The sequence below is a fragment of the Pseudomonas sp. FW305-20 genome, assembly GCF_058788075.1.
Window position 1 is genome coordinate 1 of the sequence record NZ_JBYTAJ010000001.1, and the last position, 56,570, is coordinate 56,570.

Genomic DNA, 56,570 nt, shown 5'->3' on the forward strand with positions numbered 1-56,570 from the left:
AACGTCGACGATGCGCTGACCAACCCGGAAACCAGCAGCATCCAGAAAGTCATCGTGTGCAAGCGCACCGGTGGCGATATCAAGTGGAACCAGCATCGCGACATCTGGTACGAAGACCTGATGAAGGTGGCAGGCAGTGTCTGCGCACCTAAAGAAATGGGCGCGGAAGAAGCGCTGTTCATCCTTTATACCTCCGGTTCGACCGGCAAGCCGAAGGGTGTGCAGCACACCACCGCCGGCTACCTGTTGTACGCGGCGATGACTCACGAACGCGTGTTCGACTACCGTCCGGGCGAAGTCTACTGGTGCACCGCCGACGTCGGTTGGGTCACCGGCCACAGTTACATCGTCTACGGCCCGCTGGCCAATGGTGCGACCACGCTGCTGTTCGAAGGTGTGCCGAACTACCCGGACATCACCCGGGTGGCGAAAATCGTCGACAAGCATAAGGTCAACATCCTCTATACGGCACCAACGGCGATCCGCGCGATGATGGCGTCGGGCAAGGCCGCCGTTGAAGGTGCCGATGGCAGCAGCTTGCGTCTGTTGGGTTCGGTCGGTGAGCCGATCAACCCGGAAGCGTGGGATTGGTACTACAAGAACGTCGGCCAGTCCCGTTGCCCGATCGTCGATACCTGGTGGCAGACCGAAACCGGCGGCAACATGATGAGTCCGTTGCCGGGTGCGCATGCGCTCAAGCCGGGTTCGGCGGCACGTCCATTCTTCGGTGTAGTGCCGGCGTTGGTGGACAACCTGGGCAACATCCTCGAAGGCGTGGCCGAGGGCAACCTGGTGATTCTGGATTCGTGGCCAGGCCAGGCGCGCACGCTGTATGGCGACCATGACCGCTTCGTCGACACCTACTTCAAGACGTTCAGCGGCATGTACTTCACCGGTGACGGTGCGCGTCGTGATGAAGACGGTTACTACTGGATTACCGGTCGCGTGGATGACGTGCTCAACGTGTCCGGCCACCGCATGGGCACCGCCGAGATCGAGAGCGCGATGGTCGCCCACCCGAAAGTCGCCGAAGCGGCCGTGGTCGGTGTGCCGCACGACATCAAGGGGCAGGGCATCTATGTCTATGTCACGTTGATCGGTGGCGAGGAGCCAAGCGAACAGCTACGCCTGGAACTGAAAAACTGGGTGCGCAAGGAGATCGGTCCGATTGCCTCGCCGGATGTGATCCAGTGGGCGCCGGGCCTGCCGAAAACCCGTTCGGGCAAGATCATGCGCCGCATTCTGCGCAAGATTGCCACGGCCGAATACGATGGGTTGGGGGATATCTCCACCCTGGCGGATCCGGGTGTGGTGCAGCATTTGATTGATGAGCACAAGGTCATGAACGTCGCGTAAGCGCGGTTCTTGAGTCATCGAAGCCCTGCCCGGCATTGCGCCTGGCGGGGCTTTTTTGTTGCCTGATGTTTTTGCAGTGGCAGTTCGGGCCTCTTCGCGAGCAAGCCCGCTCCCACAGTTGATCTCCAGTGAGAATAAGATTTGTGCTGGGCGCAGATTACCTGTGGGAGCGGGCTTGCTCGCGATGGCGATCTGTCAGACACCACATCAACAACGGCCAATAATTACTGCCTTTGACCAGGCCTGAGCCAATTTCTCAACAGAATCGGCCGCTATCTGCCCTTCCTGACAGGCAGCTATCGGCCACGATCGAACAATGAATCTCACTCGCCCAACCCTTCTCGAACCATGTCAAAAAAGGTCGTCAGGATACGTCGCGAACTCTGTGCCCGCAGACAGACCAATGTCTCGGTGAAGTGCCGCTGAGAGTCAACAATCGGCAAGCCGCGAACCCGGGAGTCCGAGCCCAGCTCGGCTGCCGAGACGACCCCGACGCCCATGCCAATCGCCACGGCCTCGCGTGCCGCTTCACGCCCTTCCACTTCGATGGCCTTGCGAATGTGCAAACCCGCCCCAGCCATCTCCTCCTCCAGCGATAACCGTGTGACCGAACCTTGCTCGCGCAAGACCATGGGTGTGTTGTCCAGGTCGGCAAGGCAGATGGAATCCCGTTGCGCCCAGGGATGGTCATGGGCGACGAAGGCGAGCATGGGATCGCTGCGCAGGTGCAGCGTCATCAGGCGATCGTCTTCGATGTTGCGCCCCAGCAGGGCGATGTCGGCCTGGTGGCTGAACAACCGCTGCAGGACCTCGTCGGTATTGGCGGTTTCGATCTTCACTTCAACGCCGGGGTAACGGCTGCAGAAGCGTGAGACATAGGGCAAGACGTGCACCGGCGCATCCACGGCAAGGTTCAGGGTTCCCGTCGACAGGGTGCGGTAGTCCGTCAGCATGTCGTGGGCATCGATACTGATATCGAACAGGCGCTGGGTCAGGCCGAACAACCGCTCGCCCACTTCCGTCAGGCGCACCAGGCGCTTGTCGCGGTAGAACACCATCACCCCGTAATAATCCTCGAGCTTGCGCACCTGGTCGGATACCGCGGGTTGTGACAGGCAGAGTTGCTCGGCCGCCCGGGTGAAGCTGCCATTCATTGCAACGGCGTGAAACGCCTTGAGTTGGGTATGGGAAATCGTCATCGGCGCACCTCGCTATAGGTTCAACTTATCTTGCCATACGATAAATCGATTTTATTTATGGACGATGAACTGCAAGCATGATTTCCACAAGTGCCGCCCCTCGTACCCATCAGGAATGCTTTATGGAAATTGAACGTTTCGCTGTAGCAAAACGCCGTTCGGACATGGTCCGGTACGACAACCATCTCTATATCGGTGGCCAGGTCGCCTCGGACCTCAGTGGTGATATCGGGGCGCAGACCCGCGAAGTGCTCGCCGGTATCGAGCAGCTTTTGCTCAGTGCCGGCAGCAGCCGCGAGCGGGTGCTGTCGGTGCGCATCCTGCTCGCCCATCGCGAGGACTATGAAGGGCTGAACAGGGTCTGGGATGAGTTTTTTCCTGAAGACCATGCGCCCACACGCGCTTGCACGCTGGCTCAGCTGATCGACCCCGGTTGGCGTGTGGAAATGATCGTGGTCGCCGCGTGCGGCTGATTGTGTCCTGAACCCTGCCTTTAACCGATCCATCGGAGATGACCCCATGCGCCCCTACTGGCTGGACCAGGCCCTGAAAAATCAACCCGCTACGCCCTGCCCTGCGCTGCAACAGGACACCCGCGCCGACGTCTGCATCGTCGGCGGTGGCTATACCGGTTTATGGACCGCCATCATGCTCAAGGAACAGAATCCCGAGCTGGATGTGGTCATCGTCGAATCCGACATCTGCGGTGCCGGTGCCAGTGGACGCAACGGTGGCTGCGCGCTGTCCTGGTCGGCAAAGTACTTCACCCTTGAGCGCTTGTTCGGCGTCAAAGAGGCGATACGCCTGGTCAAGGAATCGGAGAAGAGCATCTACGCCATCGGCACCTTTTGCGAAAAGTACGCGGTGGATGCCGACTACCGTCTCGACGGCACGCTCTACACGGCGACCAACCGCGCCCAGGTCGGCTCGACCGACGGGGTGATCGCGGCACTGGAGCGCCATGGCATTAACTCTTTCTCCAAATGTGCGCTGCCTGACGTGCAACGCATGGCCGGCTCAACCCGGCACATCGAGGGTTGGTTCTCGCCAGCGGCGGCCAGTGTGCAACCGGGCAAGCTGGTCCGTGGGCTGCGCCGAGTCGCACTGGAACTGGGCGTGCGTATTTTCGAGGGCACGCCGATGACCGGTCTGGAAGAGGGAATGCCGGCCATCGTCAATACGCCCAAAGGGAAAGTGACCTGCAACCGGGTCGTGCTGGCGATGAACGCCTGGATGGCCCGTGCCTTTCCACAGTTCTCGCGTTCAGTGGCCATCGTCTCCAGCGACATGATCATCACCGAGCCGCGACCTGATCTGCTCAAACAGATCGGTTTGACCAGCGGAGTCACCGTACTCGACTCGCGGATATTCGTGCACTACTACCACAACACTCCGGACGGCCGAATCATGCTCGGCAAAGGGGGCAACACCTTCGCCTATGGCGGGCGCATCCTGCCGGTATTCGACCAGCCATCACCTTACGCAGGGCTGCTGCGCAACACGTTGACGGAGTTCTTTCCGGACTTTGCCGATGTCGGTATCGCCGCCACCTGGAATGGCCCTTCCGATCGCTCAGTCACCGGGGTACCTTTCTTCGGCCGCATGGGCGCAAGCGGCAATATCTTCTATGGTTTCGGGTATTCCGGCAGCGGCGTCGGTCCGTGCCATATGGGTGGACAGATCCTGTCGTCGCTGGTGCTGGGCCTGGATAACCCTTGGACACGCTCGCCGCTGCTGCAAGGTCCGCTTGGCCATTTCCCACCGGAGCCGGTCCGCTACCTGGGTTCATTGATGGTGCGTAATGCCATTCGGCGCAAGGAGCAGGCCGAAGACCACAACCGCCCTCCTCGTCGACTGGATGTGCGTCTGGCGAAATTTGCGGCGGCCGCCGGCAAGGCGGACAAGGGATAACGCCTCGGTCCTATGCAGTATTTTCATGCGCACCAACAGAAACCCCCGCCCGGTTATTTGCCGAGCGGGGTTTTTCCAGCGTCTGTCGTCATTAGAGCGAAATGGGCTCGAGCCGTAGCCGCTAATCGTAGAACGGCGCAACCGACGCCCGACTGCCGACGAAAAAGCTGTCGGCGACCAGTCGCAGCGGCTGGAGGTCCAGGTCGCTGGCCTTGTTGCCAATCAGCTGTTGAAAATGCCGATACACCGCCGTGTATTCGCCCTCCTCCGATACGACTTGGCGCACGCCGTCGATACTCAACAGTGCGCCACCGTTGTCCAGTCGCAGGATGCCTTCAGTGCAACGAATCTCGATGCTCCAGAGTTCCTCATGACCGTGATCGAAATCGAACTCCGCGCGGACATCGAGGTGGTGCGCGTCAGACAGCTTGATGGACGCGGCAATCGGCGACTGGCAGTTGCTGGGGACCCGCAGTTCGGCAGACTCGACAAACAGCGGCAGCGGCAGCAGATGAGTGACTATCGACAAGGCATTGATGCCGGGATCGAAGACGCCCAGGCCTCCGGGCTGCCAGATCCATGCCTGGCCGGGGTGCCACTTGCGCACGTCTTCCTTCCAGTCGATCTGTACGCTGTGCAAGGTGCGGCTGACCAGCCAGTTACGGGCCGCTTCGATGCCGGGCGCGTAGCGTGAATGCCAGGCGAACAAACCGCTGACGCCTTGCTCCCCAGCCTGATTCACCAACGCCATCGCTTCACCCAACGTGGCGCACGGCGGTTTTTCTACCAGTACGTGTTTGCCAGCGGCCAGGGCTTGTTGCACCAGAGCGAATCGTCCTTGCGGTGGTGTGCAAAACGCAATCGCGTCGACGTACGGGCCGTTTTCGAGCAGCTCGCTCAGGGACTGAAAGTTCTCGACCCCGGCGCAGGGCTGCCCTTGCGTGGCGACAGCCACCAACTGGAACGAGGGGTTGGCGTTAATAGCGGGGACGTGTTGATCCTGAGCAATCTTGCCGTAGCCCACCAGACCGAGACGGATCGGTTGCATCAAAGACTCCTGATTATTTTTCTTATCTTGGTATGCGAGCGAGCAAGGTTACACCGCTCGGATCATTGATCGCAGCTCCCACCGAACCTTTACCCGGCAACCACCGTCCGAGTTAGGGCATCAATGTTAACTATTCACCGCGAGGTCGCTGTTTGAAAGCCGTCATCATCAAAAAATACCGCCTGATCATCAAGACCATGGGCTACGTGGGCTGGGCCCTGTTCTGGCTGCTGCTCTGGGATATAGCCGTCACCGTGGACTTCATGCTGTTTCTCAACAGCAAGATCAATCTGCCGCTGATGCCGCTGACCTTGCTCGGCTCGGCGCTGGTGGTGCTGATCAGTTTTCGCAACAGCAGTGCCTACAATCGCTGGTGGGAAGCGCGCACGTTGTGGGGGGCGATGGTCAATAACTCCCGTAGCTTTGCGCGGCAAGTACTGACGTTGCTGGATGACCCGGGTAATGAGGTCAATCCGATGAAGTCAACCCTGCTACGCCGCCACGTGGCGTACGTGAATTGCCTGGCGGCGCATCTCCGGGGCCAGCCGTGCCCGCTCGAAGTACAGGCGTTTATTCCCGCCGGGGAGTTCGCACGCAGCGGCACCACCAATAACTTTGCCAACGATATCCTCAACGGTTCCGCGGCGCTGCTGGCCCAGGAATACAAGGCCGGGCACCTTGACAGCATTCGCCTGGCGCGGCTGGAGTCGACTCTGGTTGATCTGTCCAACAGCCAGGGCGGCATGGAGCGGATTGCCAATACGCCGCTGCCCTACCCTTATGTCTATTTTCCGCGGCTGTTTATTTCGCTGTTTTGCCTGATTGTGCCGGTGGGGCTGGTCGAGTCCCTGGGCTGGTATACCCCGCTGGCCTCGACAGTGGTGGGCTTCATGCTGCTGGCCATCGAACGCATCGGCACTGATCTGCAAAGCCCATTCCGCGACAGCGAACACCAGATCCAGATGGAAGCCCTCTGCGAAACCATCGAGAAAAACCTGCACTCAATGCAACGCGATTCGCTGGGTAGCGATCATTTCAGCTACCCCAGTACAGCGGTGATTTAACAAAAAAACGGCGGGTGGTGAATTATTCAGTGTCCTCATGTATTTAAACTAAAGAGCGCGGGCAAAAAACTGGTTGGTTGCGGCCAACCAAAGGAGCACGGTGAAAAGCGTTTACGGTCCAGGTCAGATGCAATCCTGCGCGGCGCGTTCAAAACTCGAAGGCAGGAAGTTCGAGGCCAGCAAATGCCGTTCGTAGATGAACACCTTGCCGCCGTTCCCGGTCTTGTAGGCTTCCAGCACGTTATCCGCCGAGACTTTGCTCGGCACGACGATCCGGTAGCTGCGCTGGGTCTGCGAGACAGTCGGGTTCAACGCACTGCCCTGCAATTTCGGCACGACGCAGTCGGCGTATTGGGCCGGGGTCTTGCTGGTCTGCAAGGTCAGGGTCGGATCGTTCGGCGTGGAGGCACAACCGGCGAGCAAAGCGGCAAATACCATGGCGGGCGCGAATAAAGGGCGCATCGGTCTCATCCTGAAAATAAAAGGTTCGGTACAACAAGCAACGGGACTTCGTCACGAACGTCGTCATGGAGGCGATTTTCCGCCTGCTGCCGAGAAAGCAGAACTTGCGTTTCGTAATGTTCACTATTACTTCTAGCAATAGTTGCGCGCCGTGCCGACGGATGCACACTCAATCACAACCAGAAAGATTGATGAGGATCTCTCCTTGAGAACATTTGACCTGATACGCGACGCCGTTTTGCCCGACTTCCGAGACCGGGTGGCCGAGTACCTGACCCAATACGAAACCGTACTGTTGTGCGAAAAAGCGCCCGACCGGGAGCTTGTACAGGCCACCGCCAATCAGTTACGCGGCTATTTGCGCGGGTTGAACACCACACGTGTATTGGGCATGGCGGATTGGGAGGAGCTGGATAGACGAGTGGTGAATACGTGGCTTTAGCCTCTGCACGCGCTCTTTGGACTCGACATCCAGGGGATGAATCGGCAATCGCATGTGCAGCAGCATTCTTATCAGCGCGGCAGCGAACAGGCAGGCGAAAACGATGGCGTCGATAATGACGGAGCTCAATGCGTGACCTGCCTCGTCATTGCTCGTATCAAAAGTACCGTCATCACTGCATGCAAGATAACCACTGGCCACAAGAGAATCCCGCTCGCGTCACCGGAGAAGCCAACGTAGGTGAGATACAACGCAACGGCTGCGTTATAGATCAACATGCCGAGCATGGGAGGGCCTGGCCAGCAGGTGACTGCCAGGGCAATGAGGGCAATGCCGGCCACGCGGACGATGACACCGGTCAGTTCGATGCCAAGCAGCAGATGCCCGACCAGAGACGGGACAAACAGCAGCCCCACGCCAGTGGCGGCCTCGATAATCGCGGCAAAAACCAGCAGTCCTTTCATCATACGGACGCTCCAGTCCGGGCTGCGCAGCCACGTAACTGCACTACCCGGTGAACAGGTTAAGCCGATTGCGACTAACGCTTAGTGCCTATCGTGATTAACCTTGGTGGAAAGTTCCAATCCAGCAGCAATACTCCACTCTGCTTAGAAACTATCCGAGTATAGCGTGGGGCAATAAGTCATGAACTTAACCGTCTCCGAACTTAAAGCATCTCGACTTTCGTCATTCAAACGATGCCTTCGCCAGCCATTACTGCACTTTTTAATCGCCGGTTTTGCACTCTTTGTGTTGTACGAAGGTTTGCACCGTTCCACCGTCGATCAAAATCCCCAACGCATCGAAATCACGCCTGAAGTTGTCCAACGTATCGCGATCTCGTGGCTGGCGCGATGGCAAAGACCGGCATCGGAGCAACAGTTGCAGGGCCTGATCGATGACTATGTGAAAGAGGAAATCCTCTATCGCGAAGCGCTGAAACTTGGCCTGGATAAAGACGACACCATCATTCGCCGCCGACTGGCGCAAAAGATGGATTTCCTCGCCGAAGATGTCGCGTCACTTCGCGAGCCTGCACCCGGTGAACTTGAGGCTTGGTATAACCAGCGTCAGGACGCGTATGCCCTGCCACCATTGGCGACTTTCCGTCATTTATTTTTCGCCCCGGACAAACGCGGTGCTGATGCACAAACGCAGGCTCAAGCTGCGCTAAGTGGCCTGACTGATCAGAACAGTGGAGAAGGCGATGCCTTCATGTTTAAAAACACCTACTTCGAACAATCCCAGGATCAGGTGGCGCGGGTCTTTGGTTCAAAGTTTGCCATTTCATTGTTCAAGCAAACGCCCGGAAGTTGGGTAGGCCCTGTGGAGTCCGGTTTTGGCTGGCACCTGGTGTGGATTGATTCGCTGGCCAAACCACCACCACCGCCCTTCGAAACCGTGGCCCGGCAGCTCAAGTCCGATTGGTTGTCCGAGCAACGCAGCGCATCGAAACGCGCGAGTTTCGATGCACTGAAAGCACGCTATGACGTCGTGGTGATGATGCCGACGTCTACCAGCGGGATTGTCGCTGCTCAAACGGAGCGGCCGTGATGAAACACATGGTCTGGCTGTTGTTGCTCTGGTTCATGGGGCTGACGGCCATGGCCCATGAGTCCCGCCCTGCTTACCTGGAAATCAACGAAACAGCCACCGGGCGCTATGACGTCATGTGGCGCACCCCGGTGCTTTCAGGCATGCGCTTGCCGATTGCGCTGAAGTTTGCCGACGGTGTGCGCTCTGTCGTTGAGCCGGTTGAAAGCGAACTGAACGATTCACTGATCGAGCGCCGAATCATTGATGCGGGTCCCACGGGACTGGTTGGGCAACGCATTGAATTTATCGGCCTGCAAGCGAGCATCACCGATGTGCTGGTGCGTGTCTCGCGCCTGGACGGCAGCCTGACGACCACTCTCGTCCACCCCGCACAACCCTGGATAGACATCGCTGGCACGCCGGGAATGCTCTCGGTGGCCGGTGCGTTTCTGGTCCATGGCATCCAGCACATCCTCGGGGGGGTCGATCACCTGTTGTTCGTCTTCGGCCTTCTGCTGCTGGTGAGTAACGGCTGGATGCTGGTGAAGACCATCACCGCGTTTACCCTCGCCCACTCCATCACCCTGGTGCTTGCTGCACTGGACGCAGTGCGGCTTCCCGGCCCGCCTGTGGAAGCGACGATTGCACTGAGCATTCTGTTGCTAGCGGTGGAAATCGCCCGCAAGAATCGTGGTGAAACCAGCTTTACCATTCAATGGCCCTGGGTCGTGGCGTTCTGTTTTGGCTTGTTGCACGGCTTTGGTTTTGCGGGGGCGCTGGCGCAAATCGGCTTGCCCCAGCGCGACCTGCCTCTGGCTTTGTTCACCTTCAATGTCGGCGTCGAAATCGGCCAACTGATGTTTGTCGCCGCCGCGCTGAGCATTCGCACACTGTTGCTGCATTGTCGATTGCCACGGTCCGCGCTTCTGTATGCCCAACCGGTTGCGTCCTACGGGTTGGGCACGCTGGCTGCCTTCTGGTTTTTCGAGAGAGTTTGGAGTTTCTGGACCTGAGTTGCCCCCTATCACTGCCGTATTCCCAAGAGGTGGAATATGAAACCCCATACACCCATCATCGTGCCGTCACTGTTAAGTAGCGCCGTGCTTGCTTTCAGCACACTAGCCTTGGCAGAGGGAATCCCTGATCGCGAGGTTTACTTTGGCCAGACGCACTCGCACACCTCCTGGTCGATTGATGCCTACCTGATCGGCAACCATCAGGTCGATCCCGAGCAGACGTATCAATACTCACTTGGGATGCCGGTCAAGCATCCGATGGGGGTTGAAGTGCAGCTCAAAGGCAGACCGCTGGATTTCCATGGCGTGACCGACCACTCGGAATACGTGGGCGTGATCGCCCTGGCCAATGATCCGAAGTCGGACTTCAGCAAGCAGCCCATCGCGCAAAAGCTGATTGCCAAGACCCCGGAAGATTTCAACCGAGTGTTCAAATGGATCGCCGGCAGCTTGAGCCACCCGATCAAGGAGCTGATTGATCCGAAGGTGGCCGGCAACATCTGGCAGCAGAACATCGCCATCGCCGACAAGTACTACAAGCCCGGCAAGTTCACCACGTTCGTCGCCTATGAATGGACCTCGGCACCGAACAATCAAAACATGCACCGCAATATATTTTTCCGCGATTCGAAGAAGGTGCCGGACCTGCCCTTCACGGCCCTCGACTCGGACAAACCGGAGGATTTGTGGGGCTGGATGGACGATCAACGCAAAAAGGGCAATGAGGTGCTGGCGATCTCCCACAACGGCAACCTCAGCAACGGCCTGATGTTCCCGGTGGATGTTGATGATCGTGGTCGCCCCATCGATGCCGCCTGGGCCGAAACGCGGATGCGCAATGAATCCCTCACCGAAATTCATCAGGTCAAAGGCACCTCCGAAACCCACCCCGAACTGTCGCCGACCGACGAATTTGCCAATTATGAAATCATGAGTTTCCTGCTTGGTATCGACAACAGCACGTCGAAACTCAATGGCAGTTACATCAGGCAAGCCTGGCAGAACGGCATGGCCTTGCAGGAAGCCCGCGGATACAACCCCTACAAAATGGGCGTGGTCGGTGCCAGCGACTCGCACAACGGGGTGATTCCCTATTCGCAGAGCAACAACTTCGGCTCCCACGGGTTTACCGACAGCACCCCGGCGGCGCGTATTTCCGGCAAGGAAAACTCCGGCATGGTGGCCTTGCAAACCAGCACGTCGGGATTGGCCGGTGTCTGGGCGGAAGAAAACACCCGTGAATCGATCTTCGATGCCATGAAACGCAAGGAAGTCTATGGCACCAGCGGCGTGCGCATCCCCGTGCGCCTGTTTGGTGGCTGGGGTTTCGACAGCAGTGTCTGGAACGAAAAAGACTGGGTTCAAACTGCTTACGCCAAGGGCGTGCCCATGGGCGGCGACTTGCCGGCAAAACCAGGTAAAGCGGCGCCGTCCTTTGTAGTGTGGGCGGTCAAGGATGCAGACGACGGCAACCTCGACCGCATCCAGATCATCAAGGGTTGGACCAAAAACGGCCAGACCTTTGAGAAGATCTATGACGTCGTCTGGTCCGGGGATCGCCAACCGGACCAGGCGACCGGCAACGTGCCGTCGGTGGGCTCGACAGTTGACGTTTCCAAGGCGACTTACACCAACACCATTGGTGCCACCGAGCTGAAAAAAGTCTGGGTCGATCCGGATTTCGATCCGGCGCAGCACGCGTTCTACTACGCCCGCGTGCTACAGATCCCGACACCGCGCTGGAGCACCTATGACGCGGCCAAGCTGCAAGTACCGCCGCCGGCGGATGTCTCGGCCACCGTCCAGGAACGCGCCTGGACCTCACCGATCTGGTACACGCCGAATGCTGAGGACAGCAAGTCCATCGCCGGCGGTAAAACCATCGATCAACTGAAAACCGAAGGGGCCAAAGCACTCACCAACGAGCAACTGCAAACCTATGTGGTGGGCAAAACCATCAAGGTGCGCAATACCGTCACCGGCCAGACGTTTGAGATCGTCTATGGCACCGACGGCCAACGTCTGGTCACCAGCGTCGACGGCAAGCCGCCTGCACAAGGGGAATACCTGAACATGCTGCATGCCGGCCAGTTTGGCGTTCCGGCCAAGTATGAAATCAAGGACGGCCATCTGCTGACAACACTCGGCGGCACGCCCTTCGAGGCCACGGTGTTCGAGCAAAACGGCAAATACGTGGCGGCTCGCAGCAACGAGTTTGGCTATGCGAATTATGAGGTCGAGGTGGTCAAGTAGTGTCGAGGCCAGCATCGATGCGCTGCATTCATCGATGCTGGCCGATTGACGAGCAATAGCAGTTGTTGCCCACAGGAACTACTGGTCCGCAGTGGATGCAACTGAAGATCGACAAGCCTCAGCCCATTGCCTGCAGCCATTTAAGTAAATCCATTTCCAGGCTGCCTGGCTTAGGAGCTGTGGGAGATAACAGGCAGTAGCGGGAGCCGTCTTCAACAAATCCTAATGGCGCGGCCAACACACCGCTCTGGATATCGTCGCGCACCAAGTGCCACGGGCCAATGGCTACTCCGAGGCCTGCGACAGCCGCCTGGATGCTGAAATAAAAGTGCTCAAAAGATTGCATGTCCATCTCAGGAATGGGCAGTCCTTTTGCGCCAGCCCACTCCTGCCAAGCGGTAGGCCGGCTAGTTGTCTGAAGCAATGGGGCCGAGGAGCGCAGACCTTTCCTGCTTTTGCCGAACCACTGATCTGCCTTTTCTGGCCTGCATACAGGGCCGACCTTCTCTGTGAATAGAGTCTCGGCATGATATCCGGGGGGGCGAGGAAAATCGTCCCGTCGAATGGCCAAATCTATGCCATGGTCGAATGAAAAGATGCCGCCGCCAGCCACTAAATGGATTTCTAACCCTCGATGATGTGTTTGGAAGTCGCTCCAACGAGGGATCAACCATCGCATTAAAAGCGTTGGCTCACAGGACAGGACAAGCTGACGAGCACGACGGGCATCGGTGCGTATCTCGCCAACTGCCTGGTTCATCAACCCAAGCCCTTCACTAACCGCTTTCGCCAGGTGTCTTCCGGCATCCGTCAAAAAAACCCTTCGGCTACGCCGCTCGAACAGGTCAACGCCCAAATCCTCTTCAAGCAAGCGCACTGCGCGGCTAATGGCACCCGGGGTCAGATGCAGTTCGTCTGCCGCTCGGGCGAAGTTTTCGAACCGTGCGGCTGATTCGAAGCAACGCAACGCAAGTAGAGAAGGCATGCGAGCCTTAGAAATTAGTGAGTCGTAGTCACTATTTCCTTCAGAAATCATCGTTAGTACCAAGGTAAATGATCTGTAAATATCGCTCTTTACCACCACAACTCGAAAGGTACAGCATGAGCGAATGGATAGCCGTAATCACCATCACAATACTCGCATGCATCAGTCCAGGACCGGATTTCGCCATGGTTTGCCGCAACGGATTGCTATTGTCTCGACGAGCAGGCGTCCTCACATCTGTGGGAATTGGTATGGGGGTGCTTGTCCACGTGTGCTATACGCTGCTCGGACTAGGGTTAGTGCTTCAACAAACGCCTTGGTTGTTCAATGCGCTGAAGCTGGCTGGAGCGGCGTATCTCGTCTACCTAGGCATCAAAATGCTTCGTTCCAAGCCGGCTATTGAACAGCTAGACGCACCGCCACCCGCCATGTCAGATCTGGCAGCTCTGCGTACGGGATTTCTCACGAACGCGTTGAACCCTAAAACATCGATCTTCATCGTTAGTGTGTTCATTGGTGTAGTACGGCCGGACACCGCCTTGACAGTGCAAACTGCATATGGACTGTTCATCGCTGGGGCGCACGCGGTGTGGTTCAGCCTCATCGCGCTGTGCTTCTCAGCCGGGAGGGTGCGCGAGAAATTGATGGCCGCACGACAATGGATTGACCGGATTTTTGGCGGCCTACTCGTGAGCTTCGCAATATTACTGACAATCGCTCAGCGTTCAGCTTGAGTTGAATGGGCCTTTGCGCAGGGATGGCGGGATGTGATTGTTATCGACGGCCTTCACGCGACACTCCAATGGCCCAGGCTGGCATTGCTCATGCGGATTGAGTACGCGCATCCACATCACTTGCAGACTCAGCTCTGATCTTGAACCAGAGGGAGTACATCGCTGGCGGGGTTCTCATCATGGGACTAGCCGCCAAGACCTCGCGCATCTGTGCGGCAATATCGCGCAACCCTGTCCGCTCCGCGCCCATAACCCGAAAGGCCACCGGGTATGGCGCCCAAGCAACATCACGCAAAGCGCGAGCATCTCGCAGGTTAATGTCAGGCAGTGTGACCGGCAGTATTCCGAGCAACGGGCAATACCTCCCTCCCTTTTATCGCCTTTGAACCAGAAACTCATTTCAAGGACTTGTGCTTCCGGTATTATGGTATACCATCAGACGCACAGACACTCTTACCCTACACGGAGCAGCTCATGAGTTTCGAAATCCGCAAGATCGTCAGCTACGTCGAAGAAACCTTTATCGAAGGCGGCAAGGCTGCCGACAAGCCTGTGACCATGGTCGGGCTGGCCGTGGTGATGAAAAACCCTTGGTTGGGTCGCGGCTTTGTCGAAGACCTGAAGCCGGAAATTCGCGCCAACTGCTCTGACCTCGGTGCGCTGATGGTCGAGCGCCTGGTGGGCATCATCGGCGGCGCCGAGAAGATCGAGGCTTATGGCAAGGCCGCCGTAGTGGGCGCCGACGGTGAAATCGAGCACGCCTCCGCCGTGATCCATACCCTGCGCTTCGGCAACCATTACCGCGAAGCGGTGAAAGCCAAGAGTTACCTGAGCTTCACCAACAAGCGCGGCGGCCCGGGCACCTCGATTCAGATCCCGATGATGCACAAGGACGACGAAGGCCTGCGTTCGCACTACATCACCCTAGAAATGCAGATCGAAGACGCGCCGCGCGCCGATGAAATCGTCGTGGTTCTGGGTTGCGCCGATGGCGGCCGCCTGCACCCACGTATCGGCAACCGTTACATCGATCTCGAAGAGCTGGCCGCTGAAAACGCCCAGTAATCAAGGTCGGTAAGAACAACAAAAAGGCATGCAGGAGCGCTCCATGATTCGGCTCACCGCTGAACGCACCCCGGCTGGCACCAGTTACCTGGCGACCGGCCAAGGCCAGCCCGTGGTTTTGATCCACGGCGTGGGCCTGAACAAAGAAATGTGGGGCGGCCAGGTCGTTGGCCTGGCCACGAAGTACCGTGTGATTGCCTACGACATGCTGGGTCATGGCGCCAGCCCGCGCCCGGAAAGCGGCACGCCCCTGCTCGGCTATGCCGACCAGTTGCTTGAACTGCTCGACCACCTGCAACTGCCTCAGGCGACGGTGATCGGCTTTTCCATGGGCGGGCTGGTGGCACGGGCTTTTGCCTTGCATTACCCGCAACGCCTGCAAGGCCTGGTGGTGCTCAACAGCGTGTTCAATCGCAGCCCCGAACAGCGTGCCGGCGTTATCGCCCGCACTGCTCAAGCCGCCGAGCACGGACCGGACGCCAACGCCGAAGCCGCTCTGTCGCGCTGGTTCAGCCGTGAATATCAGGCGGCCAACCCGGCGCAGATTGCGGCCTTGCGCCAAACCCTGGCAAACAATGACCCGCAGGGATACCTGACCACCTATGAGCTGTTCGCGACCCAGGACATGTACCGCGCTGACGATCTGGGCTGCATCCAAGTGCCGACGCTGATCGCCACCGGTGAGCTGGACCCGGGTTCCACACCGGAAATGGCCGAGCAATTGGCCGCACGCATTCCCGGCGCGACAGTTGCCGTGCTCGCCGAGCAGCGGCATATGATGCCCGTAGAATCACCGCGCCTGGTCAACCAGCTGCTGCTGGAGTTTCTCGACACGGTGCACTCCCGACAAAATCAAATAAAGGGGATCGTTGCATGACACTCGCACGCTTCCAGATGTGCATCGGCGGTGAATGGGTCGATGCCCTCTCCGGCAAGACTTTTGAAAGTTTGAACCCCGCCCTGGCTCAAGCCTGGGCTGAATTACCCGATGCCGACGAAGCCGATGTCGAGCGCGCCGTGCAGGCTGCGCAGACGGCTTTCGACAGCCCGGCCTGGCGCGGTCTGACCGCCACCGCTCGCGGCAAACTGTTGCGCCGCCTCGGTGACCTGATCGCTGAAAACAAGGAGCATCTTGCGCAGCTGGAAAGCCGCGACAACGGCAAGCTGATTCGCGAAACCCGTGGTCAGGTCAGCTACTTGCCGGAGTTCTTCCACTACACCGCAGGCCTGGCGGACAAACTCGAAGGCGGCACCCTGCCCCTCGACAAGCCGGACCTGTTTGCCTACACCGTGCACGAAGCCATGGGCGTGGTTGCCGCGATCATTCCCTGGAACAGTCCGCTGTACCTGACCGCGATCAAGCTCGCCCCGGCCCTGGCGGCGGGCAACACCATCGTGATCAAACCATCGGAGCACGCCTCCGCCACCATTCTCGAACTGGCCCGTCTGGCGCTGGAAGCCGGCATCCCGCCGGGCGTGGTCAACGTCGTTACCGGCTACGGCCCAAGCACCGGCGCCGCCCTCACCCGCCATCCGCTGGTGCGCAAAATCGCCTTCACCGGCGGCGCTGCCACGGCCCGGCATGTGGTGCGTAGCAGCGCTGAAAACTTCGCCAAGTTGTCGCTGGAACTGGGCGGCAAATCACCCAACATTATCTTTGCCGATGCCGACCTCGACAGCGCGATCAACGGTGCGATTGCCGGGATCTATGCAGCATCAGGCCAGAGCTGCGTTTCCGGCTCGCGGTTGTTGGTGCAGGACGAAATCTACGATGAGTTCGTCGATCGTCTGGTCGAACGTGCCAAGCGCATCCGCATCGGTAACCCGCAGGAAGACAGCAGCGAAATGGGCCCCATGGCCACCGCACAGCAACTGGCTGTGGTCGAAGGCCTGGTCGCCGATGCCATCGCCGAAGGTGCGCGCCTGCGCCTGGGCGGCAAGCGTCCGCAAAATCTGGGCGATGGCTGGTTCTACGAGCCGACCCTGTTCGAATGCGACCGCAACTCCATGAAGATCATGCAGGAAGAAGTCTTCGGTCCGGTGGCCTCGGTCATCCGTTTCAAAGATGAAGCCGAAGCCCTGGCGATTGCCAACGACTCGCAGTTCGGCCTCGCCGCCGGTATCTGGACTCGTGATTTGGGCCGTGCCCATCGCCTGGCCCGGGACGTGCGCTCGGGGATTATCTGGGTCAATACCTACCGAGCCGTCTCGGCCATGGCGCCGATCGGCGGCTTCAAGAACAGCGGCTATGGACGCGAGAGCGGCATCGATTCGGTGCTGGCCTATACCGAACTGAAAACGGTGTGGATCAACCTCTCTCAGGCACCCATGCCTGACCCCTTCGTGATGCGCTAGGAGACCGCCGACATGATCGAACCCGGCATTTACAAAGACGTCATGAGCTCGTTCCCATCCGGGGTCACGGTGGTCACCACCCTGGACCCGGACGGTGGCATCGTCGGCATCACCGCCAGCGCCTTCAGCGCGCTGTCGATCGATCCGGCACTGGTGCTGTTCTGCCCCCACTATGCCTCGGACACGTACCCGATCCTGCGTGACAGCAAGCAGTTCGCGATTCACCTGCTATCGGCCGACCAGACTGCCGAAGCCTATGCGTTTGCGGGCAAAGGCAAGGACAAGGCCAAAGGCATCGACTGGCACCTCAGCGAGCTGGGCAACCCGCTGTTGCGCAAAGCCACGGCGATCATCGAGTGCGAACTGTGGCGTGAATACGACGGCGGCGATCACGCGATCATTGTCGGCGCGGTGAAGAACCTGATTCTGCCCGAGCAACCGGTCACGCCGATGATCTATCACAAAGGTAAGCTGGGCCCGCTGCCCACCCTGGCCTGATGTTTATCTTCAGTGCGCAGGTCCATGTGGGAGCGAGCCTGCTCGCGATGACGGCAGCACATTCAACATCAATGTGAGTGACACACCGCTATCGCGAGCAGGCTCACTCCCACATAGAGCGCCTCCACTTTCTTGGGAGCCGGCATGAACCCAGCAACCTCGCAACTGTTCCGCCAGCAAGCCTACATCGACGGCCAATGGCTGGATGCGCCCGATGGCGCCTGTCAGGACATTTTCAACCCGGCCACCGGCGAAAAGATCGGCCAAGTGCCGAACCTTGGCGCCGCAGAAGCTCGTCAAGCCATCGCCGCCGCCAACAAAGCCTGGCCGACCTGGCGTGCTCTGACCGCCAAGGAACGCAGCCAGACGCTGAAACGCTGGCACGCGCTGATGATTGAAAATGCCGATGCGCTGGCAGAAATCCTCACCCTCGAACAAGGTAAGCCACTGGCCGAAGCCAAGGGCGAAATCCTCTACGCGGAGAGTTTCATCGAGTGGTTCGCCGAAGAAGCCAAGCGCATCTACGGCGACACCATTCCCAGCCACAAAGGCGATGCACGCATTGTGGTCAGCAAGGAACCGATCGGCGTGGTTGCGGCCATCACCCCGTGGAATTTTCCGGCGGCGATGATCACCCGCAAGGCCGGCCCGGCGCTGGCGGCCGGTTGCCCGTGCATCGTCAAACCGGCACCGGAAACCCCGTTTTCGGCGCTGGCCATGGCCGCGTTGGCGGAACAGGCCGGGATTCCACCGGGCATTTTCAATGTGATCACCGGCGACGCCGTGGCCATCGGTGGCGAGCTGACCGCCAGCCCGCTGGTGCGCAAACTGTCGTTCACCGGTTCCACCGCCATAGGCAAGTTGCTGATGGCGCAGTGCGCACCAACGCTGAAAAAAGTCTCACTGGAACTGGGAGGCAACGCGCCCTTCATCGTGTTCGACGATGCTGATCTGGAGCGTGCCGTAGAAGGTGCGCTGATCGCCAAGTTCCGCAATGCCGGGCAAACCTGTGTCTGTGCCAATCGCTTCCTGGTGCAGAGCGGCATTCATGATGCTTTTGCCACGCGACTGGCCGAGCGCGTGGCGCAACTGAACGTTGGCAGTGGTTTCGAGGCAGGCGTCACCCAAGGTCCGCTGATTAACGAACGCGCGGTGGCCAAAGTCGAAGACCACGTTCAGGACGCCCTCTTCCAAGGCGCCCGACTGCTTTGCGGCGGCGAACGCCATGCGCTGGGACACGGATTCTTCCAGCCAACCGTGCTGGCCGGCGTGACCGGTGACATGAAAGTCGCTCAAGAGGAAACCTTTGGCCCGCTGGCCGCGGTGTTCCGCTTCGAGAGCGAAGCCGAGGCAGTGCAGTTGGCCAACGACACCGAGTTCGGCCTTGCGGCTTACTGCTACACCCGCGATCTGGGGCGCGCCTGGCGCATGAGTGAAGCGCTGGAATACGGCATGGTCGGGATCAACGAAGGGCTGATTTCCACTGAAGTCGCGCCCTTTGGCGGGATCAAATCCTCGGGTCTCGGTCGTGAAGGATCCAAGTACGGCATCGAAGATTATCTGGAGCTCAAATACACCTTGATGGGCGGGCTTGACGATTTTGGGAGCACACCGCGATGAGCAATGAAACGTACGAAAAAGGCCTGAAAATCCGCACCCAGGTGCTGGGCGAAGCCTACGTGAACCGCGCCATCGAAAACGCCGACGACTTCACCCGGCCTCTTCAGGAGATGGTCACCGAGTACTGCTGGGGCCACGTCTGGGGCCGTGAGGGTTTGTCGCTTAAAGAACGCAGCATGATAAACTTGGCAATGATTTCGGCCCTCAACCGGCCTCACGAACTCAAGCTGCATGTACGCGGTGCCTTGCGTAACGGGCTGAGTCGTGAACAAATACGCGAAATTTTGCTTCAAGTCGGTATTTATTGCGGTGTCCCCGCTGCCGTAGACAGTTTCCGGCTTGCCCGTGAAGCCTTCGCCGAAGCCGATGCCGAGGCCTCCAGTTAACCCTTGGCTGTTTTGATGACCTGAGCACGATGATCCTGGATCGAAGCGCTCTTTTTGCATGGACAGCCACACTCAGAGCGGACCCCATGAAACGCCTGCCACTCGACGACAGCTTCAAGGTCAATCGCAACCCCGTTACCCTGCGCGAAATCGTGCTGGATAAACTGCGAAGCGCCATCATGAATTTCCAGCTCTTGCCGGGAGATCGTCTGGTCGAACGCGATCTGTGCGATCGCCTGGGCGTCAGCCGCACGTCCGTACGCGAAGCCTTGCGTCACCTGGAATCCGAAGGCCTGGTGGAATTCGCCGACGCCAAAGGGCCCAGTGTCGCGATCATTACCCTGGCCGATGCCGTGGATATCTATGAGCTGCGTTGTGTGCTCGAAGGCCTGATCGTCCAGTTGTTCACCCTGCGGGCCAAGGCCAAGGACATCAAGGCCCTGGAAAAAGCCCTCGAGGAAAACCGCAAGGCCCTCAAGGAAGGTGAACTGCAACAGGTGATCGATTCGGTTCAGGGTTTCTACGACGTCCTGCTCGAAGGCTCCGGCAATCATGTGGCGGCCACTCAGCTGCGTCAGTTGCAGGCACGGATCAGCTACCTGCGGGCGACTTCGGTGTCCCAGGAAAACCGCCGTGGCGCGAGCAATCAGGAAATGGAACGCATGGTCGAGGCGATCAAGAGCGGCGACCCGCTGGCCGCCCACCAGGCTTGCGTCGACCACGTCCGCGCCGCCGCAACCGTTGCACTCGATTACCTCAAGCGCAAACAGGAAGAGACCGGGAAAATCCCCGAGATCACGCTGCCCATCGCGCTCAAAGAACCTCGCATAGGTCGCTAACCATGTTCAGCCCGAGCTTTTGTCCAAAGTGCGGTGGCGGTGACCTCGGTCACCAGCTGCCACCGGGCGATACGCACGAGCGCCTGATGTGCCGTGGCTGTGGCTATATCCATTACGTCAATCCGAAAATCATCGCCGGCTGCATCATCGAGCAAGACGGCAAGTACCTGCTGTGCCAACGCGCGATCCCGCCGCGTCCCGGTACCTGGACGCTGCCGGCGGGTTTCATGGAAGGCGGCGAGACCACCGAGCAGGCGGCGCTGCGCGAAGTCTGGGAAGAGAGCGGCGTGCGCGCGGAAATTCTCTCGCCCTACTCGATCTTCAGCGTGCCGAAGATCAGCGAGGTGTACATCATCTTCCGCGCCATCGCGCTGGAGATCACCGGCCAATACGGCCCGGAAACCCTGGACTACAAATTCTTCGCGCCCGAGGACATTCCTTGGGACAGCATCTATTACCCGGCGATCCGGCAGATCCTCGAACGCTATATCGAGGAACGCCAGGCCGGGGTTTACGGCATCTACATCGGCAATGACGATACCGGCAAGATCCACTTCATCCGCTGACATCTCCTAGGGCGCCACGCCCTCGACAATGATCACCTCGGCCCGGGCCACGCCCTCGCGGTGCCGTTTCGCCTCTTGATATTGCTCACTGTGATAACAGGCCAGCGCCTGCTCGTAAGAATCGAACTCGATGACCACGCTGCGTTGTGGGGTCGGCCGACCTTCCATCGCTTCGCTGCGCCCGCCGCGTGCCAACAGCTTCCCGCCATATAAAGCGAACGCCGCCGGGGCGCGTTGGGTGTATTGGCTGTATTGATCGGGGTCGGTGACATCCACGTGAGCAATCCAGTACGCCTTCATAGTGACCTCTTGGCTCTGTTTGTATTATGGTATACCAATAAATATACCCACCCAACACTGAGAGTTCCAGCATGGCCTTCAACAGCATCGAAGAAATCATCGAAGATTACCGACAGGGCAAGATGGTGCTTCTGGTCGATGACGAGGACCGGGAAAACGAAGGCGATCTGCTGCTCGCCGCCGACCGCTGCACCGCCGAGGCCATCAGCTTCATGGCCCGCGAAGCCCGGGGCCTGATCTGCCTGACCCTGACCGACGCGCACTGCCAGCGCCTCGGTCTGGAGCAGATGGTGCCGAGCAATGGCAGTGTGTTCAGCACTGCGTTCACCGTGTCCATCGAGGCCGCCGTGGGCGTGACAACCGGCATTTCCGCCGCCGATCGGGCGCGTACGGTGGCCGCCGCCGTCGCTGCCGATGCTGGTCCCACGGACATAGTGCAGCCCGGCCATATCTTCCCGCTTCGCGCCAAGGAAGGCGGCGTGCTGACCCGCGCCGGACACACCGAAGCCGGTTGCGACCTCGCGCGCCTGGCCGGCTTCACTCCCGCCTCGGTGATCGTCGAGGTAATGAACGACGACGGCACCATGGCCCGCCGCCCTGACCTGGAAGTCTTCGCGCGCAAGCACGGAATCAAGATCGGCACTATCGCCGACCTGATCCACTATCGCCTGAGCACCGAGCACACCGTGGTGCGCATCGGTGAACGCGAATTGCCCACGGTGCACGGGACGTTCCGGCTGATCACCTTTGAGGATCGCATTGAAGGTGGCGTGCACATGGCGATGGTCATGGGGGACATTCGTCGGGAAGAACCGACCTTGGTGCGGGTGCACGTGATCGACCCGCTGCGGGACCTGGTGGGCGCCGAATACAACGGCCCTTCCAACTGGACATTGTGGGCGGCGCTGCAACGAGTCGCTGAAGAAGGCTGCGGCGTGGTGGTCGTACTGGCCAATCATGAGTCGTCACAAGCGCTACTGGAACGCGTACCCCAACTCACACAGCCGCCACGGCAATTCAACCGATCGCAATCGCGCATCTATTCTGAAGTAGGGACCGGTGCGCAGATTCTGCAGGATCTGGGCGTGGGCAAGTTGCGTCATCTCGGCCCACCGCTGAAATACGCAGGCTTGACCGGTTACGACCTGGAAGTGGTCGAGAGCATCCCGTTCACCGGATGAATCTGGAGCTTTCGGAGGGCTTTTGTGGCGAGGGAGCTTGTTTCCGTTGGAGCTGCGCAGCAGTCCTATTTTTTGGGGCCGCTTCGCAGCCCAGCGGGAGCAAGGTCCCTCGCCACAGGGCAAGCCCCTCCACCACAAAAAACCGCTTTTGGCTGATAGCCGGTAAGGCAAAGTGCTTGCACAAAGTTTGGAATACCATAATATGATATTCCATAGACCGGACGATCATAATCGACCAGATGGACCTACTGCTCCCGATAGGCGGGCATCAACAGCCCGCTCACAAACACAACAAATGAGGGCGTAAAAATGGTGTTGAACAAAGGTGTAACCGCAATGCTTTTTGCGGGTTTGTTGAGCATGACCAGTCAGGCGCTCATGGCGGCTGAAAGCGTCAACTTCGTCAGCTGGGGCGGCAGCACCCAGGATGCACAGAAGCAGGCCTGGGCCGATCCGTTCAGCAAGGCCAGCGGCATCACCGTGGTCCAGGATGGTCCTACCGACTACGGCAAACTCAAAGCCATGGTCGAAAGCGGCAACGTGCAATGGGACGTGGTCGACGTCGAAGCTGATTTCGCCCTGCGCGCGGCGGCTGAAGGCTTGCTCGAACCCCTCGATTTTTCGGTGATCCAGCGCGACAAAATCGACCCGCGTTTCGTCTCTGACCATGGCGTCGGCTCGTTCTACTTCTCCTTCGTCCTCGGTTACAACGAAGGCAAGCTCGGTGCCGGCAAACCTCAGGATTGGTCCGCGCTGTTCGACACCAAGACCTATCCCGGCAAACGCGCCCTCTACAAATGGCCAAGCCCCGGCGTACTCGAACTGGCTTTGCTGGCCGACGGCGTTGCCGCCGACAAGCTGTATCCGCTGGACCTGGATCGCGCCTTCAAGAAACTCGACACCATCAAGAAAGACATCGTCTGGTGGGGCGGCGGCGCGCAGTCCCAGCAGTTGCTGGCCTCGGGTGAAGCGAGCCTGGGGCAGTTCTGGAACGGCCGCATCTACGCCCTGCAACAGGATGGCGCGCCGGTGGGCGTGAGCTGGAAACAGAACCTGGTCATGGCCGACATTCTGGTCATCCCAAAAGGCTCGAAAAACAAGGCCGCAGCCATGAAGTTTTTGGCCCATGCCAGCAGCGCCAAAGGACAAGCTGACTTCTCCAACCTGACCGCCTATGCGCCGGTCAACGTCGACAGCGTAGCGCGCCTGGATAAGGTGCTCGCCCCCAACCTGCCGACTGCCTACGCAAAGGATCAAATCACTCTTGATTTCGCGTACTGGGCCAAAAACGGTCCGGCCATCGCGACACGGTGGAACGAATGGCTGGTCAAATGAAAATGACGGCAACAGCGTCCCGTCAACCTACTCCGACCGGGAGCGCCGCTGGCGCTACCGGGTCGGTTACCGGCAAGGCGGCTGTGATGAACCAATCCCCTTCCCTGGCACAGCGCTGGCGCGGTTCAAGCAACCTGATCCCCGCCCTGCTGTTTCTCGGCCTGTTCTTTCTGGCGCCGCTGATTGGTCTGCTGCTGCGGGGCGTACTGGAGCCGGTTCCGGGCCTGGGTAACTACGAACAACTGTTCGCCAACTCGGCTTACGCGCGGGTCTTGCTCAACACCTTCTCGGTGGCCGGGTTGGTGACGCTGTTCAGTCTGCTGCTGGGCTTTCCGCTGGCGTGGGCAATCACGCTGGTGCCTCGTGGCTGGGGCCGGTGGGTCCTCAATATTGTGCTGCTGTCGATGTGGACCAGCCTGCTGGCGCGGACCTACTCCTGGCTGGTGCTGTTGCAGGCGTCCGGTGTAATCAACAAAGCGTTGATGGCCATGGGCATCATCGATCAACCACTGGAAATGGTGCACAACCTGACCGGCGTGGTGATCGGCATGAGTTACATCATGATCCCGTTCATCGTGCTGCCGTTGCAGGCAACCATGCAGGCCATCGACCCGATGATTCTGCAGGCCGGTTCGATTTGCGGCGCCAGCCCCTGGACCAACTTCTTCCGGGTGTTCCTGCCGCTGTGCCGGCCGGGGCTGTTCTCCGGTGGCTTGATGGTGTTCGTGATGTCCCTCGGTTACTACGTGACCCCGGCGCTGCTGGGCGGCGCGCAGAACATGATGCTGCCCGAATTCATCATTCAGCAGGTGCAGTCGTTCCTCAATTGGGGACTGGCCAGCGCCGGCGCAGCCTTGCTGATCGTGATCACGCTGGTGTTGTTCTACTTCTACCTGAAGCTCCAGCCGGAATCCCCGGTTGGTGCCAGCAACGCGAGGTAAACCGTCATGCTCCTGACCCCCAATGCCATGAGCCGGCGCATGCGTTTCGGCCTGTATTTCACGACTGGTTTGATCGCACTGTTCCTGCTGTTGCCGATCGTGTTCATCGTGCTGCTGTCCTTCGGCTCCTCCCAGTGGCTGGTGTTTCCACCGCCGGGCTGGACGCTGAAATGGTACGGCCAGTTCTTCTCCAATCCCGATTGGATGAACGCCGCCATGGCCAGCCTCAAGGTAGCGGTGCTGACCACGATCTGCGCTGTCGCCCTGGGTTTGCCAACTGCTTTTGCCTTGGTGCGCGGGCGCTTTCCGGGACGGGAAATGCTCTACGGTCTGTTCACCCTGCCGATGATCGTGCCGCTGGTGATCATCGCCGTGGCGGTGTACGCGCTGTTTCTCAAACTCGGCTACACCGGGACGGTGTTCGCTTTCGTGGTCAGCCACGTCATCGTGGCGCTGCCGTTCACCATCATCTCGATCATCAACTCGCTGAAGCTGTTCGATCAGTCGATCGAGGATGCCGCGGTGATCTGCGGCGCTTCGCGACTGCAAGCGGTGTTCAAGGTGACCTTCCCGGCGATTCGCCCGGGCATGGTCGCCGGTGCGCTGTTCGCGTTCCTGGTGTCGTGGGATGAAGTGGTACTGAGCGTGATGATGGCCAGCCCGACCCTGCAAACCCTTCCCGTGAAAATGTGGACCACCTTGCGCCAGGACCTGACGCCCGTGATCGCCGTCGCCTCGACGTTGCTGATCGGCCTCTCGGTATTGGTCATGGTCATCGCCGCCGCCGTTCGCCGGCGCAATCAAATCAGCGCCTGAGCGCACAGGAGTACGACATGAGTGCCGTCATCAAAGATTCCGCGCAGCAGAACGACAAACCGCTGGTCAGCCTGCGCAACCTGAACAAGTACTACGGCGACTTCGCTGCCGTGGACGACATCTCGCTGGACATCAAGGACGGTGAATTCCTGACCTTCCTCGGCTCCAGCGGTTCTGGCAAAAGCACCACCCTGTCGATGCTCGCCGGGTTCGAAACCCCGAGCAGCGGCGAGATCCAGGTCAATGGCCAATCACTGGTCAACGTACCGCCGCACAAGCGTGACATCGGCATGGTGTTCCAGCGTTATTCGCTGTTCCCACATTTGTCGGTGCGCGAGAACATCGCGTTCCCCCTGGCCATCCGCAAACTGGCCGCCAGCGAGCGTGAGCGCCGGGTCGACGCCATGCTCAAACTGGTACAGCTTGAGCAATTTGCGCATCGCCGCCCTTCACAACTTTCCGGTGGTCAGCAGCAACGGGTGGCGATCGCTCGGGCGCTGGTTTATGAGCCACGCATTCTGTTGATGGACGAACCCCTCGGTGCCTTGGACAAAAAGCTGCGCGAAGATTTGCAGGATGAACTGCGTCAGTTGCATCGGCGCCTGGGCATCACCATCATCTACGTGACCCACGACCAGGAAGAAGCCATGCGTCTGTCTCAGCGCATCGCGATTTTCAGCCACGGCAAGATCGTTGGATTGGGCAGCGGTTTTGACCTTTATCAGAATCCGCCGAATGCTTTCGTTGCTTCGTTTCTTGGCAACTCCAACTTCCTCAAGCTCAAGGCACAAGGTAATGCGGTGGCTTCGTTTGAAGGTCAGCCTCTGTCGATTCGCCTGACCGCAGGGTTGCAGACCGATCAGGATGTTTTGCTGATGGTGCGGCCGGAGAAAGCGTTGGCCTTGAGCGTCGAGCAAGCCGCCCAGGAACCCTTGGCGGCGGGCTGGAATGAAGTGTCGGCCACGGTCGTTGAAGTGCTGTTTCTTGGCGAAAGCCAGACTTGCAGTGTGGTGACCTCGGGCGGCACATCGATGACCGTCAAGGCCCTCTCTGCCGCCGGTATGCCGCTCAAGGCTGGCGACCCGGTGCGAGTGCGCTGGGCGACGGCGGATGCGTGCGTGTACACCGAATGGGCGGAAAGCGATCTGAACAAGGCCGCTGGCGCGCATTAATGCAAAAGCCCACCCCGGTGGGTCCGGATTTGCGTATCACCCTCGGGTCACCACAGCGTCGGGCTGTGGTGACCTTTTTTTTGCCGAGCATTTTGGATCAAAGGAAGCTCACCTAAAATTCCCCGGCGACACTTCGTAAATAACGAATCATTGATAAGGAATAATCGATTTTTCTAAACCCTCATCCTCTCGCTAGCATGGCCCTGTCGGCTCCAGAATACGTCCAGCCAAGGATAACGACATGCAGCCCATAAGCATCGGCGAACCCTGGATGTGGGTCGCCTTCATCGTCTTCGTCGTCGCCATGCTGGCTTTGGATCTGTTTGTCTTCGGCGGGCGCAAGGCGCATCGGGTATCGTCGCGCGAGGCGACATGCTGGGTAATTGCCTGGTGCGCGCTGGCGCTGGTCTTTGCAGGATTGCTGCGCTGGTACTTGAATGACGAGCTCGGTCCCGAAATCGCCCAGCGCAAAATGCTGGAGTTCCTCACCGGTTACCTGATCGAACAGTCGCTGTCGATCGACAACATGTTCGTCTTCGTGATGATTTTCGGCTACTTCGCCGCGCCGCCGGAGTTGCAGCGCCGGATGTTGCTGTACGGTGTGCTCGGGGCAATCGTGATGCGGGGGGCGATGATTTTCGCCGGCGTGTGGCTGGTGTCGCAGTTCGCGTGGTTGCTGTATGTGTTCGGTGTGTTATTGATCATCACCGGGATCAAGATGTTGGCATTCGCGCATCAGCGGCCAGATCTCGAAAAAAACCCTATATTGCGCTGGATACGCGGCCATCTGCGTGTCACTGGTGAGTTTCATGGCGAACGTTTTTTTGTGGTGCAAGACGGTCGACTCTGGGCGACGCCATTGTTTCTGGTACTGGTGCTGATCGAAGCCAGCGACCTGATGTTCGCGATCGACAGCATCCCGGCGATCTTCGCTATCACCACCGATCCGTTCATTGTGTTCACATCGAACATCTTCGCGATCATGGGCCTGCGGGCGCTGTACTTCCTGCTGGCCGACATGGCTGACCGCTTTCACTTGCTCAAATACGGCTTGGCGATCGTACTGGTGTTCATCGGCACCAAGATGACGCTGATGCCGTGGTTTCACCTGCCTGTTGAATGGTCGCTGGCGATTGTCGGCGGGATCATTCTGACTTCGGTGCTGTTGAGCCTTATCTTGCCCCCCAAGGAAGATCGAATGCGATCCCTGTAGGGTCAGTCCGTATATCCCCACCGCGCAGCTCTGCTCTGCCGGGTTTGCCCGCGTGTAGCCAGGCAGTAATACAACGGACACGTCACCACCAGCCCCACCAGCCACGAAAGATCCGCACCCTCGACCAAGTTGGCGTATGGCCCGACATACAACGAAGTATTGGCAAACGGCAACTGCACAAGGATGCCGATGAAGTACGCAACGATTGCATGCGGATTGAAACGCCCATAAATCCCGCCATCCGCCCGAAAGATCGATGCGATGTCGTAGCTGCCGCGCTTGATCACATAAAAGTCGATCAGGTTGATCGAAGCCCATGGCACCAGTACCAGCAACAGCGCCAGGATCAAGCCGATGAACTGCGTGATGAAATCTGCCGAAGCCCCCAACGCCACCAGGCAGCAGCCCACCAACACCACGCTGGACAACACCACCCGCAGCTTGATGCTCGGCGTCCATTGGCTGGCGAAGGTTTGGATTGAGGTGACGATCGACAGCACCGCGCCATACAGATTCAAGGCGTTGTGACTGATGATATTGAGCAAAAACAGCACCATCAGAATCGGCCCCAGCCAACCGGTGGACTGTTTCACTGCATCCATCGCTTCAGTGCCTTCCGGCGTCGCCAGTACCGCCACCGCACCGAAGGTGAACGACAGAATGGTGCCCAGGGTCGCGCCCAGATAAGTGGCCCAGAACGGCTTGGCAATGCCGATATCCGCCGGCAGGTAACGGGAGTAATCCGAGACATATGGCGAGAAACTGATCTGCCAGATGACCCCCAGCGACACCGTGGCCAGCCAGCCCGACAGGTTAAAACCGCCGCGACTGTAAAAGTCCGCCGGCAATTCATGGGCGAAGATGTAAAAAAAACCGGCGAGCAAGGCGCTGCCCATGACCCAGGTGCCGATGCGATTGAGGGTATGAATGAAGCGGTAACCGATCACTCCGATCGCGGTAGCACTGAGGGCGCCGATGATGATGCTCGCCGGCACCGGAACCGAAGGCACGATGCCGACAATCGATTTGCCGGCCAGCACGATGTTGGAGATGAAAAAACCGATGTAGATCAGCGCAGCGAAGAACACGATCAGCAGCGCACCATAACGGCCGAACTGACCACGGCTCTGCACCATTTGCGGAATTCCCATGCGCGGCCCCTGGGCCGATGCGAGGGCAATCACCAAACCGCCGACCATATGCCCGAGGACAATCGCCAGCAGCCCCCAGAACAGGTCAAGGTGAAATACCTGAACCACCATCGCGCCGGTGACGATCGGCAACGGCGCAATATTGGTGCTGAACCATAGAGTGAACAGATCGCGGGCCTTCCCATGGCGTTCCGCGAGTGGGACGTAATCGACCGTGTGATTCTCGATCAACGGGTCTTGCCGGGACATCTGGGACATGTGCATGAACTCGAGTTTGTCTGATCTTATATTTGTATGAAGCCAAACCGGGGGCGCTCTTTGGTAACCCCTCAGAAGCGCACCATATTATGGTATTCCAACATTTTCACAAGACTGATCCGTTGCTTGAAAGGCAAACTGATCCGCTTATCCAGGGCTTCCTGGTTCTCAACTTTGCGCTACAAGACCCGTAAATATTGAGCCTTATCGCGGCAGGATGCGTTTATCGGCAAAGATAAAAAGCCCTTGCAAACTATGTATTACGGTATACCATCAGACCTATAAATTCATAAAAACCATGCCGCAGCGCCCGAGGACCCTCCAATGATCGATGCCGCCATCTACAAACAAGTCATGGGCTCGTTCCCGTCCGGGGTGACGGTGATCACCACGCTGGATGATGAGGGTCAAATTGTCGGCCTCACCGCCAGCGCGTTCAGCTCGCTGTCCATGGACCCGGCCCTGGTGCTGTTCTGCCCCAACTACAGCTCCGATTCCTATCCGGTACTGATCAAGAACAAACGCTTTGCCATTCACGTGCTTTCTGGCGGCCAGCAAAGCGAAGCCTATGCCTTCGCCCGCAAAGGCAAAGACAAAGCTCAAGGAATCGAATGGACGTTGAGCGAGTTGGGCAATCCGATTCTGGCCAACGCCACGGCCGTCATCGAATGTGAGCTATGGCGTGAATATGAAGGTGGCGACCACGCGATCATGGTTGGCGCCGTGAAGAACCTGATTGTGCCGCAGCACACCGCCGGTCCGCTGGTGTACTGCCACGGCAAAATGGGCGCCCTGCCCGTCCTCGCCTGAACCGACAGTCAATAACAAAGATCCGAGGTAAGCGTCATGAAGTTTTCCCTGTTCGTGCACATGGAACGTTGGGACGAAAGTGTCAGCCACCGCCAGTTGTTCGAAGACCTGACCGAACTGACCCTGATGGCCGAAGCCGGTGGTTTCAGCACCGTCTGGATCGGCGAACACCACGCCATGGAATACACCATCTCGCCAAGCCCGATGCCATTGCTGGCCTATCTGGCCGCCAAGACCACCACCATTCACCTTGGCGCCGGCACCATCATCGCGCCGTTCTGGCATCCGTTGCGGGTCGCTGGCGAGTGCGCGTTGCTGGACGTGATCAGTAACGGTCGCATGGAAGTCGGCCTGGCCCGTGGCGCCTACCAGGTGGAATTCGACCGTATGGCCGGCGGCATGCCCGCTTCCTCAGGCGGTCAAGCCCTGCGGGAAATGGTTCCGGTGGTGCGCGCCCTGTGGCAAGGCGACTATGCCCACGACGGTGATATCTGGAAATTCCCTACCTCCACCAGCGTGCCCAAACCGATCCAGAAGCCCAACCCGCCGATGTGGATCGCCGCCCGCGACCCGGACTCGCACAACTTCGCCGTGGCCAACGGCTGCAACGTGATGGTCACGCCGCTGATGAAGGGCGACGAAGAAGTCCTCGACCTGAAGAACAAGTTCCAGGCCGCCCTCGACAACAACCCGGACGTACCGCGTCCGCAATTGATGGTGCTGCGTCACACCCACGTGCATGCGGCCGATGACCCAGAGGGCTGGAAAGTCGGTGCCAAGGCGATCTCGAAGTTCTACCGCACCTTCGATGCCTGGTTCGGCAACAAGGAAGTGCCGGTCAACGGCTTCCTGGCGCCGAGCCCGGAAGAGAAATTCGCCGCTCGCCCGGAGTTCGAACTCGAAAGCCTGCACAAAACCGCCATGATCGGCACGGCAGAGGAAATCATCCCGCGCATCAAGTACTACCAGGAACTGGGCGTCGATGAGTTCAGCTTCTGGTGCGATAACAGCTTGCCTCACGCCGAGAAGAAAAAATCCCTGGAGCTGTTCATCAAGCAGGTGGTGCCGGCGTTTCGCTAAGCTCGCCCGTCAGGCTTTGCGATAAAACCCAGTAAGCAAAACGCCGGCTCATGCCGGCGTTTTGTTGTCCGCACCAGATCTTAATGGTTGTAGACACGCTCATAATGTTCGGCCAGGTCCAGCCCCCTTCTCGATAGGGCAACGACGGGATGGAATGAATGCGGCTGTGGCTACAGCAACTGCCCGCCAGAGACATCAAAAGTCGTCCCGTTAGCCCAGGCCATGTCATCAGACAGGATCGCGGCAACCGCACCGCCTATATCGTCCGGTAGACCGACACGGCCCAGCGCGATGCCTGTGCCACATAGGCGTTCACATCCTTGTTATCGCGCACCGCACCACCGCCAAAATCGGTTGCGATGGCGCCTGGAGCAATCGCATTCACCCGAATTTGGCGCGGACCCAGTTCTACGGCCATGTAACGGGTGAGCACCTCGAGTGTTTCGTAACTTCTTAACTTGGTACGCTCATCAAATAAGTCGCGGATGCTAATCCGTCGCGGTTTTCCGACAGCAAGACACTTTAGCCACGACATTCATCTTAAATACACGTGTTTTAATGGATCACTCTCAAAGCCATCTGATACGGTTTTTTTTCGATCACCTGAGCCTTTTTCGTCGACCAACAATCTATAAAGTGCAAGCCCGATGTTCTTTCAAACAACAAAAAGCAGCCAACTAGTTTTGGCTCTTGGGCACACTGACGCGCTCAAAAAAATTTAGACCATCCCAGGATCAACAATAGAACCCTGTTTATCAGAAAGAAATGGGACAAATAACTATTCACTTGATTTGGAGATGGTGCCGTGCGAAAGCTAGGCTTGAGCTTCCTGGTAACTGGCGTCTTGGGGCAACTATCAGCACTACTATGGACCTACACGTCCTCAGGAACAACTTGTCAAAATAACGTCGACAATTCATACATCCAGCAAAAAGTGACAAAGTTCGATCAACTGCTCGATGACACCGCTAATAAAGTTGCGACAGAGCTCAGTACAATACGTTCTGACGGGCTCGCGCACCTTGCGAAAAACGAATCCCGCATACCCGACTCAACGGAGGCTGACGCCGTACAGTTTTTGATCGAAAAGCCAGACGAAACACCAGTACTTACGCTGCCTTCATTGCCCACGCAGGCACACAAATGGACAATTATTCTCAGCGGTCTGATTGCTTTTACCGGCCTGCTCTTGGCAGGCTTCGCCCGCAAAAAAACCAGTGATCCGCAATGGCATGTCTTTCGGACCATACGAGGCTCGCTAATCACGCTGGAACGCCCGTGTTTGACGTGCGGAGGCTATATTTTCCACGCTAAAAAAGAAGCTTCAATCACGCCTTCATCCGGCCTATGGGTGGTCGAAATTGCATTAAACAGACCCAGCCGCCATCGCGCAATAAAAGCCATTCAGCAGCTGGAGTTGCCGGTAGCGCGTAAAGAAAACAACTTTGTCGTCATCGGCCCGTACAAACAGAAACAGGACGCGGCTCGAGTCGTGAAAGAGTTGAGCGAAAGTCATGGCGTTAGAGGATGGATGATGGCGGGGAATTGACATACTCCTGTTTAGCGCTGCACTGACCCTCGAACAAATGGCTACTTATTATATGACACCAGTGAGCATTCATGATCGCAAAAGAACTTAGAGCCGAACTTGCCCTGAAGAAATTCCTGGACGCCAACTTATGGATCCAACTCGAACTCACCGAACTTAACTACAGCCTCGCTGAAAACTGCGGGCTATCGCCAGAAGAATATCGCCTTAAATTCCTGAAAGAAGCATTTGAAGCAGAAGCGGACGCTCACGGCTGCGATTACTGGGACTTCATCCTGCAGTGGATATCCGAAACCAAGGAAGAACTTGAGTTGATGCGCGAAGAACGCATGAAAGAGATTTATGACTTTCTGGACGATTAGTACACCCTACAACTTTCGTGGTCTATACTCGCCGCCAACTCTCAAGATAAAAGACTAACTTCATCGGCGGGAGTATTGCCCAATACCCCCGCCCTCCTCTCGGTTCAAACCGTCGAATAACAATCCACTACACGCCGATACTGGCTGGGTGAAGCTCCGATGTGCTGACGGAAAAACCGTGTGAAATGACCTTGCTCGGAGAACCCGAGGTTCTCCGACAACAGGCCCAATGTTCCACTGCGCTCACGCTCCAGCCAGGCAAAAGCCCGGCGCATGCGCGCATCGTTCAGTAGCAGGGTTGGCGTCATGCCGGTATCTTTCTTGAACAGCGCAAAAAAGTGCGCCCGCGACAGACCACAAGCTCGCGCGGCGTTGTCGATCGGGTTCGGATCATCGAGGTGCTCAAGTAACCAGGCGGTGCCACGGCGCACGCGCGCGTCCCGGAACTCACCTGAGTTCGGCGCACCCAGTAGCGACAAATGCCGCCAGCTGGAAAAGTCCTCGATCAGCTCGATCAGGAAATCAAACAGCATGAATTCCATGCGCTCTTTGGGAACAATCCCGCAGCCATGCGCTTCGGCAACCAGGATGTCAGCCAAGGTGCGATTACGACTCGACAGCTCGATGCAGGACTGGGCAAAAAAGTCCGGCCGACCGCTGAGCGCCAGCGACTGCTGGGCAGTGGCCAACCAGGCGGGCTCGATGTAGAGAGCGAGGATAAGGGTGGCACCGGCACCCGGCTGCGGATCGTAGAAATGCGGCTCCCAGGCGTTGACCAACACCGCCGTGCGATCGCTGAGCGGAACCCGCCGACCGTTGACGTTGAAGTACGTGTCTTCGCCGGACACTTTGACCAGCACATGGCATTCGGAATGGGTGTGGGTGACCAGCGAACGATCCATATTCAGCAAGGCGACCCGGCCAAACCTGCCGTGGAATACCCGTTGGGCAATCGACATCAGATTCCTCCGCTCGCTTGAAGCGATATTATTACCGACCACAATGCATATCATCGGGGCGTCTATCTATTTCTCAATCCCGGCGATCGCTCTATGGTTCAGCAACACTTGGTAGGCCACTATCGCGCGCGAATGACCGAGCGTCTACCTCGACTTTCGCAGCCCTCACGCTCGTCGGAAAAACCGCCTTACAAGGCATGGCGTTCCTTCCCGTGATAAACACGCAGGATATCGGCCACCACCGCCAGAGCGATTTCCGCCGGAGCCTTGCTGCCCAGATCGAGGCCGATGGGCATGCGCAATCGGGCAATCTGTTCATCCGTCAGACCACCGATGCGTTTGAGCCGCTCGGCGCGCTTGGCCGAGGTTGCCTGAGAGCCCATGGCACCGATGTAAAACGCAGGGGTGTGCACCGCTTCCATCAGCGCCAGATCATCGATTCGCGGATCGTGAGTCAGCGCCACCACCGCGGTCGCCGCATGGCAACCACCGGCGGCGATGAACATCGAGGGCAGCACGCGTTGCATCTCCACGCCTTCGAGCTGGACGTGGAGCATCTCTTCCCGGGGGTCGCAGGCGATGACTTCGCAGCCGATGGCGCGGGCAAAACCGGCGCAGACTTCAGCGACCGGCGAGAGCCCTGCCAGAATCAATCGCAAGGCTGGGCCGACGCTGATGCGCACCCTTTCGTCGACGACTTGCACCCGCTCGCTGCCGTGTCCGGTGTCCGGGTCCAGGCGCAAGGCACCGCTGCTCAGTTCGACGTGACGCAGCAGACGGCGCTGGCCGAGTAACGCCGCTTGCAGACTCTCCAGGTGCGCGATCCATTCGAGACCGGCAGCGCGGTGCTCGACCAGCACGATCAGCACACCACCACAGGGCAATCGTAGACGGTGGCGTTGCTCGACGCTGTCGCCATAACTGACGATCTGCGCCGGTTCGCGTAATTCACCGCGCGTCAGGCTTTCGAGAAACTCCTCCTCGACGCAGCCACCCGACAGCGAGCCGACGTGTTCGCCCGTGCCATTGGTCACCAGCATCGCACCCGGCGCACGCGGTGCCGAGCCATAGGTGGAGAGCACCGTGCACAGCCACTGGGCCTGCCCGGCGCGAGCCCATTGCAGTGCCTGGTCGATCACCTGAACATCGAGATGGCGCATGTTTTCTATACCTCAAGCAAAGCGTGGTCCTGCATGCTGGGTTACGTTTACGGTAACCTGCGAGCAACCTTGTTCAATCGTTGATTCAACATGTCGCTACAACAATTTTTGCAACTTGGGCCGCTGCGCCTGGAATATCGCCAAATCCCTGCGGCTGACCCATCGCGACCGACGCTTGTGCTGTTGCACGAAGGCCTCGGCAGCGCCGACCAATGGAAAGACTTCCCCGCGCGCCTGGCACAGGCCAGCGGTTACGGTGTGGTCACTTACAGCCGTCAGGGTTATGGGCAATCGAGCCCGGTAACCCTGCCGCGTCCGCTGAACTACCTGAGCAGCGACGGCCCTCGGGAACTGCGGCAATTGCTCGATGCCTTGCAACTGCCGCAAGTGGTCTTGCTCGGTCACAGTGACGGCGCCTCCATTGTCCTTGCCTATGCCGCCACCAACGATCCACGCGTGTTGGGCAGCATCGCACTGGCGCCTCACGTGATTGTCGAGGCCGAGAGCCTCGATGGCATTCGCCACACCACCGAGGCCTGGCATCAGGGCGAGTTGCGCGAGCGCCTGGCACGCCACCATGGGACAAATGTCGATGGCGCTTTTCACGGTTGGAGCGACAGTTGGTTGCACCCGGACTTTTCCTTGGATGATCTCGAAGCGCAGTTGGCTTATATCGAAAAGCCGTTGCTGGTCATTCAGGGTCGCGAAGACCACTACGCCACGCCCGAGCAACTGGTGGTCATCCAGCGACAGGTCGCTGGACCGTGCCGCTGTGTGTTGCTGGATAACTGTCGGCACTTTCCCCAGACCGAAGCGACCGAGCAGACCTTGCAGCTGATCTGCGAATTCCTGAAGCGCCTCCCCGCCTTTACTTGAAATTGCCTTGGGTTTCTGGAATCACCACGCTGCCGATCAGGTAGATCACCGACAGACCGACGGCGAACATCGCCAACACCATGGGGATCTGCGCCGGGCTGCCGCTGACCAGGGACACAAAGGTCGGCATGGTTCCGCCGAGGGCGAAACCGATGTTCCAGGACAATCCGGTGCCGCTGGCTCGCAGCTCGGTGGCAAAGCGTTCGTTGAGGAAGATCAGAATCGGCGCGATGATCGCCCCACCTATGAAGCCTATACCCACGCAATACAGCGCAGTACGGGTCAGCGAACCCGATTCGGCGACACCCAGAAACATCATCGGCAGGCTCACCAGGTTGATCACACCCAGCAGCATGAAGGTCTTCTTGCGACCGATCAGGTCGCTCAGGTAACCGAAGGCCAGTGCTCCGACAATGGTTGCCACCGACCCGTACATGAGCATCTGCGAAGTCTGCGCATGAGGCACTTTGGCGACCACGTTGAGCAACGTCGGCAGATAACCGCAGGCCAGGTAATACGTGGCACCGCCTCCGAACGTAATCAGCAGGTTGACCAGCATCACGCCGCGGTACTCGCGACCGAACAGACGCTTGAGCGGCGACACGACAACTACCGCCGGCCCCTTGGTTTTGCGCGCTTGTTGCAGTTGCTGCCAGACCGGGGTCTCTTCCAGGTAACGGAACATCACCAGACCGAAAAACGTGCTTAGCAGGCCGCAGAAGAACATGAAGCGCCAGCCCCAGACGTCAAATTCTTCCCCGGGAAAGATCTCCGACAACACCAGATAAGTGAATGACGCCAACAGCGCGCCCATACCGGCGCCGGCACCACCGATCAACCCGGACATCAAGCCGCGATAGCGCGGCGAGATGGATTCGGTGCCGATGGTGTGAGTGGAGGCAACGATGCCGCCCACGAAAATGCCCTGTATCACCCGCAAGACCAAAAACAGTATCGGGGCCAATATGCCGACCTGATGAATGGTCGGCAACGCGCCAAACAGTGCCGTGGAAATACCGACGCCGACCATCGACACCATCAACGCACGCTTGCGGCCGTGTTTATCGGCATACGCGCCGAAGATCGCCGAGCCCAGCGGACGCACCAGCAAGGCCACGGCGAACGAGGCATATACCGCGGCCAGCGACAGGGTCGGGGTGTCCGAGGGGAAGAACAGGCGGCCGATGATGGGCGCCACGTAGAGCAGAATAAACAGGTCGAACAAATCCAGCGCCCAGCCGAATGTCGAGGCAAATGCCGCGAGCAAGGCCTTGCCCGGTGGAATCTGTGGTGTATCGCAAGCGGCGCTGGAGGGTGATGCAGTTATTGTTGTTGTCGTAGTCATGGTTGCCTCACACAAACGGTGATCGAACGTTCTGCATCCCGGTGCACGGGTTGCGAGTAATCAGCAGGTCAGCGGTGAAACCTTGATGTGCCCTTTCAGTTGCATTGAAGGGGCGGCAGGCCCTGCTCCGTAAGGCGTACGCTGTTACCAACATACTCCCGGGCCCGCTCGCCAGTACGATTTACTCGCCGATAAACACGGCCGTACGCTTGCTGTGAAACGCTTCAACGCCTTCCTTGAAGTCCTTGGAGCTACGCAGACGGCTATAGCAGTGACCTTCCATTTCGATCGCGACGGTCAGCGGCGCATCTTCGTTATCGTTGATCAGTTTTTTCGCCGTGCGCTGAGCCAACGGCGAGAAGCGCCGCAGTTCATCGACCAACGCGTCGACGGTGCTTTCCAGTTCGGTATCCGGCACGACCTCGGTCGCGATACCCCAGGCGTAGGCCTGGTCGCCGGTAATGCGTTTGGCGCGCATCACCATGTGCTTGGTGCGGGTGATGCCGATGATTTTCTGCAGGCGTGCGGAGCCACCCGAGCCCGGGATCTGACCCAGGTTCTGCTCAGGCAAGGCGTAGCGAGTGGTTTGTGAAGCAATGCGGAAATCGCAGGCCAGGGACAGTTCGAAACCGACGCCGAAGGTGTAGCCACGGTTGGCAACGATCACCGGTTTTTCGCAACGTGCCGGTGCCGCGACATTCCAGGCCAGCTTCGAAACGTGCTCCGGCGATGCTTCGAGAAAGCCCTTGATGTCGCCGCCGCTGGAGAAGTGTTCACCCACCGAGCGCAGCACGATGACGCGCACGTCTTTGTGTGCATCGAGGGCTTCGAAGACCAGGCGCAATTGATCGCGCTGCCCCATGGAAATGACGTTCAACGGTGCCCTGTTGAGGATGATGTCGGCGCGCTCGCGGGACACATCGACTTCAACCTGGAAGCCATCGAACTGAGTGTCGAGAAATTGCTGGATCGCTTGTTGTTGCATGAGAGTGTCCTCTGGATGATTAGCTGATGGCCTTCAAGGCCTGTTCCTGGAATTGGGCCAGCAGCACGCGCCGCAGAACCTTGCCGACTGGAGATTTTGGAATCTGATCGATGAACTGGTAACGCCGTGGCCGCTTGAATTTGGCCAGGCCCGAAGCGATGCAATGGGCATCGAGGTCGTCTTCCGAGACCTCGGCGCGCAGCTTGATAAACGCGGCAATGATCTTGCCCCACTGCTCGTCGGGCAGACCGACCACCACCACTTCTTCCACTGCCGGGTGCAGAGAGAGCATGTTTTCGATTTCCGCCGGGCTGACGTTTTCGCCGCCGGTGATGATCAAGTCATCGACACGCCCCGTGACGAACAGATCACCCTCCAGATCGAAGTAGCCGATGTCACCGGTGAAATACCATCCATCACGCAAGGCCTTGGCGGTCGCTTCGGGGCGGTTCAGGTAGCCTTCGAACGCCTCGTCACTCGCCAGGTCGGCGATGATCTGGCCCTCCTCCATTGGGTTGACCTGCACGTCCGGCGTTTCAGCATCGATCGGCACCACGCGCACGCGCTGGTTCATTGCACTGCGCCCTGACGAACCGGGTTTGCGGCTGGCTTGCTGGTCGATGGTGAAGGTGTAGATCTCCGAGCTGCCGTAATGATTGACGAATAACTGCGGCTGGAACGCCTGCTCGACGCGACGCATCAAGCCGTCGCTCATCGGCGCACCCGCAAAGCCGATTTTCTCCACACTGGCGACTCGCTCGCGGGCAAAGGCCGGGTGCTCGATAAGCATGTGGTAGAGCGTCGGCACCAGGTACAGGTTGCTGACCTTTTCCCGTTCGATGGCCTGCAGCGTGGCTTCCACGTCGAACTTCGGCACACAGACGAAATGTCCGTCGATCAGCGCCATGGAGAGCAACGAACGCACGCCCATGGTGTGGTAAAGCGGCATGACCCCCAGCGTACATTCGCTCTGGCGGTAGAGGTTTTGCGCGACGTGGGCCACCGCCGCGGCACGTTCGCAACGGTGCCGACGGGGCACGCCCTTGGGCTTGCTGGTGGTTCCGGAGGTGTACAGCAGCAGTGAAAAATCTTCGGCGTCGGCCTGCAAAATGATGCCGGAGGGGGTCTGCGAACACAGTTCCTCGAAACTCAGGTCGGTGTTGGCAGCACGCAGACCGGTGGCGATCCGTGGCAGCCTTGTGGCGGCACTGCAACCGGCCACGGCGGTCACGGTAGCATCGTCGTAAGCCACTGCACGGATTTGCGCATCTTCGATGCAGTAGCCCAGTTCATCGGCGGTCGAACGCCAGTTCAACGGGGTCATGACGATGCCCGCAAACTGACAGGCCCAATGCAGGGTTGCCATCTGCCAGCGGTTTTGCATCGCTACCAGCAGTCGATCACCGCGTTGCAGCCCAAGGCATTGCAAGCCCCAAGCGGCACTCTGGATATCGACGAACCAGTCTTCATAGGTTTTCTTCAACGCACCGTCACTGACCGCCACGGCGTGCGGCCGGCGTTCAACGGCAGCGAGGAAACTGCGTCCGAGATCGAACATTGTTGTTATACCCCTTCGTTCGTTTGGCGCTGGGCAGCGACTTCGAGCACGGCTTGGACGATGCCGGTGTAGCCCGTGCAGCGACATAGATGCCCCGAAAGCATGTCGCGTACCTGGGTCTCGTCCGGGTTGGGTACCCGTTCCAGGAAATCCACGCAGGACATGAGAATGCCCGCAGTGCAAAAGCCGCACTGCAAGGCGTGATGACGGCGAAAGGCTTGTTGCAGGTCGCTCAGTGTGTCGTCGTCGGCCAAGGACTCGACGGTCTCGATACGCCGCTCGTGCCCCTGTACCGCGAGCATCAGGCAGGAACGCATCGCGACTCCGTCCACCAGCACCGTGCAGGCACCGCAGACACCGTGTTCGCATCCGACATGGACACCGGTGGCACCGAGGTCGTGGCGCAGGAAGTCGCAGAGTTGGGTTCGCGGTTCAGCCAGGGCTTCGCGGGAGCGGCCATTGAGTTCCAGGCGAATCGGAAAGGTTTGGTCGGCAGTTACACGCATGTTCAGACTCCTTCGATCAGCTGATGACCCAGCTCGCGAATTAGTTGGCGGCGATAGGCAGCGCTGGCCTGCACATCGTCTTGTGCGTCGAGCGACCAGGCGGTTTGATTGAGCGCGTCTGGCAGCGCGGCACCACGAGGCAGGCTACGACGTTGTGGACGGTCGGCGACCCCGCCGATGCCAAGCTCGACCTGATCCGCGCCGATGGCCGCGGCCAGGGAGACAATGGCAAAGTCGCCGTGGCGCATGGCGATTTCGCGGAAGCGATAGGTGATGCCTTCGCGCTTGAGCGGAAAACGCACCTCGACGACCAGTTCATCCGCACGCTTGTCGGTGGTGAGAATGCCTTGGAAGAAGTCGGCAGCCTTGACGATGCGCTTGCCTTTTTTCGACTCGAGAACGATCTCGCCGCCCAGCGTCACCAGGCACAGTGGCAACTCGGCGCTGGGGTCGGCGTGAGCCACCGATCCGCAGACGGTGCCGCGATTACGCGTCTGGAAGTGACCGATCCAGGGCATCGCCAGTGCCAATAAAGGCACCTCGTCCATCAGGGTCGAACGCGCCAGCAACTGCGCCTGTCGTACCCCGGCACCTACCGCCAGGCAATCCTTGCGCAGTTCGATATAGGCCAGTTCAGCCACATGATTGATATCGATCAGTAACTTGGGTTGAGCCAGGCGCATGTTCAGCACCGCCATCAGCGATTGGCCACCGGCGATGATGCGAGCTTCCTGGCCGTACTCGGCGAGCAACTCAACCACCTGACGACGGGTGTCAGCCCGAACGTAATCGAAAGCAGCCGGTTTCATTGCGCACCTCCCTTGCCAAACAGCGCGCCAAGCGAGGCCCGCAGTCGCGCCCACCAGCCGGTGGAGATGGCTTGGCCGCTGACCCGTTGCGACAGGCGAGTAAAGATTTGTCCGATGATCACTTTCGAGGCCCCTTGCAACATTCGGCCGCCGACCGCGGCGACTTTGCCGCTGACCGCCACTTGGTATTGGTATTCCAGACGTGTGTGGCCATTTTCCAGTTGGACGAAACGCACCTTGGCCTGACCCTGGGCCGAACCCATCGAGCTGCTGCCGGAACCGGACAGACGCAATGAATGCGGCGGGTCCAGATCACTCAGGGCAACCTTGGCCTCGAAGCGCGCACGGATCATGCCGACGCCGACGGTGACGTCTGCGCGGTAACGGTTTTCGCCTTCAAGCACGAGGTCGTGGCAACCGGGAATGATTGCCGCCAGCGTCTGCGGGTCGAGCAAGGTATCGAAGACCTGTTGCGGCGCAGCAGGAATCACCACCGAGTCGTTGGCCCGCAGTGCCGGTCCACCGGCAGCGGCCGCGTCCAGGTTTTCATCGGGCTCCATACCGGCGGGCCGTGGCGGCTCGTCGATCCCGATGAGCGTGCGTACTTTCGATGGCGTCAGTGGCAGACGGATGTCCGAGCGGCCAAGGGCGTCAGCCACCGCGTTGGCGATGCACACCGGCGTGCTCATATTGTTTCCCTCGCCCACACCCTTGGCGCCCAGTGGGGTGAATGGCGATGGCGTTTCCATGTGCAGGATCACCGGTTCGATCACTTCCGGTGCGGTCGGCACCAGATAATCGGCGAAGGTCCCTGAGAGGAAACTGCCGTCCTCGCCATAGGCGAACTCTTCCATCAGCGCCGCGCCGAGGCCTTGGGTGAAGCCACCACGAATCTGGCCATCGACCAGCGCCGGGTTGAGCAGGCGGCCGGCGTCATGGCAGGTGACGTAGCGATCGATGTGGATCTCGCCGGTCATGCGGTCGATTTCCAGACCACAGATGTCGAAGACAAAGCCGTAGCACAGCGAGCTGTTGACCTGATCCTGGTCGTCCGGAGCCACCAATTGCGGCGGGCTCCAGAACGCGGTTTCGCGCAGACCGCCACTTTCACCTTCCGGCAGCAGGCCTGGCGACCAGTGGGTCGCACCAGCAATCCGATGGAATGGCGCCACCGCCCCGCCATTGACCACAAAAATCTTGTCGCCCGCGAAACGAATATCTTCGGGGCTGGCCTGCAGTTGCTCGGCGGCAATCGTGGCGAGGCGATCGCGGATCTTCAGCGCCGCCTTGTAGACGGCACCGGCCACAGCACCGGCGAAGCGGCTGGAATAGTTGCCCGAGGCAATCGACCAAGCGTCCTTCTGGGTATCCAGTTCGACGTTGACCACGATGGACTCCAGCGCAACTCCAAGCACTTCGGCGACGACCTGAGCCACAGTGGTTTGATGGCCCTGCCCTTGCGGTGCCGAGGACACATGCACACTGACGTCACCCAACGGGCCGACGTTGATGGTTGCGGTTGCGACAGCACCGTTTTTCGGACCGGCCTTGCGCCGCTCTTCGGGTGTCATCGCGGTGGTGATGTAGCCCATGTTGGAAATCGAAGGCTCGATGACGGCGGCATAACCGATGCCGTAGATCCGGCCTTCGGCACGCGCCTGATCACGACGTTGGAGCAACTCGTCGAGTCCACCGTCAGCCGCCGCCAGGGCAATGCCTGCCTGGTAATTGCCGGAATCGAGCAACGCACCGGCGGCCGCTTGATAAGGAAAGGCATCGGCCGGCACCAGGTTGCGGCGGATCACGTCCAACGGATCAAGCTTCAACTGCACGGCGATGTGTTGCAACAGCCGCTCAAGGGCGAAATACACCTGCGGGCCACCAAAACCACGGTTCAGGCCGGAAGGGGTTTTGTTGGTCAGCACCACTCGGTTGCGCACTTGCAAATTGCGGATCGCGTAGGCCCCCGTCAGGTTGCCGTGCATGCGGTAGAACGTCGCCGGTTCAGGCGCTCTCAGGTAGGCACCACAATCGTCGATCTGGTCATAACGCAAAGCGGTGATGCGGCCATCCGCTTCTACCGCCGCTTCAATTTCGGTCACCCGATTGGTCGCCGAAGAAGCCCCCTGAAGATGTTCCAGACGGTCCTCGACCCACTTCACTGGGGCACCGACCTTGCGTGACGCCAGGCCCATCATCACCACGTAAGGGAAAACCCCTTGCTTGATGCCAAAGCTGCCGCCGGAATCTTTCGGTGTGCGCAAACGCAAGCGGTTGCCGGGCACATTCAGTGCCCGGGCCATGACCGTGTGCAACGCGTAGGGGCCCTGAAAATTGGCCAGCACGTCATAAATGCCGGTGGCGCGCTCGTACTGAGCCAGCACCACATAGCATTCGATGGGTGTGCAGGAACTGCGCGGAAACTTCACTTTGAGCGAGACCTTGTGCGGCGCCTGCTCGAACGCCTGCTCCGGCTCGCCATAACGAAAGTGCCGTTCGTTGACCACGTTGCTGCCGACTGCTTCGTGCAGGATCGGCGCCTGTTCGGCGGTGGCCAGTTCGGGATCGATGATCGGGGGCAGCGGCTCGTAATCAACGCGCACACCTTCGATGGCGTCCTCGGCCAGATAGCGGCTCTCAGCGATCACCACGGCCACCGGCTCTCCGACGTAACGCACCTTGTCGACGGCGACGCACCAGTGCTCCATCGGCTGCCGCACACCCACCGGAAACGGCAGCGCCCAGCGTTTGACGTCTTCGCCAACCAGCACGCCGTGCACGCCTTTCATCAGCAGCGCTTTGGAAAAATCCACCGAGGTGATCCGCGCATGAGCGTGGGGTGAACGGATGATCGCCGCGTGTAGCGTACCCGGAGGGATCGCAGCGTCATCGGCATAGCAGCCGAGGCCGCGCAACAATGCGGCGTCCTCGACACGGGTCTGACGGGCGCCGATGTGGCCGGTCTGGCTTTCGGTAGCAGGTTGGAAACTAGTCATTTTTTTCGCGGCTCTTGTTGTTTTGCAGCGCGATAGCGTTAGAGCCGAGTGTGTGAGAAAGGCGCAGGGAGCGCCTTGCCTGGGGAGAGGGAGTTCTGCGCTGGGGTCTGAAAATTTGCCTTAGCGTCTGATTTTCAGGTCTGGGACCCGACAGAATTGCCGGTCAGGGATGGGACGCGGGAAGCCTCAGGAAAGCTTCGACTTCTGCATAGGGCATCGGTTTGGCAAAGAAATACCCCTGAAAAATATCGCAGCAACTGCCCTTCAGGAAATCCACCTGAAACGCTGTTTCCACGCCTTCGGCGACCACCGTAAGGCTGAGGTGATGGGCCATGGAAATAATGCCTTGGGTGATCGCTGCATCGTGATGGTCGGTGGCGATTTCCTGGATGAACGAGCGGTCGATCTTGATCTTGTCGATGGGCAAACGCTTGAGGTAGCTGAGGCTGGAAAAACCGGTGCCGAAATCATCGAGCGCAATGCGCACACCCAACGCCTTGAGCCGGCACAACGTGTCGATCGCCTGTTCAGCGTTATGCAACAGAAGCGACTCGGTGATCTCCAGATCCAGCTGCTCACCACGCAGACCGTGTTTCTCCAGGGTGGCCTGGACACACTGGACGAAATGGCCACGCTGAAAATGCATTGGCGAAATATTCACCGCCATCGAGATGCCGGTTACGCCCTGCTCGCCTAGCTGGCGCAAGTGCGCGCAGGCCGTATCGAGAACCCAAAGGCTCAGCGGGATGATCTGACCACTGTCCTCTGCCACTGGCACAAACACCGCTGGTGAGATGAATCCTTTTTCCGGATGCTCCCAGCGCAGCAACGCTTCGATCCCGACCACCCGCCCCGTGCGCGCGTCTATCTGCGGTTGATAATGCAGCTTGAACGACTGAGTTTCGATAGCCTTTTGCAGGTCATTGCGCAGGCTCGCGTGCTCGCAAACGCGCTGATTAAGATCGCTGGTGTACCACTGAAAATTGTTGCGCCCTTGCTGCTTGGCTTTGTACATGGCCATGTCAGCCTGCTGGATCAGTTGCATCGGCTGCTCGATGTGACCATCGCTCAGGGTGATGCCGATACTTGCACTCACGTGCAGGTCAATGCCCTGGATGCAGTAGGCTCTGGCAATGCTGGCCATCAAGCGCTCGACCACCGGTACAACGTCCTCATCACGAAGCAGGTCCGGCAGCAGCACGATAAATTCGTCACCGCCCATGCGCACGATGGTATCGCCGGGACGAACCTGCCGGATCATACGCTGCGCCACCTCAATCAGCACCTGATCGCCGAAGTAGTGCCCGATCGAATCGTTGATGGATTTGAATCCATCCAGATCAATGCACATCACCGCCAGACGACGCTTGCGCCGACGACTGATGTGACAACCCAGAACAAGCCGGTCTTCAAGCGAAACACGGTTAAGCAAGCCGGTCAGCCGGTCATGGCTGGCGTTGAAGCTCAACTGGCGCTCGTAATGCTTCTGCTCGCTGATGTCTCGGGCAATACCAAATACCCCGACGATTTCTCCGTTGACCATGATCGGCAGATTAGAGATGTCCATGGTCAGCAGACTGTCACTCTCGTCGAGAACCCGTGCCTCGAAGCGCTGAGGCTCTCCGGCGCGGGCTGCGGAAAAATGCTGACTGACCCGTTCCAGGTCCTCTTCGAGCACCAGATGGGAAAAGTGATGACCAATGAAATCCGTTGCAGTGTGCGGTTTTAGCTTCAGGCCTGCTGGATTCACACTCTGGATGTTGCCGGCCAGATCGAGGGCGAACACCGGGTTGGGGTTGTAGGTAAACAATGAACGAAAACGTTGTTCGCTTTCCTCCAGACGTTGGCCGTCACGTTCATGGCGGATCGCAATGACTGCCAGCTGGGCCGCGCAGGCCAGTCGTTGAATCTGCGCCTCATTCGGCGCATTCGTGCGGTTCTGGTAAAGGGCAAATGTACCCAACACGCTTCCCAGATGGGAGAGCAAAGGCACTGACCAACAGGAGCGCAGGTTATGCCCCAGCGCCAGGCCTCGAAAACGCTCCCAGTTTGGGTCTCGGGCGATGTCTTCGGTGACCACAAGCTCGCGCCGGAACGCTGCGGTGCCACAGGCTCCTTCATGTGGTCCAATGGGCATTCCATGAATCGCGTCACTGTATTCGACCGGCAGGCTGGGCGCCGCGCCGCTCAGCAAGCGTTTGCCCTCGGCATCAGTGAGCAGTATCGAGCAGAAGGTTTCGGGAGCCTGATCGTCAAGCATCTGGCAGATGGCGCAGAGTATGTCGACTAGATGATGATCGGTCGCGATCATACCGAGAATGTCACGTTGCGACTCAGGGAATGTCTTGCTGTGAAAACCAGGACGATTATTCATGGTGGTTCCTGAAGACTCTCGAGGTCGTCCGGTCTTCAGAGAGCCTGGAATAGTAGGCGGCCGATCACTGTCCACTAGTGCGTCGGACGCGCACTCTATAGAGCACAGACCAACTAAAAAAAGGCTCAGATCCAACATAAAAAACAGTATCAGATTGCCGTCGTTTGGCTGACTTCGCTTTCTCGACTCGCGGCAATTTCTCGGCCAATTTCATCCACCTCCTGTACGGCATCGCGTTCGCCGTGCTGGAAATTCAAAGCCATCTGGTTGTTACCGGATGCACGCAGGCTTTCGAAAAACGACAGGGTCACATTGCACCCGCCGCGCAAACTCAAGTGAATCGGGGACGGGTGAATGGTCGGGCGGCCCGTTTCGATATACTGCTGGGCGATCGACTCAGTGCCGTGCTGTCCTCGACCTATGAGCATCCTCCGGCCGAGTCGATTGTGTCTTTACCAGAGTACGCCCCTGTCCCCCTGCTGCCTTCATAGGTCAGCTTCTTTAATACCGAATCACTTAAAGTTTTGTAGCGCTCGCGGAGCGCTTGTTTCAGGTCGACTCTGGCTAGGAGTGATCGGCTGTAATCAGCCAATCTCTGCCTTTCATGAAGGGCAGCAATGGGTCGTTTTCAGCCCTTCATGACAGGCAGCAGTCGGCCAGAAGCAGACCTTCACTTTTCACCCTGGTACTAGAATGCGACCGCTGACCCAATTATTTTTCCTTCACGCCCCGCCTTACCCTCGCCACAAGTCGAACACTGTAAACAAATGGACTTGCCATCGTGGTGCATTCCCGTCGGCCAAATAAAATGGGACCAAAGGTCCAGGCCGCCTGTGAGTTCGCCCGCCATACTGGCAAGGTCGCGGCGAGAGGTTGGTTCACTTTCGGACATCGACGCGACGGTCCAGGGCAGGGCCGGCACCCGTATCGGTATGGCGATGCCTTGTATTAGCTGGCGATAGAATAAACTACGGGGGCAGGCGTGAAGTCTGTCCTGATTCAATGCCCTTTTGAAGGAGAGACAACAATGGCTACGTTCAAGCCCGGTCACATGCACTTCGAGCGCCACGCGCTGAACAAAGATGATGTCAGTTACAACGTGTGCATCGACTATGAAGTCAGCCAGGATCCCAAGGAAGGTAAAGGCATGCTGTTTACGATGCACGGCAGCATTCAGGGCAAGGAGCTAAAAGAAACATTCTTCCTGCCAAAGGATCAGGCTTACAACTTCGCCAGCAACGTCACGAAAATCGCGGAGAAGTACGGCATCCCTAAGGCGCTGAGTAGCATCGGTTCGATGCACGAGGACTACGATGCGATGTTCGAAGACGTGCGGGTGCAGCTGGATATGAAGTCTGGGGACACGGTCAAACCAGAGCATCTGGAATAAGCCACCCTGAACAAGCAGGTCATCGATGTATCAGAACTTAGCCCTGCTTGCCGCCTTCCTCCTTACCTACAGCATATTTGCGGGGCGTTTCGAGTCACGCCTGCTCAATGGTCCGCTTATGTTCATGCTTGCAGGTCTGGCGGGTTTGAGAGGTTGAGTGCGTTTGCCAGGCTCAACTGCGCTATGAAGGAACCGTGACAATCATGAAGCAATTCATTGAGGGTGAGGCTCGAACTCAAGTCACCTTGCTGCCAGAGTGTTTAAGGAGGGATCTCGGCCTGTCGGGGTGACATCCTAGAGGAGCACTTGATGTATTCAAGCATCTTTTTCGCATGGGGGCTGGCGGCCGTTACCGTGGTCTTGCATGCAGTCGGTTTGGCCTTGATGCTCAGGTTTCTGGACTACAGGGGAAATGTTCTGATGAAGCATGTAGGGGCCATTAGCATGCGGTTGGTGTGGGTTGCCTGCTATATGATTCTGCTGCATTTGTTGGCGATCTCGATCTGGGGGGCATTCTATGTGTGGCAGGGATGTCTGCCCGATCTCGAAACGGCGTTTTACTTCTCTGGAGTGACCTATGCGACGATTGGTTACGGTGACGTGGTGCTGGCGAAACCCTGGCGTCAGTTCGGGTTGATGGAAGGCTTGACCGGCATCCTCATGTGCGGCTTATCCACGGGTGTCTTCGTCGCTGTGGTCAATCATATTTATCAGTTTTTCCACTTGAGTAACGATGACCACCAGTCCTAGAGCGTCTACCCGAGGCTCGCTTCTAACGGGAAATGCGCGTCCAACACAAAAGCTACTGCGCGGCGCTCACCCTGGTTGGGTTCTGCGATAGATAGCGCTCGATCGCTGTTTGGGTATTGAACAGCATACGTTCGCTACCAAGCTTCTCGTCGAACCCGGCACGTCGCACCATCTCAAGTACGCCGGGATTCAACCCCGCCAGCCAGAGACTGGTGCCTAACTCGGCCAAGCTTTTCTCGCCCTCTATGAGCGCCTGCAGTGCCGAGTATTCGATGTCGAACACCGCACTCATGTCCCAGACAACCACACGCGGCTGATACTGTCTCTCCAGCGTGATGATCTGTTCCTTCACATAGTCAGCGTTGAGAAAAAACAGGCGTCCCTCCGGTCGCACAATCATCAATCCCTCAAAAGTCTCGTCATTAGGGTGTTCCTCTGACAAGGGGCGGAGCACGTCGGTGCCACGCTTGCGACCAAGGACGTACACGTGCGGACGGGCAGTCTGGTAGGCCAGACTGAGCAACGATACGACGATCGCCACAGTGATCCCCTGAAGCGTGCCAAACAAAAGGACACCCAACATGGCTACGAGCGCCCAGTGGAACTCCATTGGACGCACCTTCCGAATAGCCAGGAACTCTCGCGGCTGAATCAGCCCGACCGAGTAGTAGATGACGATAGCGGCCAGCGTGGCGTGAGGTAGAAGCTCGAGTAGTCCGGAGAGCAGCAACATAGTGGCAAAAGCCGCGCCAGCAGTGACGATCGAGACCACTTGAGACTGCCCTCCGGTGGCGCGTACAACGGCCGTCTGTGAGGTACCGCCACCGGCCGGCATCGCGCCGAGCAGAGCCCCCCCGAGGTTACCGAGACCGGTGGCGATCAACTCGCGGTTCGCATCGATGGGGGGATCGCCTGGCCGGGCAAAAGCGCGCCCCGCCGCAATCGTTTCGGTAAAACTCATCAGCGCGATCCCGAGCGCACCCGGCACCATCTGCTTGATCAACGCGAGATCAGGCAACGTAACTGATGGTAACCCTTGTGGAATCACGCCGACCGTCGAAACTCCCAGAGCCTGCAGCCCGAAATACCATGAGGCGGCGATGCTGCCACCGGCCACAATCAATGGCGCAGGCGAATGTGCCCACAGGCGCTCCATTGCGATGAGTATCAGAAACGCCGCGGCCGCTACCGCGAGCGTGATCAGGGAGCTCTCCGGTACGTGATGCACGATGTTGAGGAAGTCGACAAAAAAACTTTGTTTTGCGATGTGGATGCCCAGGAGTTTTGGCAGCTGGTCCAGCACGATGACAAGACCGACCCCCGCTTTGAAGCCGCTCAACACCGGGGAGGAAATGAAGTTCGCGAAAAATCCCAGGCGCATCAGTCGCGCCAGGATCAGCATCGCACCAACCAACACCGTGAGCGTTGCAGTTGCCGTGATCAGTTTCCCTGGGGCGCCGTCCGGTACAGCCATGCCGATCTGCGCACCGGCCAGAATCGCCAGCGTGGCACTGGAACTGACACTGAGTACTCGCGATGTTCCCAGAAATGCATAGATCAACATCGGGACGAAGGCCGTATACAGACCGACGGCAACAGGTAGACCCGCGACAGTCGCGTAGGCCATTGCTTTGGGCAGTACGACCGCGGCAGCCGTGAGCCCCGATACTATGTCGAGGCGAAGTGGAGCGGTGTCGGAGCGAGCTGCCTTCGAAGTCTTCAGATGCGGTTCCACACGGCCTCTCTGGACGGGTTCAGTTGCTGGGGATACCGAATAATTGCATTGCAGTTTGCGTTTGTGAGGTACGACAATCCTGCCGAACCCATTTTGCCTCATCGTATAGGCAGCCAGATCAACAAGGCCGCCGTTATGATCTGCATCAATGATTAATGGAAAAAGTCCTCACAAAAGGCGGTAGCATTTTTGGTCTGACTGCCTGCAAAGGGTCGATTTCGGTCGGTCATGACAGGCAGCAATCGGCCAAAAACGGACGTTCAACCATTAGCGGAGGTTTGAACTTGAAGGTTTATGAAGAACTCGATCCACTGCTATTAAGCTCCATGTTGGCTCCCGAGTGTTGTTCGACTTTCAAGTCACCTGACCCTGGCAGGTGCGTCACCAGATCGGCGCCCAACAACCGTGCAGGCGTGTAGGCACCACCAGTCGGGCGCATCTGTAACAAGCTGTCGACCACGGCCAACGCAGCGTAGATCGTCAAGCTATAGACGTTTGCAGTGTGCACACGCGCAACCTTGCGATCTCCACGAGCGTTACGTGCTTCGCCCCATACATAGGTGCCTTGATCTGCACGTTTTTCCTCATCCGGACCGACCACTGTGTTGCCGATGCGCGCCTTGAGCAGTCTCTGCACGAACGACAAACCCAGCAGCGGACGAATCAAATTGGCAAATCTGGCACCGCGAATCATGCCGGCAGAACCCGGTATGAACACTTCAACATTGGCAATGCCGGTGGTGTGATAAGCCGTGCAAACGTCGCCCCAGGGAATTGTCATGGCCAGTTTCTCTCCGGCGCCAAAGTCGATACGCCGGACCCGATATGCCAGCGGTACCGACACGATTTTCCCGTCGCGGCGTACCTTGCCGCCCTGAGCCATGCCTTCGATTGAAGTCTTGGCAGTGCCGGGCGAAAAGCTGGAGCGCGAATCAAACCCCAGCGCCAGATGCGTTGCATCCGGCAGCGCGTTTTTCAGTGCAGCGGCGACACAGTCGGTTGGGACTACATCGAAGCCGACGCCGGGGCAAATCACCACGCCCGCCGCACGCGCACGCTCATTCAAGGATTGGGCATGTTCGAATACGGCAATCTCGCCGGTGATGTCCAGATAGTGCGCATTGGCACACAAGCAGGCCTCCATCATCGGTGCGGCGGTCGCTGAAAATGGTCCTGCGCAATGCAGGACCAAGCCATGGCCCTTGATCTGGGCAAGTAACCGCGCCTCGTCATCCAGTCCGAACACTCGGGCTTCAAGTCCCAGTTCACGGGCCAGGACTTCGACCTTGTCGCGGCTACGTCCTACCAATACCGGCCTGAGTCCACGTTTGACGGCATCTCGAGCGATCAACTCGCCGGTATAACCGTTGGCGCCGTAAATCATCCATTTCATCTGCGTATCCGGGTTGTCTTGCTGACTCATGCGTTGCTCCTCACAGGATTGATGGCGAGCGTTGTGCCTTGCTCAATCAACGTCAGACGCTAGCGCTAAAGTCAGGTTGAGGGTCAAGCAAAAGTGTGCGAGTGGGCACCACGATTTTTTGCAGCAGCGGGGTTGACCTTAAAGTGAGGTTTAAGGTGAGCATGCACCGGACCTGCATGACTGTCGGACCCCGGATGATGTTGAAAACCTTTATTTCCTGTGCGTTGGTATTGATAGGCGGTGCATTCATGACTTTTGCAAATGCTGGGCCGACCCCTTCCACGGTTGTTGCGCAAGATCGCCAGATACTGGTGATCATGACCAATCACGCCAGCTATCCCTCACGGACCGATAGCACGGGCTTGTGGCTGACCGAGCTGACGCATTTCACCGATGTGGTAGAAGCGGCCGGCTACACGACAGTATTTGCCAGCCCCAGGGGCGGCGCTGTGCCTCTGGACGAGCGAAGCCTCGGTTGGCTTTACATGGACAAGGCTGCCCGTAAGCATTTGCAGTCCCCTGCCTTTCGCGCTCGCCTGCAAAACACGATACCCATCGCCGAAGTCGATCCGTCCCGGTTCAGCGTCATCTACTTCACCGGAGGCCACGGTGTGATGTGGGATTTCCCCAATAACCCCGACCTGCGACGTGTCGCCGAAACCATCTAAAACCAGGGCGGCATCGTATCGGCCGTCTGCCACGGTGTGGCGGGACTCCTGGATCTGAAGGATGAACAAGGCCAGTTGATCATCAAGGGCAGAAACGTCACCGGATTCTCTGACCGCGAAGAGCTGTTCTCGGGCATGAAGAGTCAGGTGCCCTTCTTCCTTGAGGACAGGTTGGTGAGTCAGGGTGCGCGTTACCGCAAGGGCTGGCTGCCGTTCACGTCATTTGCCATCACCGATGGGCGGCTGGTGACCGGTCAGAACCCTCAATCGCCCAAGGCCGTGGCTGAAGCCGTGATGGCCGTGCTCTCCGCCGACAACGTAGCTCGCTGATCCATCAAGTACATCCCATCACCTGGAGAAAGACCGATTGAAACTCGCAAGCGCCGTTTTAACAGGATTACTGTTCAACACTTTTGCCAACGCTGCGTTGGCGGGGACGCCTGAGATGCCCAGCCCGACCGACACAACCACAATCGATATCGCAGGCCACCAGGTGCCCGTCGTCAAGGGCGGCCTGTATGACCGTTTTCGCTCCAACCCTCCGTTGTCGGTGGTTGCAGCAGAAGTACCGGGCGTTGATTTGAGCTGGTTCAAGGGGTTGGAGAAGAATAAGGTCGACATTGGCTTTGAGTCGTACTCCCCAAATTTTTACTACCAGAACAGTCGCGTAACGGCAGTTTATACGGCGGACCTGGACCGGCTCCGGGCACTGATGCCGCCCGAAGTACTGGCAACCGTGCAGCCGCTGCAAGTCTGGCCAGGTCGCGGCTTGATCGCGTTCACCGCGTACACCTATGAGCACTGCGATAACGATGCCTACAACGAGGTGGCCGTATCGATCATCACCAACAAACCTGGCAAAGCCAATCTGGGTCCGTTCACGCTGATTGGCCAGTCGATGTCTGGAGACTTCTGGGGTTATGTGCTCAAGCTGCCGGTTAATACCGAGCTGGCGAGGGTGCGTGGTGTCGTCGGTTACAACCTGCCGAAATGGCTGACCGGCATTGACCGCGAAGAGGATGCGCAATCGGTGGTGTATGACATTACCGACAGCCAGACCGGCAAACTGGACGTGTCCTTCAGAGCGAAGAAACTCGACGACCTGTCCCGCGATGTCGATATCGTCACCAGCAGTTTCACCAATCTCGATCACCAGGGCCAACTGGCCTATGGGTACGCTGTTTCCCGCCAGCTCAGCCATAGCTCTAGCCGGGACGCGGATTCGGCCACCCTCACGCTGGGCGACGGCAGTCTGTCGAACTACATCCGCTCCCTGAAGCTGGGGAAAATGATGAAGTACGAATATGTGCCTGAGTTCCAGAGCGCGCTCTATGCGCCAAAACCACTTGCCACCCTGGTTGGCGAGCGCTGAAACCTGTTGCGCCTGTCAGGCCTCGGAAGCCTGACGGGCTGTTTTTTTCCTGGAAGACGCTGCATCACGGCGGCCTGAAGTGCCTGCCACACCCTCATCGCGCAGACGATGCAACAGCAATTGCGCATTGTCTGCACACGCCATGCCCTCGGGCTTACCCTCGATGCCTTTGATGACCAGCAGAAGTTGCGCTTTGTTCTGGACCAACCGCTGCTGCAGGACTTCGATTTCCTCAACCTTTTGCTTGAGGCCACTGAGCAACTCTTCGTGCTGCCAACCACTCGCATTCATCGGCATCAATTGCCGAATTTCTTCCAATGAAAAGCCCGCCGCCTGCGCGCCGGTGATGATCTCCAGAACCCACTGGATGTCAGGTGCGTAATCTCGATAACCATTGGCTTTACGCTCGACCGACTTGATCAGGCCGCTCGCTTCGTAGAAGCGAATGCGTGAAGGCGCCAACCCGCTGATTTTCGCCAGTTCGCCTATTCTCATATTCCACCTCAAAAAGTCTATTGACCTTAAAGTTGACTTTAAACCTAAAGTCTTCGGGTGGCCAAGCGGCTCGAGTGCCACGTGTTGCTCAGCCGTCATGGAAATCATGGGGCAGACAGATCCAGAAACACGCGCCCTCTGAACCGCCTATTGGATGAGCTGCACTTTGTTCATTCAGGGCCTTGATCGAAACACGATTCGGTTTAGGCCTTCACTTCATTCAGGAGATGCGAACATGGGGTATGTCACTACGCGAGACGGTGTTGAGATCTTTTACAAAGACTGGGGGCCGCACGATGCCCAGGTAATCTTTTTCCATCATGGATGGCCACTGAGCGCGGACGATTGGGACGCGCAAATGCTCTTTTTCCTGGCCAACGGTTACCGGGTTGTTGCACACGACCGACGTGGTCACGGGCGCTCCAGTCAGGTGTGGGACGGACACGACATGGATCACTATGCTGACGACGTCGCGGCCGTGGTTGATCACCTCGGCGTACAAGGAGCAGTCCATGTCGGCCACTCCACCGGCGGGGGTGAAGTCGTTCATTACATCGCGCGCCACGGCGAAGACCGAGTGTCGAAGGCCGCCATCATCAGTGCCGTCCCACCGCTGATGGTCCAGACCCCGAGTAATTCTGGCGGCCTGCCTAAGTCAGTTTTCGACGACTTGCAGGCACAACTGAAGGCCAACCGCGCACAGTTCTACCACGACGTTCCAGCGGGACCTTTTTACGGCTACAACCGCCCAGGTGCAAAATCCTCTGAGGGCATCATCCGGAACTGGTGGCGGCAAGGCATGATGGGCTGTGCAAAGGCACACTATGACGGGATCGTGGCTTTTTCTCAGACCGACTTCACCGAAGATTTGAAGAGCATCAAGATCCCCGTTCTGGTGATGCATGGTGATGATGACCAGATCGTGCCTTATGAAAATTCCGGGGTTCTGTCAGCCAAGCTTCTGCAAAACAGTACGCTGAAAATTTACCCCGGCTTCCCGCATGGAATGCCTACAACCAACGCCGATACGATTAACGCCGATCTGCTCGCTTTCGTTCGGAGCTAAACAATGGAGGGCGGGTAAAAATCCCGCCCTTACCCATTTCAAGGCCACTAGATCGACAGCGATTAAGCAATCGCTACAAACTTTCCATTACTGATATTTTTCAAGAACTGCATCCAGTTTGTCCTCCAATGGGTAGTACAGGTAGTAGCCAACGCTGCTGAACTGATTACCTTTCTGGAGAGACTTGTATGAACGCTAAACGATTTCTGGGCATTGTCAGTACTACGCTTGCTGCCTCCTGCTTGTTAGTCACATTGCCAGCTGCCTACGCCCAGTCAGATCTGCCCGACAGCATCAAGGTTCCTGACGGTCATAAGGTCGCGCTGGAAACCGTGGGCGTAGGCGAAATCACGTATGAGTGTCGCTCCAAAACAAACGCCACCGGCCAGACTGAATGGGCTTTCGTCGGGCCCAAAGCAGTACTAAATGATCGCAGCGGCAAACAGGTCGGCACCTACTTCGGACCGCCTGCCACCTGGCAAGCTAATGACGGGTCTAAAATTACCGGGACCCAACTGGCAGTTGCACCCTCAGGTACTGGCGACCTCCCTTATCAGTTGGTCAAGGCTACCCCTGCGGAAGGCAATGGCGCGATGAGCG

53 protein-coding genes and 3 pseudogenes (1 of these 56 running past the window's edge) are annotated in these 56,570 nt (G+C 58.5%); 35 read left to right on the forward strand and 21 right to left on the reverse strand.

The genetic code is table 11. The features are described 5' to 3' along the window. A partial coding sequence (gene acs, locus AC3WP4_RS00005; protein ID WP_492575763.1) for an acetate--CoA ligase occupies positions 1-1,356 on the forward strand: 1,356 nt, incomplete at its 5' end. A gap of 323 nt (positions 1,357-1,679) precedes the next feature. On the opposite strand, the gene AC3WP4_RS00010 is transcribed toward acs, so the two are convergent. Next, positions 1,680-2,555: a LysR substrate-binding domain-containing protein gene (locus tag AC3WP4_RS00010; RefSeq protein ID WP_076030879.1), complete on the reverse strand. Its 876-nt coding sequence runs from the start codon at positions 2,553-2,555 to the stop codon at positions 1,680-1,682. Positions 2,556-2,677: 122 nt separating this feature from the next. Here AC3WP4_RS00010 and AC3WP4_RS00015 point away from each other — a divergent pair, with 122 nt between their 5' ends. Both AC3WP4_RS00015 and AC3WP4_RS00020 read left to right on the forward strand, forming a co-directional pair. Next, the gene (locus AC3WP4_RS00015) at positions 2,678-3,028 is read left to right on the forward strand and encodes a RidA family protein (RefSeq protein WP_102615818.1); all 351 of its coding nucleotides are present in this window, start codon (positions 2,678-2,680) and stop codon (positions 3,026-3,028) included. Between the two features lie 46 nt (positions 3,029-3,074). Further along, positions 3,075-4,466, forward strand: a complete 1,392-nt coding sequence (locus AC3WP4_RS00020; RefSeq protein WP_102615819.1) for an FAD-dependent oxidoreductase — start codon at positions 3,075-3,077, stop codon at positions 4,464-4,466. Positions 4,467-4,587: 121 nt separating this feature from the next. Here AC3WP4_RS00020 and AC3WP4_RS00025 read toward each other — a convergent pair whose 3' ends face one another. Further along, entirely contained in the window at positions 4,588-5,514 is a 927-nt protein-coding gene (locus tag AC3WP4_RS00025) for a Gfo/Idh/MocA family protein (protein ID WP_102615820.1), read from the reverse strand. Positions 5,515-5,666: 152 nt separating this feature from the next. Here AC3WP4_RS00025 and AC3WP4_RS00030 point away from each other — a divergent pair, with 152 nt between their 5' ends. After that, positions 5,667-6,578 (forward strand): bestrophin family protein, encoded by a 912-nt coding sequence (locus AC3WP4_RS00030; protein WP_102615821.1) that lies wholly within the window; start codon positions 5,667-5,669, stop codon positions 6,576-6,578. Positions 6,579-6,701: 123 nt separating this feature from the next. Here AC3WP4_RS00030 and AC3WP4_RS00035 read toward each other — a convergent pair whose 3' ends face one another. Further along, positions 6,702-7,040, reverse strand: coding sequence for a YajG family lipoprotein (locus AC3WP4_RS00035; RefSeq protein WP_102615822.1), 339 nt, complete (start codon positions 7,038-7,040; stop codon positions 6,702-6,704). A gap of 205 nt (positions 7,041-7,245) precedes the next feature. On the opposite strand from AC3WP4_RS00035, the gene AC3WP4_RS00040 reads away from it, so the two are divergent. Then, on the forward strand, positions 7,246-7,482 hold the full coding sequence (locus AC3WP4_RS00040) for a hypothetical protein (protein ID WP_074877267.1): 237 nt from the start codon (positions 7,246-7,248) through the stop codon (positions 7,480-7,482). Between the two features lie 125 nt (positions 7,483-7,607). On the opposite strand, the gene AC3WP4_RS00045 is transcribed toward AC3WP4_RS00040, so the two are convergent. Further along, positions 7,608-7,949, reverse strand: coding sequence for a hypothetical protein (locus tag AC3WP4_RS00045; protein ID WP_235865012.1), 342 nt, complete (start codon positions 7,947-7,949; stop codon positions 7,608-7,610). 178 nt (positions 7,950-8,127) lie between these two features. Between AC3WP4_RS00045 and AC3WP4_RS00050 the strand changes: the two genes are divergently transcribed. Genes AC3WP4_RS00050 through AC3WP4_RS00060 form a run of 3 tightly spaced genes read left to right on the forward strand, consistent with a single transcriptional unit; the run spans position 8,128 to position 12,287 of the window. Further along, complete coding sequence (locus tag AC3WP4_RS00050; RefSeq protein ID WP_102615823.1) at positions 8,128-9,036, forward strand: peptidyl-prolyl cis-trans isomerase; 909 nt, start codon at positions 8,128-8,130, stop codon at positions 9,034-9,036. Continuing rightward, positions 9,036-10,031: a HupE/UreJ family protein gene (locus tag AC3WP4_RS00055; protein WP_102615824.1), complete on the forward strand. Its 996-nt coding sequence runs from the start codon at positions 9,036-9,038 to the stop codon at positions 10,029-10,031. Before AC3WP4_RS00050 ends, AC3WP4_RS00055 begins: the two co-directional genes overlap by 1 nt. A gap of 39 nt (positions 10,032-10,070) precedes the next feature. After that, positions 10,071-12,287: a DUF3604 domain-containing protein gene (locus tag AC3WP4_RS00060; RefSeq protein ID WP_074877274.1), complete on the forward strand. Its 2,217-nt coding sequence runs from the start codon at positions 10,071-10,073 to the stop codon at positions 12,285-12,287. Between the two features lie 118 nt (positions 12,288-12,405). Here the strand turns inward: AC3WP4_RS00060 and AC3WP4_RS00065 are convergent, their stop codons facing one another. Next, complete coding sequence (locus tag AC3WP4_RS00065) at positions 12,406-13,323, reverse strand: LysR family transcriptional regulator (protein ID WP_102615825.1); 918 nt, start codon at positions 13,321-13,323, stop codon at positions 12,406-12,408. Positions 13,324-13,388: 65 nt separating this feature from the next. On the opposite strand from AC3WP4_RS00065, the gene AC3WP4_RS00070 reads away from it, so the two are divergent. From AC3WP4_RS00070 to AC3WP4_RS00110, 9 genes are all read left to right on the forward strand, one after another. Next, positions 13,389-14,006, forward strand: a complete 618-nt coding sequence (locus AC3WP4_RS00070) for a LysE family translocator (protein ID WP_102615826.1) — start codon at positions 13,389-13,391, stop codon at positions 14,004-14,006. A gap of 474 nt (positions 14,007-14,480) precedes the next feature. Further along, the gene (locus AC3WP4_RS00075) at positions 14,481-15,071 is read left to right on the forward strand and encodes an amino acid synthesis family protein (protein ID WP_018927718.1); all 591 of its coding nucleotides are present in this window, start codon (positions 14,481-14,483) and stop codon (positions 15,069-15,071) included. A gap of 43 nt (positions 15,072-15,114) precedes the next feature. Next, on the forward strand, positions 15,115-15,948 hold the full coding sequence (locus AC3WP4_RS00080; RefSeq protein WP_102615828.1) for an alpha/beta fold hydrolase: 834 nt from the start codon (positions 15,115-15,117) through the stop codon (positions 15,946-15,948). Continuing rightward, on the forward strand, positions 15,945-17,426 hold the full coding sequence (locus tag AC3WP4_RS00085; RefSeq protein ID WP_102615829.1) for an aldehyde dehydrogenase: 1,482 nt from the start codon (positions 15,945-15,947) through the stop codon (positions 17,424-17,426). Before AC3WP4_RS00080 ends, AC3WP4_RS00085 begins: the two co-directional genes overlap by 4 nt. 12 nt (positions 17,427-17,438) lie before the next feature. Then, positions 17,439-17,924 (forward strand): flavin reductase family protein, encoded by a 486-nt coding sequence (locus AC3WP4_RS00090; RefSeq protein WP_102615830.1) that lies wholly within the window; start codon positions 17,439-17,441, stop codon positions 17,922-17,924. A 144-nt stretch (positions 17,925-18,068) separates the two neighbouring features. Further along, positions 18,069-19,544, forward strand: coding sequence for an NAD-dependent succinate-semialdehyde dehydrogenase (locus AC3WP4_RS00095; RefSeq protein WP_102615831.1), 1,476 nt, complete (start codon positions 18,069-18,071; stop codon positions 19,542-19,544). Then, positions 19,541-19,930, forward strand: a complete 390-nt coding sequence (locus AC3WP4_RS00100; RefSeq protein WP_102615832.1) for a carboxymuconolactone decarboxylase family protein — start codon at positions 19,541-19,543, stop codon at positions 19,928-19,930. Before AC3WP4_RS00095 ends, AC3WP4_RS00100 begins: the two co-directional genes overlap by 4 nt. An 86-nt stretch (positions 19,931-20,016) precedes the next feature. Continuing rightward, a complete protein-coding gene (locus AC3WP4_RS00105) occupies positions 20,017-20,769 on the forward strand; it encodes a GntR family transcriptional regulator (RefSeq protein ID WP_074877291.1) in 753 nt (250 codons plus the stop codon). 2 nt (positions 20,770-20,771) lie between these two features. Then, the gene (locus tag AC3WP4_RS00110) at positions 20,772-21,335 is read left to right on the forward strand and encodes an NUDIX hydrolase (RefSeq protein ID WP_074877293.1); all 564 of its coding nucleotides are present in this window, start codon (positions 20,772-20,774) and stop codon (positions 21,333-21,335) included. Between the two features lie 6 nt (positions 21,336-21,341). Here the strand turns inward: AC3WP4_RS00110 and AC3WP4_RS00115 are convergent, their stop codons facing one another. After that, the gene (locus tag AC3WP4_RS00115; RefSeq protein ID WP_102615833.1) at positions 21,342-21,635 is read right to left on the reverse strand and encodes a DUF1330 domain-containing protein; all 294 of its coding nucleotides are present in this window, start codon (positions 21,633-21,635) and stop codon (positions 21,342-21,344) included. A gap of 71 nt (positions 21,636-21,706) precedes the next feature. On the opposite strand from AC3WP4_RS00115, the gene ribBA reads away from it, so the two are divergent. The 6 genes from ribBA (at position 21,707) to AC3WP4_RS00145 (ending at position 28,293) form a co-directional block, all read left to right on the forward strand. After that, a complete protein-coding gene (gene ribBA / locus AC3WP4_RS00120; RefSeq protein ID WP_102615834.1) occupies positions 21,707-22,816 on the forward strand; it encodes a bifunctional 3,4-dihydroxy-2-butanone-4-phosphate synthase/GTP cyclohydrolase II in 1,110 nt (369 codons plus the stop codon). Positions 22,817-23,125: 309 nt separating this feature from the next. Continuing rightward, on the forward strand, positions 23,126-24,151 hold the full coding sequence (locus AC3WP4_RS00125) for an ABC transporter substrate-binding protein (RefSeq protein WP_074877300.1): 1,026 nt from the start codon (positions 23,126-23,128) through the stop codon (positions 24,149-24,151). After that, positions 24,148-25,092, forward strand: coding sequence for an ABC transporter permease (locus AC3WP4_RS00130; protein WP_074877302.1), 945 nt, complete (start codon positions 24,148-24,150; stop codon positions 25,090-25,092). Before AC3WP4_RS00125 ends, AC3WP4_RS00130 begins: the two co-directional genes overlap by 4 nt. Positions 25,093-25,098: 6 nt before the next feature. Next, entirely contained in the window at positions 25,099-25,908 is an 810-nt protein-coding gene (locus AC3WP4_RS00135) for an ABC transporter permease (RefSeq protein ID WP_102615836.1), read from the forward strand. Positions 25,909-25,925: 17 nt separating this feature from the next. After that, positions 25,926-27,080, forward strand: a complete 1,155-nt coding sequence (locus tag AC3WP4_RS00140; protein WP_102615837.1) for an ABC transporter ATP-binding protein — start codon at positions 25,926-25,928, stop codon at positions 27,078-27,080. A 241-nt stretch (positions 27,081-27,321) separates the two neighbouring features. Next, positions 27,322-28,293 (forward strand): TerC family protein, encoded by a 972-nt coding sequence (locus AC3WP4_RS00145; RefSeq protein ID WP_102615838.1) that lies wholly within the window; start codon positions 27,322-27,324, stop codon positions 28,291-28,293. 2 nt (positions 28,294-28,295) lie between these two features. On the opposite strand, the gene AC3WP4_RS00150 is transcribed toward AC3WP4_RS00145, so the two are convergent. Beyond that, positions 28,296-29,702 carry a purine-cytosine permease family protein gene (locus AC3WP4_RS00150; RefSeq protein WP_102615839.1) on the reverse strand — a complete coding sequence of 469 codons (1,407 nt, stop codon included), beginning with the start codon at positions 29,700-29,702 and terminating at the stop codon, positions 28,296-28,298. A 324-nt stretch (positions 29,703-30,026) separates the two neighbouring features. Between AC3WP4_RS00150 and AC3WP4_RS00155 the strand changes: the two genes are divergently transcribed. Next, entirely contained in the window at positions 30,027-30,512 is a 486-nt protein-coding gene (locus AC3WP4_RS00155; RefSeq protein WP_074877311.1) for a flavin reductase family protein, read from the forward strand. 36 nt (positions 30,513-30,548) lie between these two features. After that, positions 30,549-31,592, forward strand: a complete 1,044-nt coding sequence (locus AC3WP4_RS00160; RefSeq protein WP_076030855.1) for an LLM class flavin-dependent oxidoreductase — start codon at positions 30,549-30,551, stop codon at positions 31,590-31,592. 170 nt (positions 31,593-31,762) lie between these two features. On the opposite strand, the pseudogene AC3WP4_RS00165 reads toward AC3WP4_RS00160, so the two are convergent. Continuing rightward, positions 31,763-32,031, reverse strand: a pseudogene (locus AC3WP4_RS00165) (SDR family oxidoreductase); the annotation flags it as partial. 366 nt (positions 32,032-32,397) lie between these two features. Here AC3WP4_RS00165 and AC3WP4_RS00170 point away from each other — a divergent pair. Together AC3WP4_RS00170 and AC3WP4_RS00175 are read left to right on the forward strand one after the other, a co-directional pair. Beyond that, positions 32,398-33,141 (forward strand): SPOR domain-containing protein, encoded by a 744-nt coding sequence (locus AC3WP4_RS00170; protein WP_102615840.1) that lies wholly within the window; start codon positions 32,398-32,400, stop codon positions 33,139-33,141. A gap of 71 nt (positions 33,142-33,212) precedes the next feature. Continuing rightward, the gene (locus AC3WP4_RS00175) at positions 33,213-33,503 is read left to right on the forward strand and encodes a DUF6388 family protein (protein ID WP_102615841.1); all 291 of its coding nucleotides are present in this window, start codon (positions 33,213-33,215) and stop codon (positions 33,501-33,503) included. Between the two features lie 104 nt (positions 33,504-33,607). On the opposite strand, the gene AC3WP4_RS00180 is transcribed toward AC3WP4_RS00175, so the two are convergent. Together AC3WP4_RS00180 and AC3WP4_RS00185 are read right to left on the reverse strand one after the other, a co-directional pair. Next, positions 33,608-34,462, reverse strand: coding sequence for a helix-turn-helix transcriptional regulator (locus AC3WP4_RS00180; protein ID WP_102615842.1), 855 nt, complete (start codon positions 34,460-34,462; stop codon positions 33,608-33,610). 188 nt (positions 34,463-34,650) lie between these two features. Beyond that, on the reverse strand, positions 34,651-35,622 hold the full coding sequence (locus tag AC3WP4_RS00185) for an XdhC family protein (RefSeq protein ID WP_102615843.1): 972 nt from the start codon (positions 35,620-35,622) through the stop codon (positions 34,651-34,653). 90 nt (positions 35,623-35,712) lie between these two features. Between AC3WP4_RS00185 and AC3WP4_RS00190 the strand changes: the two genes are divergently transcribed. Beyond that, complete coding sequence (locus AC3WP4_RS00190) at positions 35,713-36,498, forward strand: alpha/beta fold hydrolase (protein ID WP_102615844.1); 786 nt, start codon at positions 35,713-35,715, stop codon at positions 36,496-36,498. Here AC3WP4_RS00190 and AC3WP4_RS00195 read toward each other — a convergent pair. From AC3WP4_RS00195 to AC3WP4_RS00230, 8 genes are all read right to left on the reverse strand, one after another. Beyond that, positions 36,491-37,843, reverse strand: a complete 1,353-nt coding sequence (locus tag AC3WP4_RS00195; protein ID WP_102615845.1) for an MFS transporter — start codon at positions 37,841-37,843, stop codon at positions 36,491-36,493. The two genes, AC3WP4_RS00190 and AC3WP4_RS00195, sit on opposite strands and share 8 nt — an antisense overlap. 181 nt (positions 37,844-38,024) lie before the next feature. Then, the gene (locus AC3WP4_RS00200; protein WP_102615846.1) at positions 38,025-38,828 is read right to left on the reverse strand and encodes an enoyl-CoA hydratase/isomerase family protein; all 804 of its coding nucleotides are present in this window, start codon (positions 38,826-38,828) and stop codon (positions 38,025-38,027) included. Positions 38,829-38,847: 19 nt separating this feature from the next. Then, complete coding sequence (locus AC3WP4_RS00205) at positions 38,848-40,386, reverse strand: AMP-binding protein (RefSeq protein ID WP_102615847.1); 1,539 nt, start codon at positions 40,384-40,386, stop codon at positions 38,848-38,850. Between the two features lie 5 nt (positions 40,387-40,391). After that, positions 40,392-40,892: a (2Fe-2S)-binding protein gene (locus AC3WP4_RS00210; RefSeq protein WP_064596717.1), complete on the reverse strand. Its 501-nt coding sequence runs from the start codon at positions 40,890-40,892 to the stop codon at positions 40,392-40,394. 2 nt (positions 40,893-40,894) lie between these two features. Continuing rightward, positions 40,895-41,701 (reverse strand): FAD binding domain-containing protein, encoded by an 807-nt coding sequence (locus AC3WP4_RS00215; RefSeq protein ID WP_102615848.1) that lies wholly within the window; start codon positions 41,699-41,701, stop codon positions 40,895-40,897. Further along, positions 41,698-44,697, reverse strand: a complete 3,000-nt coding sequence (locus tag AC3WP4_RS00220) for a xanthine dehydrogenase family protein molybdopterin-binding subunit (RefSeq protein ID WP_102615849.1) — start codon at positions 44,695-44,697, stop codon at positions 41,698-41,700. Before AC3WP4_RS00220 ends, AC3WP4_RS00215 begins: the two co-directional genes overlap by 4 nt. Positions 44,698-44,860: 163 nt before the next feature. Then, a complete protein-coding gene (locus AC3WP4_RS00225) occupies positions 44,861-47,071 on the reverse strand; it encodes a putative bifunctional diguanylate cyclase/phosphodiesterase (protein WP_102615850.1) in 2,211 nt (736 codons plus the stop codon). Positions 47,072-47,220: 149 nt separating this feature from the next. Next, positions 47,221-47,382, reverse strand: coding sequence for a hypothetical protein (locus AC3WP4_RS00230; RefSeq protein WP_158242630.1), 162 nt, complete (start codon positions 47,380-47,382; stop codon positions 47,221-47,223). Positions 47,383-47,879: 497 nt separating this feature from the next. Here AC3WP4_RS00230 and AC3WP4_RS00235 point away from each other — a divergent pair. The 3 genes and pseudogenes from AC3WP4_RS00235 to AC3WP4_RS00245 all read left to right on the forward strand — a co-directional run. After that, positions 47,880-48,033 (forward strand): annotated as a pseudogene (locus AC3WP4_RS00235) (carbamate kinase); the annotation flags it as partial. A 65-nt stretch (positions 48,034-48,098) separates the two neighbouring features. Then, on the forward strand, positions 48,099-48,461 hold the full coding sequence (locus AC3WP4_RS00240) for a DUF5064 family protein (RefSeq protein WP_102615852.1): 363 nt from the start codon (positions 48,099-48,101) through the stop codon (positions 48,459-48,461). Positions 48,462-48,770: 309 nt separating this feature from the next. Then, entirely contained in the window at positions 48,771-49,211 is a 441-nt protein-coding gene (locus AC3WP4_RS00245) for a potassium channel family protein (protein ID WP_102615853.1), read from the forward strand. 52 nt (positions 49,212-49,263) lie between these two features. On the opposite strand, the gene AC3WP4_RS00250 is transcribed toward AC3WP4_RS00245, so the two are convergent. Continuing rightward, positions 49,264-50,946 carry a SulP family inorganic anion transporter gene (locus AC3WP4_RS00250; RefSeq protein ID WP_102615854.1) on the reverse strand — a complete coding sequence of 561 codons (1,683 nt, stop codon included), beginning with the start codon at positions 50,944-50,946 and terminating at the stop codon, positions 49,264-49,266. Positions 50,947-51,238: 292 nt separating this feature from the next. Further along, on the reverse strand, positions 51,239-52,369 hold the full coding sequence (locus tag AC3WP4_RS00255) for a saccharopine dehydrogenase family protein (protein WP_102615855.1): 1,131 nt from the start codon (positions 52,367-52,369) through the stop codon (positions 51,239-51,241). 194 nt (positions 52,370-52,563) lie between these two features. Here AC3WP4_RS00255 and AC3WP4_RS00260 point away from each other — a divergent pair. Both AC3WP4_RS00260 and AC3WP4_RS00265 read left to right on the forward strand, forming a co-directional pair. After that, positions 52,564-53,367, forward strand: a pseudogene (locus AC3WP4_RS00260) (type 1 glutamine amidotransferase domain-containing protein). Positions 53,368-53,482: 115 nt separating this feature from the next. Beyond that, complete coding sequence (locus tag AC3WP4_RS00265; protein ID WP_256581188.1) at positions 53,483-54,409, forward strand: acetoacetate decarboxylase (ADC); 927 nt, start codon at positions 53,483-53,485, stop codon at positions 54,407-54,409. Between the two features lie 15 nt (positions 54,410-54,424). Here AC3WP4_RS00265 and AC3WP4_RS00270 read toward each other — a convergent pair whose 3' ends face one another. Continuing rightward, positions 54,425-54,904, reverse strand: a complete 480-nt coding sequence (locus tag AC3WP4_RS00270; protein WP_102615857.1) for a MerR family transcriptional regulator — start codon at positions 54,902-54,904, stop codon at positions 54,425-54,427. Between the two features lie 235 nt (positions 54,905-55,139). Here AC3WP4_RS00270 and AC3WP4_RS00275 point away from each other — a divergent pair, with 235 nt between their 5' ends. Together AC3WP4_RS00275 and AC3WP4_RS00280 are read left to right on the forward strand one after the other, a co-directional pair. Then, on the forward strand, positions 55,140-55,970 hold the full coding sequence (locus AC3WP4_RS00275) for an alpha/beta fold hydrolase (protein ID WP_102615858.1): 831 nt from the start codon (positions 55,140-55,142) through the stop codon (positions 55,968-55,970). Between the two features lie 188 nt (positions 55,971-56,158). After that, a protein-coding gene (locus tag AC3WP4_RS00280) for a DUF3455 domain-containing protein (RefSeq protein ID WP_074877331.1) crosses the window boundary here: on the forward strand, positions 56,159-56,570 show its 5' portion. Its footprint extends 131 nt past the window's final position; 412 of the gene's 543 nt are visible here — the first part of the coding sequence; the start codon lies at positions 56,159-56,161; the stop codon falls past the right edge of the window.

Excerpts from the sequence above, each read along its gene's own strand:
- AC3WP4_RS00015 (WP_102615818.1), top strand. The coding sequence starts at position 2,678 with ATGGAAATTGAACGTTTCGCTGTAGCAAAACGCCGTTCGGACATGGTC.
- AC3WP4_RS00095 (WP_102615831.1), top strand. The coding sequence starts at position 18,069 with ATGAACCCAGCAACCTCGCAACTGTTCCGCCAGCAAGCCTACATCGAC.
- AC3WP4_RS00110 (WP_074877293.1), top strand. The coding sequence starts at position 20,772 with ATGTTCAGCCCGAGCTTTTGTCCAAAGTGCGGTGGCGGTGACCTCGGT.
- AC3WP4_RS00255 (WP_102615855.1), bottom strand. The coding sequence starts at position 52,369 with ATGAGTCAGCAAGACAACCCGGATACGCAGATGAAATGGATGATTTAC.
- AC3WP4_RS00125 (WP_074877300.1), top strand. The coding sequence starts at position 23,126 with ATGGTGTTGAACAAAGGTGTAACCGCAATGCTTTTTGCGGGTTTGTTG.
- AC3WP4_RS00225 (WP_102615850.1), bottom strand. The coding sequence starts at position 47,071 with ATGAATAATCGTCCTGGTTTTCACAGCAAGACATTCCCTGAGTCGCAA.
- AC3WP4_RS00115 (WP_102615833.1), bottom strand. The coding sequence starts at position 21,635 with ATGAAGGCGTACTGGATTGCTCACGTGGATGTCACCGACCCCGATCAA.
- AC3WP4_RS00080 (WP_102615828.1), top strand. The coding sequence starts at position 15,115 with ATGATTCGGCTCACCGCTGAACGCACCCCGGCTGGCACCAGTTACCTG.
- AC3WP4_RS00175 (WP_102615841.1), top strand. The coding sequence starts at position 33,213 with ATGATCGCAAAAGAACTTAGAGCCGAACTTGCCCTGAAGAAATTCCTG.
- AC3WP4_RS00160 (WP_076030855.1), top strand. The coding sequence starts at position 30,549 with ATGAAGTTTTCCCTGTTCGTGCACATGGAACGTTGGGACGAAAGTGTC.
- AC3WP4_RS00200 (WP_102615846.1), bottom strand. The coding sequence starts at position 38,828 with ATGCAACAACAAGCGATCCAGCAATTTCTCGACACTCAGTTCGATGGC.
- AC3WP4_RS00035 (WP_102615822.1), bottom strand. The coding sequence starts at position 7,040 with ATGCGCCCTTTATTCGCGCCCGCCATGGTATTTGCCGCTTTGCTCGCC.
- AC3WP4_RS00105 (WP_074877291.1), top strand. The coding sequence starts at position 20,017 with ATGAAACGCCTGCCACTCGACGACAGCTTCAAGGTCAATCGCAACCCC.
- AC3WP4_RS00185 (WP_102615843.1), bottom strand. The coding sequence starts at position 35,622 with ATGCGCCATCTCGATGTTCAGGTGATCGACCAGGCACTGCAATGGGCT.
- AC3WP4_RS00150 (WP_102615839.1), bottom strand. The coding sequence starts at position 29,702 with ATGTCCCAGATGTCCCGGCAAGACCCGTTGATCGAGAATCACACGGTC.
- AC3WP4_RS00195 (WP_102615845.1), bottom strand. The coding sequence starts at position 37,843 with ATGACTACGACAACAACAATAACTGCATCACCCTCCAGCGCCGCTTGC.
- AC3WP4_RS00060 (WP_074877274.1), top strand. The coding sequence starts at position 10,071 with ATGAAACCCCATACACCCATCATCGTGCCGTCACTGTTAAGTAGCGCC.
- AC3WP4_RS00215 (WP_102615848.1), bottom strand. The coding sequence starts at position 41,701 with ATGAAACCGGCTGCTTTCGATTACGTTCGGGCTGACACCCGTCGTCAG.
- AC3WP4_RS00275 (WP_102615858.1), top strand. The coding sequence starts at position 55,140 with ATGGGGTATGTCACTACGCGAGACGGTGTTGAGATCTTTTACAAAGAC.
- AC3WP4_RS00070 (WP_102615826.1), top strand. The coding sequence starts at position 13,389 with ATGAGCGAATGGATAGCCGTAATCACCATCACAATACTCGCATGCATC.
- AC3WP4_RS00240 (WP_102615852.1), top strand. The coding sequence starts at position 48,099 with ATGGCTACGTTCAAGCCCGGTCACATGCACTTCGAGCGCCACGCGCTG.
- AC3WP4_RS00245 (WP_102615853.1), top strand. The coding sequence starts at position 48,771 with ATGTATTCAAGCATCTTTTTCGCATGGGGGCTGGCGGCCGTTACCGTG.
- AC3WP4_RS00065 (WP_102615825.1), bottom strand. The coding sequence starts at position 13,323 with ATGATTTCTGAAGGAAATAGTGACTACGACTCACTAATTTCTAAGGCT.
- AC3WP4_RS00220 (WP_102615849.1), bottom strand. The coding sequence starts at position 44,697 with ATGACTAGTTTCCAACCTGCTACCGAAAGCCAGACCGGCCACATCGGC.
- AC3WP4_RS00265 (WP_256581188.1), top strand. The coding sequence starts at position 53,483 with ATGCCCAGCCCGACCGACACAACCACAATCGATATCGCAGGCCACCAG.
- ribBA (WP_102615834.1), top strand. The coding sequence starts at position 21,707 with ATGGCCTTCAACAGCATCGAAGAAATCATCGAAGATTACCGACAGGGC.
- AC3WP4_RS00010 (WP_076030879.1), bottom strand. The coding sequence starts at position 2,555 with ATGACGATTTCCCATACCCAACTCAAGGCGTTTCACGCCGTTGCAATG.
- AC3WP4_RS00085 (WP_102615829.1), top strand. The coding sequence starts at position 15,945 with ATGACACTCGCACGCTTCCAGATGTGCATCGGCGGTGAATGGGTCGAT.
- AC3WP4_RS00155 (WP_074877311.1), top strand. The coding sequence starts at position 30,027 with ATGATCGATGCCGCCATCTACAAACAAGTCATGGGCTCGTTCCCGTCC.
- AC3WP4_RS00090 (WP_102615830.1), top strand. The coding sequence starts at position 17,439 with ATGATCGAACCCGGCATTTACAAAGACGTCATGAGCTCGTTCCCATCC.
- AC3WP4_RS00130 (WP_074877302.1), top strand. The coding sequence starts at position 24,148 with ATGAAAATGACGGCAACAGCGTCCCGTCAACCTACTCCGACCGGGAGC.
- AC3WP4_RS00020 (WP_102615819.1), top strand. The coding sequence starts at position 3,075 with ATGCGCCCCTACTGGCTGGACCAGGCCCTGAAAAATCAACCCGCTACG.
- AC3WP4_RS00190 (WP_102615844.1), top strand. The coding sequence starts at position 35,713 with ATGTCGCTACAACAATTTTTGCAACTTGGGCCGCTGCGCCTGGAATAT.
- AC3WP4_RS00050 (WP_102615823.1), top strand. The coding sequence starts at position 8,128 with ATGAACTTAACCGTCTCCGAACTTAAAGCATCTCGACTTTCGTCATTC.
- AC3WP4_RS00205 (WP_102615847.1), bottom strand. The coding sequence starts at position 40,386 with ATGTTCGATCTCGGACGCAGTTTCCTCGCTGCCGTTGAACGCCGGCCG.
- AC3WP4_RS00100 (WP_102615832.1), top strand. The coding sequence starts at position 19,541 with ATGAGCAATGAAACGTACGAAAAAGGCCTGAAAATCCGCACCCAGGTG.
- AC3WP4_RS00145 (WP_102615838.1), top strand. The coding sequence starts at position 27,322 with ATGCAGCCCATAAGCATCGGCGAACCCTGGATGTGGGTCGCCTTCATC.
- AC3WP4_RS00045 (WP_235865012.1), bottom strand. The coding sequence starts at position 7,949 with ATGATGAAAGGACTGCTGGTTTTTGCCGCGATTATCGAGGCCGCCACT.
- AC3WP4_RS00210 (WP_064596717.1), bottom strand. The coding sequence starts at position 40,892 with ATGCGTGTAACTGCCGACCAAACCTTTCCGATTCGCCTGGAACTCAAT.
- AC3WP4_RS00025 (WP_102615820.1), bottom strand. The coding sequence starts at position 5,514 with ATGCAACCGATCCGTCTCGGTCTGGTGGGCTACGGCAAGATTGCTCAG.
- AC3WP4_RS00055 (WP_102615824.1), top strand. The coding sequence starts at position 9,036 with ATGAAACACATGGTCTGGCTGTTGTTGCTCTGGTTCATGGGGCTGACG.
- AC3WP4_RS00135 (WP_102615836.1), top strand. The coding sequence starts at position 25,099 with ATGCTCCTGACCCCCAATGCCATGAGCCGGCGCATGCGTTTCGGCCTG.
- AC3WP4_RS00075 (WP_018927718.1), top strand. The coding sequence starts at position 14,481 with ATGAGTTTCGAAATCCGCAAGATCGTCAGCTACGTCGAAGAAACCTTT.
- AC3WP4_RS00140 (WP_102615837.1), top strand. The coding sequence starts at position 25,926 with ATGAGTGCCGTCATCAAAGATTCCGCGCAGCAGAACGACAAACCGCTG.
- AC3WP4_RS00270 (WP_102615857.1), bottom strand. The coding sequence starts at position 54,904 with ATGAGAATAGGCGAACTGGCGAAAATCAGCGGGTTGGCGCCTTCACGC.
- AC3WP4_RS00180 (WP_102615842.1), bottom strand. The coding sequence starts at position 34,462 with ATGTCGATTGCCCAACGGGTATTCCACGGCAGGTTTGGCCGGGTCGCC.